The sequence below is a fragment of the Paenibacillus hodogayensis genome, from assembly GCF_039536325.1.
In the GTDB taxonomy this organism is placed as follows: Bacteria; Bacillota; Bacilli; order Paenibacillales; family NBRC-103111; genus Paenibacillus_AB; species Paenibacillus_AB hodogayensis.
This window is the reverse complement of sequence record NZ_BAAAYO010000011.1, coordinates 1-57,671: the sequence shown is the minus strand read 5'-3', so window position 1 is coordinate 57,671 and position 57,671 is coordinate 1. Positions and strand designations below refer to the sequence as shown.

General features: G+C 55.8%; 49 protein-coding genes (1 of these 49 running past the window's edge). 29 read left to right on the top strand and 20 right to left on the bottom strand.

From position 1 onward, the window contains the following. Nucleotides 1-1,597: the 3' portion of an accessory Sec system translocase SecA2 gene (gene secA2 / locus ABD796_RS24880; protein ID WP_344913069.1), read on the top strand. It extends 683 nt beyond the left edge of the window; the window shows 1,597 of its 2,280 coding nt (coding positions 684-2,280); the start codon falls outside the window, past its left edge; it ends in the stop codon at nt 1,595-1,597. A gap of 321 nt (nt 1,598-1,918) precedes the next feature. Here the strand turns inward: secA2 and ABD796_RS24875 are convergent, their stop codons facing one another. Further along, on the bottom strand, nt 1,919-2,353 hold the full coding sequence (locus tag ABD796_RS24875; RefSeq protein WP_344913067.1) for a hypothetical protein: 435 nt from the start codon (nt 2,351-2,353) through the stop codon (nt 1,919-1,921). Nucleotides 2,354-2,697: 344 nt separating this feature from the next. Here ABD796_RS24875 and ABD796_RS24870 point away from each other — a divergent pair, with 344 nt between their 5' ends. Together ABD796_RS24870 and ABD796_RS24865 are read left to right on the top strand one after the other, a co-directional pair. Further along, on the top strand, nt 2,698-3,753 hold the full coding sequence (locus tag ABD796_RS24870) for a stalk domain-containing protein (protein ID WP_344913065.1): 1,056 nt from the start codon (nt 2,698-2,700) through the stop codon (nt 3,751-3,753). A gap of 190 nt (nt 3,754-3,943) precedes the next feature. Next, the gene (locus tag ABD796_RS24865) at nt 3,944-4,363 is read left to right on the top strand and encodes a DUF4395 domain-containing protein (RefSeq protein ID WP_344913063.1); all 420 of its coding nucleotides are present in this window, start codon (nt 3,944-3,946) and stop codon (nt 4,361-4,363) included. A 96-nt stretch (nt 4,364-4,459) separates the two neighbouring features. On the opposite strand, the gene ABD796_RS24860 is transcribed toward ABD796_RS24865, so the two are convergent. The 3 genes from ABD796_RS24860 to ABD796_RS24850 form a co-directional block, all read right to left on the bottom strand. Beyond that, entirely contained in the window at nt 4,460-5,062 is a 603-nt protein-coding gene (locus ABD796_RS24860; RefSeq protein WP_344913061.1) for a TetR/AcrR family transcriptional regulator, read from the bottom strand. Nucleotides 5,063-5,064: 2 nt separating this feature from the next. After that, nucleotides 5,065-5,805, bottom strand: a complete 741-nt coding sequence (locus tag ABD796_RS24855; RefSeq protein WP_344913059.1) for an MBL fold metallo-hydrolase — start codon at nt 5,803-5,805, stop codon at nt 5,065-5,067. A gap of 148 nt (nt 5,806-5,953) precedes the next feature. Further along, nucleotides 5,954-6,517, bottom strand: a complete 564-nt coding sequence (locus tag ABD796_RS24850; RefSeq protein WP_344913057.1) for a biotin transporter BioY — start codon at nt 6,515-6,517, stop codon at nt 5,954-5,956. Nucleotides 6,518-6,648: 131 nt separating this feature from the next. On the opposite strand from ABD796_RS24850, the gene ABD796_RS24845 reads away from it, so the two are divergent. The 4 genes from ABD796_RS24845 to ABD796_RS24830 all read left to right on the top strand — a co-directional run bounded on the left by ABD796_RS24845 (nt 6,649) and on the right by ABD796_RS24830 (nt 11,240). Continuing rightward, nucleotides 6,649-7,497: an ATP-binding cassette domain-containing protein gene (locus tag ABD796_RS24845; RefSeq protein ID WP_344913055.1), complete on the top strand. Its 849-nt coding sequence runs from the start codon at nt 6,649-6,651 to the stop codon at nt 7,495-7,497. Next, nucleotides 7,488-9,335: an ATP-binding cassette domain-containing protein gene (locus tag ABD796_RS24840; RefSeq protein WP_344913053.1), complete on the top strand. Its 1,848-nt coding sequence runs from the start codon at nt 7,488-7,490 to the stop codon at nt 9,333-9,335. The genes ABD796_RS24845 and ABD796_RS24840 overlap by 10 nt, the downstream gene beginning before the upstream one ends. A 177-nt stretch (nt 9,336-9,512) precedes the next feature. Further along, complete coding sequence (locus ABD796_RS24835; protein WP_344913051.1) at nt 9,513-10,490, top strand: LacI family DNA-binding transcriptional regulator; 978 nt, start codon at nt 9,513-9,515, stop codon at nt 10,488-10,490. Between the two features lie 63 nt (nt 10,491-10,553). Next, entirely contained in the window at nt 10,554-11,240 is a 687-nt protein-coding gene (locus ABD796_RS24830) for a rhamnogalacturonan acetylesterase (protein WP_344913049.1), read from the top strand. A 98-nt stretch (nt 11,241-11,338) separates the two neighbouring features. Here ABD796_RS24830 and ABD796_RS24825 read toward each other — a convergent pair whose 3' ends face one another. The 3 genes from ABD796_RS24825 to ABD796_RS24815 form a co-directional block, all read right to left on the bottom strand. After that, nucleotides 11,339-12,121: an ABC transporter ATP-binding protein gene (locus tag ABD796_RS24825; protein WP_344913047.1), complete on the bottom strand. Its 783-nt coding sequence runs from the start codon at nt 12,119-12,121 to the stop codon at nt 11,339-11,341. Between the two features lie 97 nt (nt 12,122-12,218). Next, nucleotides 12,219-13,523, bottom strand: coding sequence for an MFS transporter (locus tag ABD796_RS24820; protein WP_344913045.1), 1,305 nt, complete (start codon nt 13,521-13,523; stop codon nt 12,219-12,221). 169 nt (nt 13,524-13,692) lie between these two features. After that, on the bottom strand, nt 13,693-15,957 hold the full coding sequence (locus ABD796_RS24815; RefSeq protein ID WP_344913043.1) for a helix-turn-helix domain-containing protein: 2,265 nt from the start codon (nt 15,955-15,957) through the stop codon (nt 13,693-13,695). A gap of 288 nt (nt 15,958-16,245) precedes the next feature. On the opposite strand from ABD796_RS24815, the gene ABD796_RS24810 reads away from it, so the two are divergent. The 3 genes from ABD796_RS24810 to ABD796_RS24800 are packed head-to-tail and all read left to right on the top strand — an operon-like array spanning nt 16,246 to nt 19,706. Beyond that, nucleotides 16,246-17,217, top strand: coding sequence for an ABC transporter permease (locus ABD796_RS24810; protein WP_379121046.1), 972 nt, complete (start codon nt 16,246-16,248; stop codon nt 17,215-17,217). A gap of 19 nt (nt 17,218-17,236) precedes the next feature. Next, complete coding sequence (locus ABD796_RS24805; protein WP_344913041.1) at nt 17,237-18,103, top strand: carbohydrate ABC transporter permease; 867 nt, start codon at nt 17,237-17,239, stop codon at nt 18,101-18,103. 58 nt (nt 18,104-18,161) lie between these two features. Continuing rightward, a complete protein-coding gene (locus ABD796_RS24800) occupies nt 18,162-19,706 on the top strand; it encodes an extracellular solute-binding protein (RefSeq protein ID WP_344913039.1) in 1,545 nt (514 codons plus the stop codon). 94 nt (nt 19,707-19,800) lie between these two features. Here ABD796_RS24800 and ABD796_RS24795 read toward each other — a convergent pair whose 3' ends face one another. From ABD796_RS24795 to ABD796_RS24785, 3 genes are all read right to left on the bottom strand, one after another. After that, nucleotides 19,801-20,406 carry an ABC transporter substrate-binding protein gene (locus ABD796_RS24795; protein WP_344913037.1) on the bottom strand — a complete coding sequence of 202 codons (606 nt, stop codon included), beginning with the start codon at nt 20,404-20,406 and terminating at the stop codon, nt 19,801-19,803. After that, nucleotides 20,403-20,624 carry a hypothetical protein gene (locus ABD796_RS24790; RefSeq protein WP_344913034.1) on the bottom strand — a complete coding sequence of 74 codons (222 nt, stop codon included), beginning with the start codon at nt 20,622-20,624 and terminating at the stop codon, nt 20,403-20,405. Before ABD796_RS24790 ends, ABD796_RS24795 begins: the two co-directional genes overlap by 4 nt. 135 nt (nt 20,625-20,759) lie before the next feature. Further along, a complete protein-coding gene (locus ABD796_RS24785; RefSeq protein WP_344913032.1) occupies nt 20,760-21,017 on the bottom strand; it encodes a YqkE family protein in 258 nt (85 codons plus the stop codon). Nucleotides 21,018-21,272: 255 nt separating this feature from the next. On the opposite strand from ABD796_RS24785, the gene ABD796_RS24780 reads away from it, so the two are divergent. From ABD796_RS24780 to ABD796_RS24730, 11 genes are all read left to right on the top strand, one after another. Further along, nucleotides 21,273-22,790, top strand: a complete 1,518-nt coding sequence (locus ABD796_RS24780; protein ID WP_379121039.1) for an extracellular solute-binding protein — start codon at nt 21,273-21,275, stop codon at nt 22,788-22,790. A gap of 49 nt (nt 22,791-22,839) precedes the next feature. Next, the gene (locus tag ABD796_RS24775; protein WP_344913028.1) at nt 22,840-24,702 is read left to right on the top strand and encodes a cache domain-containing sensor histidine kinase; all 1,863 of its coding nucleotides are present in this window, start codon (nt 22,840-22,842) and stop codon (nt 24,700-24,702) included. Further along, nucleotides 24,699-26,294 carry a response regulator transcription factor gene (locus ABD796_RS24770; RefSeq protein WP_344913026.1) on the top strand — a complete coding sequence of 532 codons (1,596 nt, stop codon included), beginning with the start codon at nt 24,699-24,701 and terminating at the stop codon, nt 26,292-26,294. The genes ABD796_RS24775 and ABD796_RS24770 overlap by 4 nt, the downstream gene beginning before the upstream one ends. A 340-nt stretch (nt 26,295-26,634) precedes the next feature. Then, a complete protein-coding gene (locus tag ABD796_RS24765) occupies nt 26,635-27,540 on the top strand; it encodes an ABC transporter permease (RefSeq protein WP_344913024.1) in 906 nt (301 codons plus the stop codon). A 43-nt stretch (nt 27,541-27,583) separates the two neighbouring features. Further along, a complete protein-coding gene (locus tag ABD796_RS24760) occupies nt 27,584-28,507 on the top strand; it encodes a carbohydrate ABC transporter permease (RefSeq protein WP_344913022.1) in 924 nt (307 codons plus the stop codon). Nucleotides 28,508-28,640: 133 nt separating this feature from the next. Then, a complete protein-coding gene (locus tag ABD796_RS24755) occupies nt 28,641-30,146 on the top strand; it encodes an extracellular solute-binding protein (protein WP_344913020.1) in 1,506 nt (501 codons plus the stop codon). A gap of 171 nt (nt 30,147-30,317) precedes the next feature. After that, entirely contained in the window at nt 30,318-32,699 is a 2,382-nt protein-coding gene (locus ABD796_RS24750; protein WP_344913017.1) for a helix-turn-helix domain-containing protein, read from the top strand. Nucleotides 32,700-32,914: 215 nt separating this feature from the next. After that, nucleotides 32,915-34,558: an extracellular solute-binding protein gene (locus ABD796_RS24745; protein WP_344913015.1), complete on the top strand. Its 1,644-nt coding sequence runs from the start codon at nt 32,915-32,917 to the stop codon at nt 34,556-34,558. A gap of 66 nt (nt 34,559-34,624) precedes the next feature. Beyond that, nucleotides 34,625-35,587 (top strand): ABC transporter permease, encoded by a 963-nt coding sequence (locus ABD796_RS24740; RefSeq protein ID WP_344913013.1) that lies wholly within the window; start codon nt 34,625-34,627, stop codon nt 35,585-35,587. 18 nt (nt 35,588-35,605) lie between these two features. Continuing rightward, entirely contained in the window at nt 35,606-36,487 is an 882-nt protein-coding gene (locus ABD796_RS24735) for a carbohydrate ABC transporter permease (protein WP_344913010.1), read from the top strand. 84 nt (nt 36,488-36,571) lie between these two features. Continuing rightward, a complete protein-coding gene (locus ABD796_RS24730) occupies nt 36,572-36,724 on the top strand; it encodes a DUF1540 domain-containing protein (protein ID WP_344913008.1) in 153 nt (50 codons plus the stop codon). A 116-nt stretch (nt 36,725-36,840) separates the two neighbouring features. Here the strand turns inward: ABD796_RS24730 and ABD796_RS24725 are convergent, their stop codons facing one another. Next, a complete protein-coding gene (locus tag ABD796_RS24725; protein ID WP_344913006.1) occupies nt 36,841-37,902 on the bottom strand; it encodes a Gfo/Idh/MocA family protein in 1,062 nt (353 codons plus the stop codon). Nucleotides 37,903-38,061: 159 nt separating this feature from the next. Further along, nucleotides 38,062-39,636 carry an FAD-dependent oxidoreductase gene (locus ABD796_RS24720; RefSeq protein ID WP_344913004.1) on the bottom strand — a complete coding sequence of 525 codons (1,575 nt, stop codon included), beginning with the start codon at nt 39,634-39,636 and terminating at the stop codon, nt 38,062-38,064. A gap of 243 nt (nt 39,637-39,879) precedes the next feature. Between ABD796_RS24720 and ABD796_RS24715 the strand changes: the two genes are divergently transcribed. Next, on the top strand, nt 39,880-40,500 hold the full coding sequence (locus ABD796_RS24715; protein ID WP_344913002.1) for a L,D-transpeptidase family protein: 621 nt from the start codon (nt 39,880-39,882) through the stop codon (nt 40,498-40,500). Between the two features lie 2 nt (nt 40,501-40,502). On the opposite strand, the gene ABD796_RS24710 is transcribed toward ABD796_RS24715, so the two are convergent. Both ABD796_RS24710 and ABD796_RS24705 read right to left on the bottom strand, forming a co-directional pair. After that, a complete protein-coding gene (locus ABD796_RS24710) occupies nt 40,503-42,065 on the bottom strand; it encodes a methyl-accepting chemotaxis protein (RefSeq protein ID WP_344913179.1) in 1,563 nt (520 codons plus the stop codon). 60 nt (nt 42,066-42,125) lie between these two features. Next, nucleotides 42,126-42,590: a chemotaxis protein CheW gene (locus tag ABD796_RS24705; RefSeq protein ID WP_344913000.1), complete on the bottom strand. Its 465-nt coding sequence runs from the start codon at nt 42,588-42,590 to the stop codon at nt 42,126-42,128. A 155-nt stretch (nt 42,591-42,745) separates the two neighbouring features. Between ABD796_RS24705 and ABD796_RS24700 the strand changes: the two genes are divergently transcribed. Further along, entirely contained in the window at nt 42,746-43,702 is a 957-nt protein-coding gene (locus ABD796_RS24700) for a tyrosine-type recombinase/integrase (protein WP_344912998.1), read from the top strand. 219 nt (nt 43,703-43,921) lie between these two features. On the opposite strand, the gene def is transcribed toward ABD796_RS24700, so the two are convergent. From def to ABD796_RS24675, 5 genes are all read right to left on the bottom strand, one after another. Next, nucleotides 43,922-44,443 carry a peptide deformylase gene (def, locus tag ABD796_RS24695; RefSeq protein ID WP_344912996.1) on the bottom strand — a complete coding sequence of 174 codons (522 nt, stop codon included), beginning with the start codon at nt 44,441-44,443 and terminating at the stop codon, nt 43,922-43,924. 37 nt (nt 44,444-44,480) lie between these two features. Next, nucleotides 44,481-45,101 (bottom strand): hypothetical protein, encoded by a 621-nt coding sequence (locus tag ABD796_RS24690; RefSeq protein WP_344912994.1) that lies wholly within the window; start codon nt 45,099-45,101, stop codon nt 44,481-44,483. A gap of 182 nt (nt 45,102-45,283) precedes the next feature. Continuing rightward, nucleotides 45,284-47,086 (bottom strand): CotH kinase family protein, encoded by a 1,803-nt coding sequence (locus ABD796_RS24685; RefSeq protein WP_344912992.1) that lies wholly within the window; start codon nt 47,084-47,086, stop codon nt 45,284-45,286. 20 nt (nt 47,087-47,106) lie between these two features. Beyond that, on the bottom strand, nt 47,107-47,817 hold the full coding sequence (locus tag ABD796_RS24680; RefSeq protein ID WP_344912990.1) for a DUF4956 domain-containing protein: 711 nt from the start codon (nt 47,815-47,817) through the stop codon (nt 47,107-47,109). 1 nt (nt 47,818) lies between these two features. Next, the gene (locus ABD796_RS24675) at nt 47,819-48,541 is read right to left on the bottom strand and encodes a polyphosphate polymerase domain-containing protein (RefSeq protein WP_344912988.1); all 723 of its coding nucleotides are present in this window, start codon (nt 48,539-48,541) and stop codon (nt 47,819-47,821) included. A 236-nt stretch (nt 48,542-48,777) separates the two neighbouring features. Between ABD796_RS24675 and ABD796_RS24670 the strand changes: the two genes are divergently transcribed. The 6 genes from ABD796_RS24670 to ABD796_RS24645 all read left to right on the top strand — a co-directional run bounded on the left by ABD796_RS24670 (nt 48,778) and on the right by ABD796_RS24645 (nt 57,250). Then, nucleotides 48,778-49,443, top strand: a complete 666-nt coding sequence (locus ABD796_RS24670; protein ID WP_344912986.1) for an MgtC/SapB family protein — start codon at nt 48,778-48,780, stop codon at nt 49,441-49,443. Nucleotides 49,444-49,694: 251 nt separating this feature from the next. After that, nucleotides 49,695-52,043, top strand: coding sequence for an RNA polymerase recycling motor HelD (gene helD, locus ABD796_RS24665; protein WP_344912984.1), 2,349 nt, complete (start codon nt 49,695-49,697; stop codon nt 52,041-52,043). 87 nt (nt 52,044-52,130) lie between these two features. After that, nucleotides 52,131-52,949 (top strand): histidinol-phosphatase HisJ, encoded by an 819-nt coding sequence (hisJ, locus tag ABD796_RS24660; protein WP_344912982.1) that lies wholly within the window; start codon nt 52,131-52,133, stop codon nt 52,947-52,949. Nucleotides 52,950-53,533: 584 nt separating this feature from the next. Further along, nucleotides 53,534-55,255, top strand: coding sequence for a ribosomal protection-like ABC-F family protein (gene abc-f / locus ABD796_RS24655; RefSeq protein ID WP_344912980.1), 1,722 nt, complete (start codon nt 53,534-53,536; stop codon nt 55,253-55,255). Between the two features lie 187 nt (nt 55,256-55,442). Then, nucleotides 55,443-56,255 carry an EcsC family protein gene (locus ABD796_RS24650; protein WP_344913177.1) on the top strand — a complete coding sequence of 271 codons (813 nt, stop codon included), beginning with the start codon at nt 55,443-55,445 and terminating at the stop codon, nt 56,253-56,255. Between the two features lie 146 nt (nt 56,256-56,401). Further along, nucleotides 56,402-57,250 (top strand): MurR/RpiR family transcriptional regulator, encoded by an 849-nt coding sequence (locus ABD796_RS24645; RefSeq protein ID WP_344913175.1) that lies wholly within the window; start codon nt 56,402-56,404, stop codon nt 57,248-57,250. Nucleotides 57,251-57,430: 180 nt separating this feature from the next. Here the strand turns inward: ABD796_RS24645 and ABD796_RS24640 are convergent. After that, on the bottom strand, nt 57,431-57,671 hold a 241-nt coding region (locus tag ABD796_RS24640; protein ID WP_344912977.1), incomplete at its 5' end, for a hypothetical protein.

Genomic DNA, 57,671 nt, shown 5'->3' with positions numbered 1-57,671 from the left:
GCCGCAGCGCGACGGCGCGCGGCTGGCCGCCGTGGTTGGGAAGCTGGCCGCCGGTATCGACTATGAAACGGACGGGGGGCGGCGCAACGTTTATTTGACCGACCAGGGCGCCATGAAGGCGGAAGCGCTGCTAGGCTGCGGCAATCTGTATGCGGCCGGCAACGAGCTGCTGCTTGGCGAGCTGCGCGATGCGCTGCACGCCCGGGCGCTGCTGCGCCGGGATGTCGACTACATCGTGCGCGCCGGCCGCGTGGAGCTGATCGACCCGTTAACCGGCCGCATTGCCGAACGAAGACGTTGGCCGGACGGCCTGCAGAACGCGGTCGAGGTCAAAGAGGGTTTGCAACCGCAGCGAAGCGGCGAGATCCTGGCCTCGATCACGCTGCGGCATTGGGTGGGGCTCTACCCGCGGCTGTGCGGAATGACGGCGACGGCAAGCTCGTCGACGGACGAATTCGCCGAAGCGTACGGGCTGCAGGTGGCGGTGATCCCGGCACGCCGGCCTGCGGCCCGGACCGATTATCCTCTTGTCGTGTATGCCACCAAAGCGGCAAAGCTCGCCGCTCTGACGAAGGAGATTGCCGCCCTGCACGCAGCGGGGCGTCCGGTTCTTATCGGCACGTCCAGCGTAGCCGAATCCAACGGGCTCGCCGCGGCGCTTGCCGCGTCGGGAGTATCCTGCAACGTGCTGAATGCGGGCAACGAGGAACGGGAAGCTGCCGTGATCGGGCAGGCTGGAGCGGTTGGAGCGGTCACCGTGTCGACCAACATGGCGGGGCGCGGAGTGGATATCCGACTGGGGGCCGGAGACGAGGAACAGGCGGCAGCGGCGGCTCGACTCGGAGGATTGGCGGTCATCGGGGCCGGTTTGCACGAAAGCATGCGTATCGACAATCAACTGAGGGGACGCGCCGGAAGACAGGGCGATCCGGGCAGCTCGGTATTTTATGTCAGCCTGGAGGACGAGCTGTTTGCACGCTACAGCTCCAGCGGGGCGGCGGCTGCCGGGAGCTGGCGGCAAGGGCTTGACGGAAAATTGGAGGGAGCCGGCATCCGCAGGCGGATCGAACATCTCCAGCGGGTAGCCGACGGGCAAAACCGGGAAATCCGGCAAACGTTAAACCGGTACGCGGATATGCTGGAACAGCAGCGCCACATCGTTGCCGACCGCAGGCGGGGACTGCTGGAAGGGCGCATCGCCCCCGCCCCGCTGGTCCTTCGCGATCCGGACGGCTATGCCGACCTATGTGCCCGGTACGGCGCAATGGCGGTTAAACGGGCCGAGACGGAATACGCGCTGCTGGCGCTCGACCGGTGCTGGGCCGATCATTTGGAGTACGCGTCCGTCGTTCGCGAGGGTATTCACTTCGAGAGTACCGGGGTGCGCGACCCGCTCGATGTGTACGAGCGTCTGCTTCTTGCAGCGTTTGCAGACTTTTTCGACAAGGCGGAGGATCGGGCGGTACGGGCTCTTCTGGCCGTCGACCGGACGAAGCCGGACATCGGACCCGAGCCGGCCGCGTTCAATATGCCTTCGGCGACATGGACATACCTGATCAATGACCGACTGCTGCCCCATCGGCATTCCTTTTGGTAAATAGGGAAACGGGGTGCAGCAGAGTTCTACCACACGGGTATATGCCTCCAAAACCGCTTGTCGCAGCGGTTTTGGAGGTTTTTCGTCCCAGGCGTACCGGGGCCATTCAAGCGCCGTCCTACGAATATCGCTCGTACTATATAAGTTGAACGAAAGAACTTCTTTGGAAAAGCGGAGTGAATTGGAGAAAGGGGATGAGCCTTGCAAGCGAGTTTTGGCTTTGAACTCCTACCGCCGCAAGGTTTATTCCATAAAAGGAGTTCAAAACAAAATGTTTGAAGCGGCAAGGCCATCCTTTTCGGAATGTAGCGGGCTCCAATTTCAAGGCTTACGGATGTTGCTGCGGGGAGCTACCCTTGCACGCGGGTAGCCGTCCCGCGACGAATTGCCTGCCGCACCGGCCTGGGGCACTCCCCGGCGTACCGGGTACAAGCTTGTCGTGGCGGCCTTGCCGCCGAACATCGAACCGAACATATTCATGAACGGTCCGAATTGCTGGACCATCCGCATCATCTTCTGAACTTTGTCCATGGTCGACATAATGCCGTCAATCCCGCCCCACTGGTCGAGAAACGACAGCATGCCGCTATTGGCCGTATTCGTCGGCGCAGCCTGGGTTGGCTGAATCGGTCCGAGAAGGCCGCGGATGCGGGATTGGTTCAAAAACGGGGATGGGGGCGTATGGGCGTTCCGCCTGGGACTTCTTGTCGGAGCGCGCCCCTTTTTTCCTTTAGCGTGCCGTTTGATTCGGCTCATTACTTATCCCTCCCTTCTGGCATCCATTCCTTATCACAATATGTAGACGCCCCGGCAAGCGTTTGGGTAAAATGCCCGCTCGCCGTGCTGAACGACGAGTGCTTTCGTCTGGAGCGGCGCTCGAATCGTCCTGGAGGCTGCCCGACGATTCGACGGAAAAACGGTTTTTTGGGATCTTGCTGCAACATTTACGGCCAAGCTTGCGTTTGTACTATACAACCATACGCGAAGAAAGCATGCCTGCCGATTGTCGGATTCGACCGAACTGTCGGCTGCAAGAACGATCATGGAAGGGCGCTGCGGTGTATGGGGACGCAGATGCCCGATAGGAAGGAAGGGAATTGATGATGAAACATCCAATGAAAACAAGCGTAGCGGCGTTATTCGCCTTGTCCGTGTCGATAACCGGAGTCTCCGCCTTTGCGGCGGACGCAAGCCAGCCGGAGCCGGTTCGTGCTCAGGCAATCGCTCAAACAACGGCGCAGCCTGTCGCTATTTCGGTGAATGGCGAAGCTCTAGCAACATCGGGCTACAAGAAGGCCGGCGTGAGCGAAACCATGGTGCCTTTGCGCGATATTGCCGAGAAGCTGGGCATGACGGTGACATGGAGCGAGGCGGACCTGACCGCCGGGCTGAGCAAGGGCGAGGTGCGGACGAGCGTCAAGCTTGGCGAGGACAACTATACCGTGGATCAAAAGAGTCTGACGCTTGGCGTCGCGCCGGAGCGGACGGACAGCAAAACCTATGTGCCGGTTTCGTTCGTCAGCCAAGTGCTCCATGCCACGGTCAAAACCGACGGCGGCTCGATAGCCATTACTCCGCTCCAGCAGCGCGAGAATGTGCTGACGCGCGGCGTCGTAACGGAAGTATACGATCAGGGCGGCCGTCAATTTGTACGCATCAACGGGATCGGCCCGGATGGGATCGTTCTGAATGTCGACGGGGACACCGCCTACGAGAAGGCGGACGGAACGAAACTGAAGCTGTCCGATATCGCTTTGGGCGCTGCTGTGGAAGTCGAGCATTCCATGGTCGCCACGTTGAGCCTGCCTCCGCAAACGGCAGCCTACAAAATCACGCTGCTGGAGCAAGAGCAAGTCGTCGATACGATCGGTACGGCTGGCTTGATCGAAGAGGTCGTTACCAGCGATGACAAGGCGATAAGCCTGCGCATCAAAGGGAAGGGGATAACCGACAAGTCGCCGGACGAGGTGGTGCTGCGTCTGAACGACAAGACCGTGCTGACGAATACGGACGGGGAGTCGGTCGAGTTGTCCGCGTTGACGAAAGGGGCCAAAGTGATCGGTTATTACAACGGCGTATTGACCAGAAGCTTGCCTCCGATCGGCACGGCTTGGAAGATCGTGCTTCAGGCACCGGCGGATAGCGATTCCAACTAAAACAGCCCCGCGTTTCGGGACTGACAATGAACGGCGGCTGTCGCCCTTTCGGGTGGCGGCCTTATTGCCGTTGTTGCGTCATAGCCAATTTATTTTTATACAAATAGGAAGGAGCTGGGCATTCCCAGAAGGAGAGCGAAGAGGTATACTTCATTTATATATAATCCTACGGGAAAAGAGGGAATTGTAGATGGGGCATATTCCGGATTCGATACCGCGGCCGCTGGTGAGGACAAACCAGTGGACGATCGTCGCTGCGGTCGTCCTGACGTGGCTGACCGGTTTTTATTGGCTGCTGGCCATTCCGCTGCTGGCCGGGGCGATGGGCGTTACGTTCGATTTCAACCCGATCATGCGGCTCGCCCGGCTGTTTTTGCGCAAACCGCCTTCGGCTTATATTCCGGAGGAAAGGACGGACCAGAAGTTCAACCAACTGTTGGCGACCTGCTTCCTGCTGCTCGCTTTGATCGGTTATGCATTTGACTGGCCGGCCGTAGCCTACATTTTCTCCGCTATGGTGGCGCTGGCCGCTACTGTGGCGATATGCGGTTTCTGCGTCGGTTGCTTTATCCGTTACCAATGGCTGAGATACCGGAGGAAATGGTCCTGAGCGAAATGAAAGGCCGCCCTATGGAAAGTCGACCGTCTTAACCGGTGCGGGCTTCCATAGGGCGGCTTTGCTTTGACGTCCTGGCGAAGCGGGCGTCTATTGCTCGCCCTGTTCTTCCACCGTTATCTTTCCGTTGCGGACGGCGGGGATGCCTGCCACAAACGTATCGACGAGCAGCCGGTAGCTGACGTCGAGATCGATGGGAAGGCCGAAGCCGCCCCTCTGTTCCAGCGAGGCAAAGCCGTGCAGGACGCTGCGCAGACCGCGGATGACGTGAATCGATTGCAGATGGGTCAAGCCGTAGCTCTCCATCAGACGCATCAGCAAATCGACCAGCTTTTTGCCGGTTTCCGCCACTTCGGCGGCATCGGGACCGGGGGCTCCGAGCGTAAGCTCGTACACCCCGGGGTGGGCGCGGGCAAATTCCAGATAAGTGTCGGCGAAGGCACGGATGGCTTCGTCGCCGGAGCGGCCGACCGCGGCGAGGGTGAGCTTCTCGTACAGTAGCTCCAGACCGTGCGCGGCGAGCTTGTTGCGCAGACCCGGCAGACCGTCCACATGATTGTACAACGAAGGGGTACGGATGTTCAGCTTCTTGGCCAGGCTGGCCAGCGTCAGACTTTCGATGCCATGGGTATCGGCGATCTCCGTTGCAGCGCGAATGACGGCGGGCAGGTCGAGCCCGATTCGTGGCGACATGGTTACGCCCTCCTTTCGGCGGAAGCCGGCCCCATGGCGGCTTCGGCTTCTCCGATGATCCGACGAAGCGTATCCAGCGGAGCGGTCAGCATGCGTCCATGTCCGGCGGCGACAAGCGACGGTTGGAGTTCGGCAAGCTTGCGTACGCTGTCCAGCGCGGTATGCTTGCTCCAGGTGGCCAAGGCCGGGAACGGAAACAGCGGCTTCAACTGCCCTGACACGGCTGCGCCGCCCCTTACCTGAATCGCATCTCCGACAACAAGGGATTGGTTGCGCGTGTCCACAAAAGACATCGATCCCGGCGTATGCCCGGGCGTCGCCACCGCAAGCAGGGAGCCGATCCGATCGCCATCGTGAAGCAGCACGTCCGGCTTTGTCCGGATCTGTCCCGGCTTGGGAACGCCCCCTTTGATCGGCGACGTGTACTCCCCGGGATCGAGCGTGACGTCTCCGGCGAGCAGCCGCGCGTCGCGGGCGGAGATATAGACGGTCGCCTCCGGCAGCATCTGCTTCAACGTGTCCAACGCGCCGATATGATCGCTATGGGCATGCGTCAGGACGATTCGGGCAATCGGCTTGCCGATGCGGCGGGCGGTCTCCGCGATCGCTTTGGCGCTGAACGGCATAGCCGCATCGATCAGGGTCAAGCTCTCTTCTTCTTCTTCTACCATATAACAATTAACCGGAAACAACCGGGGCATAAAAGCCAGCTGATATAAGGTTCCCGCTTGGGTTAATTTCATATTCGGCACCTCGCTTTGTTAGTTTACTAATGTCGTTAGTTATATAATAACTAATAATATTAGTTTTTGCAAGCGGCAATGCTTAACTTTTTTGAAACGGAGGCCCGGAGGTTGTTTCTCTCCGGACCTTTTTCCCGGAAGCCAGTGGCTACCTCATCTTCGGAAACATGCGCCGGACCGGCATGACGATCAGCGTGGCCGCAACCGCCTTGAGCGCATCTCCAATCAAGAACGGATAGCAGCCGACGCTCATGGCGTAGGCGAATGACTTATTCAGTTTGTGAGCGAGCCATGGGACGCCGGTCACATACAATAGGAGCGAGCCGAACAGCTCGATAACGAGAAAGACGGCAACGTAGGACGCCCAGCCGTTTCCTTTGATTTTGCTGACGCCCCATCCGATCAGCAGCGCACTGACGGGAAACATCCAAATAAAGCCGCCCGTCGGACCGAGCAGCAGGCCGAGCCCGCCTTGTCCGTGCAGCAGCGGAAGCCCGAGTGCAAGGAACAGCACGACGACGCCTATGCTGAAAAAGCCGTAAAAAGCACCGAGCACAGCGCCAGCCATCATAATGGCCAAGTTCTCCAGCGTAATTGGCACGGGGGATATGCCGAGACGAATGTGCACAAAGCTCATGGCTACCGTAAGGGCGCCGAACAGGGCGCTGAAAACGATACCTTTGACGGTAAATAGCGGACGGGATGATGCCATCTTTATTGTTCCTCTCTTCCGTAAAAGCGATTCAATATGATACCATAATCGAAGTTACAGGATTAAACGCGAAGTGTCAACCTAGATTCATTATTTTTGGTGAACAATTGGCAGGGAAGGGGACGACCGTAATGGTTCCCATATGGACGTTGAAGGACGCCGACTTGGCGGCTGCGAGCGGCGACGAGGCGGAAGCGGTGCTGAAGCGGCTCGTTCTGACGATCCGCGAAGGCGAATTCGTGGCCGTGATAGGTCGTAACGGAAGCGGCAAAAGCACGCTGCTCCGCGTGCTGGGCGGGCTTGTTCCGCTGCGTGGAGGCGAGCTTGCCGTCGGCGGCTCGGGCCGGTCCATAGGCATGGTGTTCCAGAATCCGGATGCTCAGCTTGTCGGGGAAACGGTGTATGAGGACGTCTGCTTTGGCTTGGAAAATGCGGCGGTGCCGGCGGAGGAAATGCCTGAACGAGCACGGACGGCTTTGGCCTCCGTAGGACTAAACGTTGCGCCGGACGAGCCGGTGGAAAACTTGTCAGGAGGCCAAAAGCAGCTGTTGAGCGTAGCGGGAGCGATTGTTACGGGAGCGCGCGCTTTGCTGCTGGACGAGCCGACGGCGATGCTCGATCCGGCGTCGAAGCGGAATGTGCTCGAAGCGGTATGCCGGTTGCATGAAGGCGGAACGACCGTCGTATGGAGCACTCAAGCGATGGACGAGATCGGTTATGCCGACCGGGTTATTGCGCTTGACGGAGGGCGGCTCGTCTTCGACGGTACGCCGGAACAATTTCTGTATGGCGATTTCCGTCCGGGGGAGTCTGTGGACGAAGACGGCGAGCTGCTTCCTTGTCCTTGCCGGACGCTCGGCTTCAGGTTGCCGTATCCGGTCGAAGTGGCCCATCGGCTGGTCCGCTCGGGCGTGCCGCTGCGCACGCTGCCGCTCCATCCCGATCAGCTGCTGGAAGCGGTGGATTCGTTATGCCGATAATGGTGAAACGGCTGAGCGTAAAGGCGGGAGACGCCGACAAGCCGCTGTTGAACGGCATTTCCTGTACGTTCGGCAACGGCGACATCACTTTGCTCGTAGGGCGCAACGGCTCGGGCAAATCGACGCTGCTGGACGCCATCGGCGGACTCGTGCCGTTCGAAGGCGGCGTCGAGGTGGACGGGCTACCACTACTCCCGGTCAGCCGTTCCCGTCAGTCGGGTGCGGAACGGCTGGGACAAGTGTTCCAATATCCCGAAGCACAGCTGTTCGCCCGTTCCGTGCAAGGGGAGTTCGACTATTCCTTACGCTACCTGAAGTTGTCGAAGATAGAGGTCACACGCAGAACGGAGCGTGCGATGCGCGAGATGAGTCTGGACAAGAGGCTGAGGGAACAATCGCCGCTGCTGCTGAGCGGCGGCCAGAAGCGTCGCGTCGCGCTGGCATCGACGTTCGCCACGGAGCCGGAGTGGCTGCTGCTGGACGAGCCCACGGCCGGCCTGGACCCGGAGGCGTCCGAACGGCTGACGGCCTACTTGCTTGAGCGCAAAGCTGCCGCCGGCGGGGGCATCGTCATGGCTACGCACGACCTGGACCTGCTGCTGCCGATTGCCGACCGGGTCATCGCCTTGCGGGACGGGGAGATCGCTTTTGACGTCCCCGCTTCGCAATTGGCCGTTCGCCCTGAGCTGTGGGAAAGGGCGGGCATCGACATTCCGCTTTGTGCGGCGCTTGCAAGTCGGTTGGGGATGTCAGGGAAGGGGGCGCCGACATCGTTTCCGAGCCCGCAGGAGGCTGCGGAAAGGCTGGCCGGACGGCTCCCAGGAACAACCGGAGCGGAGCATGTAACCGCCTCGGCTGTCGTCGACGGTTCGGGACCGAATCGCAGAGGGGCACACTCCAATGCCCCGGAACCTGAACCCGATTGCGGTCCCGAAGTTCTCCGCGAGCCGGGGCAATCCTTAGCGCTTGGAGCGCCTGCGGGGGTGCCGTCAAGCGGCGCTTCAAGCGCGCAACCCAAAGGGAAACAACGGCGTATCGGTGCTTCCGCCAAAGGGAACCGCTGGGTGCTGCTTCTCGATCCGCGGGCCAAATGGCTGTTTTATGCAGCCTTATCCTTCGGCCTATTGGCCCAGCGCAGTTGGCCGGGGCTTGCCGGAGGCATTCTGCTGACCGTCCTGCTGGCGTTCTGGTGCCAGGTACCGTGGCGTTCCACGTTTTCTCTACTGCGGCCCTTTCTCTGGTTCATGGCGATATCGGCCGTCATTTCGGGTATCGGCTTCGGAGAGGGTGGGGAATATGGAGACGAGGTGAGCGCGGGATTCAGGATCGGCGCCGTCATCGTTTCTTTCCCCGCGGTAGCGTCGACTTTATTCGAGTGGCTGAAAATCGTCTGCGCCATGATAGGCGGCATCGTTTTGTCGGCCACGACGACGCCGTTTGCGATGAAGCGTGGCATCGAGCGGGTGCTGTCCCCGCTGGCGCGCATCCGCTTCCCCGTGGAGGCGATATCGCTGACGGGCTCGCTGCTGCTGCGCTTCATTCCGGTGCTGCGGCGGGAAGCGGACCGCTTCAACCGGATTGCCAAATCTCGCGGCAAGCGGGTGCGCGCCAGCGGCGCCATGCGACTGCGCGACGTGCCGGCGATGCTCCTTCCGCTGATGATGTCGTTGCTGCAATTAGCCAACGATTTATCGCTGGCTTTGATCGCACGCGGCTATACCGGCACGGGACTTCGTCGTACGTCGTCCGTCGCGCTGCGGATGAGAGGACGCGACTGGGCGGTGGTAGCGATAGGCTGCGCGGTATTGGCCGCGCTGCTGGTTGTTCGGGGGGAATGAGGCAAGAAGTCGGCCAAGCCCCTCTTCGCCCGTCGAGAAAGAGGCGAGGAGGGGCTATTAATCATGTGTTATGCACACGATTGTTTTTGTTTTATTTTAGGAGTTAATGGATTATATATTGAAATAGATACACACGTTTGTTATATTCGATTCAAGATAGCTTAAGGGGATGTTGGCGTGATTACAATTAAAGACATCGCAAGAGCGGCAGGCGTTAATCATTCGACCGTTTCCCGCGCGTTGAACGATGATTCTCGTGTGAGCGCCGCCATGCGGGAAAAAATCCAGACCATAGCCCGGCAGATGAACTACGTGCCCAACCTGGCGGCGAAAAAGCTGGTTCGGCACAATACCAACTTCATTGGACTCATCTGGCCGCCCAAGGAAGGTCTCTTTTTCTACAACATGAGCGTCCGGCTTCAGCAAGAAGGAGTCAAGCGGGGGTACCGGGTCGTGCAAATTACGGATAGTCCGGCGGAGGCGATGCAAGCGTTCAATCAATTTGGAGTGGACCACGTGATATTCTGGAATTCGTATCCGTCCGTGTCAGCTGCTTTCACGGCGGAAAGAGAGCGCTTCCGGGGCGAGGTGCTGACGATGGGCGGGCCGGAGTTGGAAGGAACCCATTGGTTGTCGATCGACCGAAGAGGCGCGCTCCTCAAGGCGGTCCACCACCTGAGCGGGTTGGGACACCGCAAGATCGCGTACGCCGGCGTGCTTCAAAACAAGGAGAAACTGTCCAGCTTCATGGAAGGTATTGCCGAATGCAAGTGCGATTATCGTCCGGAGTACCTCCTCGGCTATTACGACGACGCATTCGAGCAGGAGGCGGAACGGCTGCTCCGGATGGAAAATCGCCCGACTGCGATTGTGATCGATTCCCAGCTGTGTTTGTTCCGCCTTATGCGTATTTTTCGAAAATGCGATGTGAAGATTCCGGACGATATGTCGGTAGTGGTTTACGACGACACGCCCGAAATGGAAGCGTTCGAAATTGCGTTTACGACAGTAGGTCCCTCCATTCAGGAGTTGGCCGTTAAAGCATGGGATATCATCGCAAGGGAGCGTGTCGAGGACGCCAAACGGATTGAAGAGGTCGTGCAGACCAGCTTGATCCAGAGAGGGTCGACGCGTCCGCTCTACGTTCGGGATTAGCGGACCGAATTTGCCGTACCCCGGACTGAGGATCTGATTATATTAAACAAGAGGGGATTGACGATGACAACCGTTTATTTGGCCGGAGATTCGACCGTTTCCCACTATAAGGCTGACAAAGCTCCGATGGCCGGATGGGGGCAAATGATAGGCGAGTTGTTCCAGGATCATGTGACGATCCGCAACGAAGCGATGGGGGGGCGCAGCTCTAAGAGCTTTATCGATGAAGGGCGTCTGGCCCCCATCGAGGAACAGATCGGACCGGGGGACTATTTAATGATTCAATTCGGACACAACGACGAGAAGCCGGACGAAGCCCGTCATACGACCCCGAACGGCACCTACCCGGCTTATTTGCGGCGGTATATCGATGCGGCCCGCTCCCGCGGGGCGTTTCCGGTGCTGCTCACGCCAGTCGAAAGGCGCGTATTCACGGACGAGGGCACACTCGCCGAAACGCATGGCGACTATCCGGATGCCGTGCTTCATCTCGGCCGGGAAGAGGGAGTTCCGGTTATCGATCTGAGGCTCAAAAGCCGCAAGCTGTTCGAGGCGCTTGGCGACGAGGCTTCCAAAAAGCTGCTCTGCTGGCTGGAGCCCGGGGCCGAGCCGAACTATCCGGCAGGCTCGAGGGACAATACGCATTTCAATGAGGAAGGGGCTCGCCGGATAGCTCGTCTCGTGGCGGAGGGTATTCGCGAGGCGGGACTTGGGCTGGCCGCGCATTTCAAACCGGACGCTGTCTCATGAATTCGCAAATTCTCGCATGAATGTCCGTCGTGTGACGGACTCTAGCCAAACGAAGAAGAAGCCTCCCGGTTGGCGGGAGGCTTCTTTGCTTAGAGACTTTACGAGATGACCCTTAGCCATGCCCGGTCATACCGCCATTCCACTTCGACCGGCGATTGGAAAAATTCGCTCAAGTACGCTCCGGTCAGCACTTCCTGCGTCGGACCCGAACGGTATACTTGACCGGCGCGGATCAGCAGCGCTTTCGTAAACGCCGGTATAATTTCTTCAATATGGTGCGTGACATAGATGAGGTTCGGCGCGTCGGGGCTGGCGACAAGCTCCTGGATGCTGGCAAGCAGTTGCTCGCGGGAGAAGACGTCCAACCCGTTGCACGGCTCATCCAAAATGAGCAGCTTCGGTGAAGCCATTAGCGCCCGTGCAATCAGTACCTTTTGCTTTTCACCCTGCGAACAGGAATGATAATGCCGGTTGTACAAATGCGTTACGCCAAGCTGCTTCATCAATTGCGCCACGCGGTCGGCGTCCCCTGCGTCGGCTTTGTCGTACAGCCCGATGGTGGCGTGCTTGCCGCTCAGAACGACATCCTGCGTCTTGTCGTTCATATGCAGCCGCTCCTGCAGCGAGGAGCTCACCCAACCGATCGATTTGCGCAGCTCGCGCAAATCAACCGTTCCGTAACGATGGCCGAGCACGCTGACATGCCCTTCCGTAGGCCAAATGTAGCCGGTGATCATATTGAGCAGGGTCGTTTTGCCCGATCCGTTCAGGCCGAGGATCGCCCAGTGCTCGCCGGAGTTTACTTGCCAGTCGATGCCGTGAAGCAGCGTCTTGCCGTCACGGTTCCAGGTAACGCCGTTTACGTCTACAACGAGACTCATGTATCCCACTCCTTACAAGCTTGTATGAGGATATAATAAGCTCGATTGTATCATATTCTGGCGCTTAGTCCTACGCTTGCGCCGCTAAACGGAAAGGTTACGTTTTGGCGCGCGCCCTGCCTCCCGGTCCGAACCAGGCTTCTTTCTCGTCCTTAGGCTCGTCCTTGCGCTCCTCCTTCGTTCCGGAGCGCTGTTTTGGCTTGATCCATACCCAGACGACGACGGCGGAGACGGCACACAGCGCGGCATACGTATAGAAAATGGCGGCATGCCCGGCGGCGGCCAGCAGCGCGGTAACCGGAGGGCCGGCGGCTACGCCGATGAAGCGCATGCTGCTATATAGCGAAGTGACGGCGCCGCGTTGGCTTTTGTCGATCCCTTCGGTAATAAGGGCGTCCAGTACGGGCAAGGCAATCCCAAATCCGATACCGGCAGCCGAAAACAAGGCGAGCCAGACGACGACGGTATACGGAACGATCCAAGCGACGGCCAGCATGGCGGCCGTGCCCGCGGCGAGACCGACGACGGCCAATACTTTCTTGACTGTCTTATTGCTGCCGGCAAGCTTGCCCGTAGCGTAAGAGGCCAAGCACAAACCAAGCAAAGGTATGGCGAGCAGCAGCCCCTTCACGATGCCATCGATTGCGAAGCGTTCCTCGAGCAAGGAAGACAGATGGAACAGAAAACCGAACAAGACGAACATGAGAATACCGCCGGAGATGAAGATCGGCACCAGCCAGCGTTTCTCCTCCTTCAGCGTCTTTATCACCGGACGGATGAGAGAGCTCCAGCCCGGGGGCTTGCCTTCCGCCTTCGGCACGTTCAAGAAGACGAGCAGCAGGACTAGCGATACCGCGCATAACAAAGGAATGGAGAAGAAAGGGATATACCACGCCCATAACGCCAGCGCCGAACCAAGCACGGGGCTGAGCACCTTGCCGAACGTATTGGCCGTCTCGATCAAGCCGAGCCCTTTGCTGATCTCCTTGTCGTCGCGGAACAGATCCCCTACCAGAGGCAAAACGATCGGGAACGCTCCGGAAGCGCCGATCCCCTGTACGAAGCGGCCAAGCAAAATAAAGATGTATGCAGCTTGCGCGGAGAACAGGGCGGCGAAGCCGCAAATCAAGCCTCCTACGGCGGTAATGATCAGACTGGGGATCATGACCTTCTTGCGACCGTACCGGTCGGACAACAAGCCCGCTACCGGAATCAGCAGAATGGCCGTAATCGCGTATGCGGTAATGATGAAGCTCGTCTGCAGCGACGTTAACCCGAGCTTGGCTTGAATGTTCGGCAGCACCGGAATGAACATGGAGTTGCCGAGCGTCATAATGAGCGGGACCGAGGCGATGGATAGCAGGTCCCTTGTCTTGGAAGAAGCTGACTCGCTGGCGTTCATGCCCACAAACCTCGCTTTAGTTGAGAAGAAGATGGCGGGAATCGGTCATCCCGTAAGTACCGTTTCCGGAGGGCCGGTCAACATCTCATAAGGTGCTCTGGGGCAGGAGGATATATACAAAAATGTGAATTCTAAAAAATTACAAAAATCTTAAAAGAAAGGAGGTTGTTCATCCGTCCTGTTGGGCGGTTTTGCGGAATTCGCCGGGCGGTAAGCCCGCGTACCGCTTGAACATGCGAATGAACGAGTTCACGTTCTGATAACCGACTTGCACGGCTACGTCCTGGATTTTCAAGTTGGAGTTTTGCAGCATGTCTTTGGCGATATTGACCCTCATCCCGTTCAAGTAATCGCTGAAGTTCATCCCCGTCTTATCTTTGAAGTAGGTGGACAAATAAGCGCCCGTAATGTTCAGCTTGTCGGCCAGTAGCTCCAGAGAAAGATCATCCCCGTAGTGAGTATCCAAATAATCGAATACGAAGCTCGTGATCGGATCGCGGGCTTCTTTCTTTTGTTTGATCCAGCCTGTCGCTTCTCCCAGAAAGCCGGTCCAGAACGACTCGTATTGCGCCAGCGTATGACAGTCGGCCAGCAGCGTTTGCGGCGCTTCATTATCTTTGGCTAAGCGGCCCTCGAGCTGAAGGGCTGCGAGCGTACACAGCACTTTATTCAGTACATGCTTGGAAAAATCGGCGAAATCCTGCGCCGACGCCTGCTTTTTGTTTAAGGTGCACAGCATGCGGAGCGTCTGTTGTACGACTGCGGGACCATTGCCGGCATGCAAATTGGCGTGAAACTCCTGCTCCTCCATTAATGTGAAGGCTTGAAACGTTGCCGATTGCTTCCGCTCATCGGCGATAATTTGCGTATCTTCCCCCAGCGAGCGCTGCTTGAGCTTACTGGTAGCCTGCTCGTACGCCTGGGTGAAACGCGAGGAATCGGGATAGACGGGGCTGACGGCGATCGTCAGGAAGCAATAATGCTGGTCGCGGTCGAATATTTGCTTCATCTCGCGCAAACTATCGGTGATGGCCGGCTCCTCGGCTTGGGGGAACACCAGAGCCACGATCTGGTTTTTCTCCATCTGAAACACGGTCGTTTCCTGATACTTATGCGAGAGCGCGGTGGAAATATATTCCTTCAGAAAATAAGCGGCAAAATCCGAGTCTGTTTCCATGTTTTCAAAATACCGCTGCCGGAACGTAATGTCGAATACGATCAAGACGAACGGCTTCTCGGAAACAATCGGCTCTTTCCAGTCCAGACCGCCGGTGCGGATCATCTTCAGCTTGTTCGTATAGGCGTAATATTGCAGCTGCGAGTTTTTTTGCCGCAAATCCTCATGGATGATCCGATTCGTTTGCAGCAGGTTCGTGAGCCTGTCGCCGATCAGGGCAAACTCCTTGATGGATCCGTTGTTGTTCGGAGCGGTCGGGCTCTGATTCAGCTCTTGAATCGTCTGCACGATTTTTTTCAACGGATTGTTCATGCGGATGCTGAACAGAATCGAAGCGCCGATGCTGATCACGATGGCGAGCACCAGCAGCGATACCAGGATGACGTTCAGTTTGATGATCTGCGAAGAAATACCCGCATTCGGCACAATATTGATATAGGTGTTTCCGCTCGGGCCTTTGGAGTAAAAGTAATAATCCGTGCCGACCTTCAGATGGCCTTTTCCGCCGGTAAGCTGGTCCAGCGTTATCTTCTGATTCGGATCGACGGAGGAGAACAGCGTTTCGCCCTGTTCGTTCAGCACCAGAAAATTGCGGTTGATCGACTGATGGAACGCCGTGAACATACTGTTGGCGTCCAGCATGGCGATAATCATCAGTTTGGCGTTCGCATTGTCCTTGATCACATAGGGGATCATATAACCCTTGGACGTCCAGTTTTCCCAGGACACGTCGGTAAAGCTGCTGGCCGGGTAAGCCTTATAGGAATAAGGTTGATTAAATTCTTCCTTCCAGAAGTCATAGCTGTATGCAGGGCTCCGGTAAAACTTGGAGAACATCGACTCCGCCAGTGTCGTTCCTTCCTTTTCGATTATGAAACCGGTTTCGCGAAAGTACAAAATAATGTTGTTCAAATATAAATTGTCGTTGCCCAGCATATTGCGGATATTTTGGCGGATTTGCCCGGCGACTTCATATTGAATACGCGGCGAGTTGATTCTCAGCACATCGACTTCCGAACTGAAATAGATGCTGAAGGCGACCTTGCGGATTAGCGACAGATGCTTTTCGTAATCGCTTACAGTTTTGTCTAGATTCAGATTGTTATAGCGCAATATCTCATTGGTCACATTGTTGCGGAAAAAGGTGTACGACAAAAAGTTAAAGGAGATCAGCAGCACGATGATCGCCATAAAGCTGAACAGCAGCTTCATGAACAGGGAGTTTGCATTTTGCCGAAGTTGATGAAATTTCCCCATATCGCAGCCCCTCCTGACCGGACAGTAGTGAAGTTATTATACCACCAGCTTGAATCGGTTTGGAACCCCGCAGAAAGGATTGACAGTATTCACTTCTTTAACCGATACGCACTTTTATCGATTTTCGTACGGAGGTAGACCGCTCGAAAAATTGACCATAGGAATCGCCGACAGCTTCTTGCTATGATAGGCCACACAAGCGATACCGGACGTGCAAAACGAACGGCTCGCCAAAAAGAAAGCGCATACGTGAAAAAGCGCGACAGTCTGGTTTAGGGGGAGGATCCGATGGCTCAAACGGAAACCGCAAGATCGCCTGCGGCGGTTGCGGCGTCGAAAGCGGATGCAGGGGCAAAACGCGGCTTCGCAAACAAATTCAATAAAAGCAAATATTTGCTGCTCATGTTTTTACCCTGCTTGATTTACTATATTTTGTTCAAATATTTGCCGATGTTCGGGATCGTGGTTTCGTTTAAAAACTACAATCTTTACAAAGGAATATGGGAAAGCAGTTGGGTCGGCTTGAAGTATTACCGGATGTTTTTTGAAAATCCCGATTTCTTCAAGCTGCTGCGCAATACGATACTGCTCGGCTTCTATAAGCTCGTGTTTGGCTTTCCGGCGCCGCTCGCTTTGGCCTTGCTGCTCAACGAGCTGAAAAATGCGGTGTTCAAACGGTTTGTGCAGACCGTCAGTTATTTGCCGCATTTCATATCCAATGTAGTCGTGGCGAGTATGGTTGTCATGTTCCTGTCGCCTAGCTCGGGCACGATCAACCACATTATCGAATGGCTCGGATTCGAACCGATCAATTTTATGGTCAAACCCGGTCTGTTCCGCTCCATCTATGTCGTGTCGGAAATATGGCAGCATATCGGCTGGGAAACGATCATTTACTTGGCCGCGCTTACCGCGATCGATCCGATGCTGTACGAAGCCGCCGAGATCGACGGAGCGAGCCGGTGGAAGAAGCTTATTCACGTTACGATTCCGGGTATCGCTCCGGCCATCGTCATATTGCTGATACTGAACGTGGGCAAGGTGCTGGAGATTGGCTTCGAGAAAGTGTTCCTAATGTACAATCCGGCCACTTATGAAACCGCTGACATCATAAGTACCTATGTATACCGGGTAGGTCTGATGGAAGGCAATTTCAGTTACGCCTCGGCTATCGATCTGTTCACCGGCGTCGTCAGTCTGATCTTCATACTGACCACCAATGCGATCAGCCGCAAGCTGAGCGAAACGAGTCTCTGGTAGAAGGGGGGAGCGCGATTCCATGAAAAAACGGTTCAGCCTGTTTTCCATCGTTAATGTGATCATCTTGCTGTTAGTCGTTGTCGCAACGTTGTACCCGTTCCTTCACATGCTGGCCGTTTCGCTCAGCAAAGACATCTACGTCATGAAGGGTGAAATCTCGATCTGGCCGAAGGGCTGGAATCTGGATATGTACAAACTAGTGCTGAAAGATCCGCGCATCGCGACCGGCTATATGAACACCATTATTTATGTAACGCTCGGCACGGCCATCGCCCTTCTTGTCACTTCGCTCGGCGCGTACGCGTTGTCCAAAAAAGAAATGATGTTTCATAAAGGGTTTACCTTGATGGTGATCTTCACGATGTTTTTTAGCGGAGGCATGATTCCGACCTTTCTCGTCGTCAAAAGCATGGGACTGATGGACACGGTTTGGGCCATGGTGCTTCCCGGAGCGGTCAGCACCTGGAACCTGCTTATTATGCGGACGTTTTTCTGGGGCATTCCCGTGGAGGTTGAGGAATCGGGCAAGATGGACGGCTTGACGGATCTGGGCATCTTCTTCCGGATTGTCGCTCCGCTGTCCAAGGCGGTATTTGCCACCATCGGGCTATTCTATGCCGTAGCTTTATGGAACAACTTTTATTATCCGCTACTGTATTTGCGCAATCCCGACTTGTTCCCGCTCCAGGTCATCCTGCGCAACATCGTGCTCGCCGGTCAGGTGAATTCCGGGGACGTGACCAGCGTCGGGGGAGACAGTCTGATCGTAGAAGAGTCGCTGAAGTTCGCGACCATTATCGTATCCACGTTACCCATTCTCTTGCTGTATCCGATGCTCCAGAAGCATTTCGTTAAAGGAGCCATGATCGGTGCGGTGAAGGGCTGAACGATAGAGGCCTCGGCAAGTGAACAATGGGTTATAATGAACAAGAGGAGAGATGAACATGAGAAAAGGGCTGTCACTCTTTACGACTCTCGGGTTGTCGCTAGCTATGGTCGCGGGGTGTTCGTCAGGCACCAAGGCGCCTTCCGGCAGCTCCGGAACGCCCGGGACAGGCGCGTCCGGAACACCGGCCGCACCGGTGAAACAAACGTTCTCTATGTTGACGGAATCACATGCTAGCTGGCCGTACAATAAGGATTGGCTCATCTGGAAGCTCCTTGAGGAGAAAACCGGGGTCACGATCGATATGCAGGTACCGTCCGGTAAGCTGGACGAAGCGGTCAACCTCGCTATCGCATCCGGCAATATGCCGGACATGATGTTCATGCTCAGTGATCAGGTGGCCAACAAATTCGGTCAGCAGGGCGCTTTGGTCAACATTCTCGACTATATAAACGATATGCCGAACTTTAAGAAGTGGATGGAGAAATATCCGGAAATCTCTAAATCGGCGATTGCAGCCGACGGTAAAATGTACAAATTCCCGAACGAAGGGTTCGGCGAGACAAACCGCATGATCTGGCTGTACCGAGAAGACGTGTTTAAGGATAAAGGCTTAACGCCGCCCAAAACGTACGACGAGCTGTACACGGTTCTGAAAAAGCTCAAGGAGCTGTACCCTAACAGCTATCCGCTCGCTTTCCGCAATGGTCCTTCGCTCGGCATGTTGTTGAACTTGTCGGCCAATTTCTCCACCCATCAAGGCTATTACTACGAGAACAACGAGCTGAAGTACGGGCCGATCAGCGACAATTATAAAAAAGCTATCGAATACTTGAACAAGTTTTACAAAGAAGGGCTCATTCCGCCGGATTGGCTGACGATCGATACGAAGCAATGGCAGGATATTATGTCCACCAACCGCGGCTTCATCACGTTCGACTACATCAGCCGGATCGACTTCTTCAATCTGGCGCTGCGCAAAGACAATCCGAAATTCAACATGGCTTTCATGGCTCCGCCTGCGGGTCTGCCCGGGGGCAAGCAATTGAATGCGTACACGCAATTCGTCGAATCCGGCTTGACGGTCTCGTCCAAATCCAAAAATATTAAAAACGTCATGAAATATATCGACTTCTACTACTCTGATGAAGGCCGCAATATCGCCAGCTGGGGCAAGGAAGGCGAGACGTATACGGTCGTCAATGGCAAGAAGCAGATCATCAAGGATAAATTCATCGACGTTTCCGATATGCGTAAAAAGACGGGTCTCGCGACAAACGGCGTGTATACGTGGATCGACTTCGACGCTCACTTGTCGCTTGCGTCGCCGGAGCTGCAGGCCGCCTATCCGGAAGCGCGGAAATACGACGACGTGTTCCGTCCGAGAGCGAGCTTCAACGAGAAGGAGCAAGAAGTGATCTCCACGACGGGGCTGGCCATCGACAAGCACCGGGAGGAAAACATCACCAAGTTCATTCTCGGCGAAAGAAGCTTGAACGATTGGGACAAATATATCGACGAAGCGAAGAAGCTGGGTCTGCAAAAAGTCATGGATACGTACAAAATCGCTTTCGAGCGTGCGGCAAAAACAAGTCTGAAATAAGCGCGGCGAATGCTGCGGAGAAGGAAAAGGCAGAGCCCGGCGAGAATTTCGCCGGGCTTTGGTGATAATGGGACGTGTGATTTTTCGACAAAAGCTAAGGCTTTCTTTTTAGCTTCACCACGACCAGATCGACGGATTTGCTTTTAATGAACGGGTAATCGCTGATTATCCAGTGCGGCATCGTATAGACCCGGTTGTTTTTGACCGCTTTTAGCCCTTTCCAAATGGACGTTTCCGCGATGACAGCCAAGTTTTTCTCGGCTTCCTTGTCCCCGCCGGCCACCGGTGAGCCCACTTGCACGAAGATGTGATCGGCGTCGTACTGGGGCAGCATCTCCAGCGAGATCGGTTCGATCCGCTTTACTTTATCCAATCCGGTTACCGGCGTCAGCTTGAGGTCCTGGAACAGCGTCGCGCCGAACAGTTCCTGGGTACCATGCACGCGGATTTCCTTTGGCATGATGCGCAAGTACAGGAACGTCTCGCCGGGCTTTACCGTACGCGCGATCTCTTCGCGCGCTTTGGCCGTTTTCTTGTCGTAGTCGGCAAGCCAGCGGTCGGCTTCGTTTTCCCGCTGCAAAATCGAGCCTAGCTCGCGCAGGCCGGCCCGCCAATCGGGGAGAATGTCCATGATGACGGTCGGCGCGATTTTGCTGAGCTGGTCGTATATTTTCTCTTCGGACCGACGGGCGATAATCAAGTCCGGTCCCGACTGCAGCAGCGCCTCCAGGTTGGGGTATCTCCGAGAGGTACCGCGGAGTCCAATGGCTTCCCGTCGATGTAGGGCAGTTTTTTGTCTCCAAGATATGTAGTCATGGCGTAAGGGGGAGTGCCAAGCGCCAGCAGCGAATCGGCCAGCCGGTAATCCAGCACGGCGATCTTATGCGGTACGCCGACGATCGTCGTTTCTCCGCTCAAATGCTTGACGGTTTGAGAATTTGTGTGCGCATGGCAAAAAATGCCGCACGAAACGAACGGCATTTTCCAACCGATGCAAGGTCAACGCTAAACGCCTATATTAGGAAGCGAGTGATCAGCGCGGTACCGGCTCTGTCATTTGAACTTGCGCCAGTCCATGCCGCTTTTCTCCAGTAAATGTCCGAAGTCGTTGTCCAGCCTCTTCTGCTCGGCCTTGCGCGCTTCTTCCTCGCGCTTGCGAATATCCTCTTTGCGCTTCTCCTCGATGGCCTTCAGCTCGTCGCCGGTCGCCTTCAGTTTTTCCACAATGGCGGGGTTGAGCAAATCTTTCAGCGTAGCCGGCTTGTCGGCGGAAGCGGCAGCCGGAGGTACGGGTCTTCTCGATTTAGCCAAAAGGGTTCACCTCGTTTTGTTTTTCCAATTATACAGAAAGTTTAACTGTGTTAAAGTGTACAATCTTTTTTTATTATACCAGTTTTGCGAATGTTTTGCCGGAGTCGGCTGCCCGGCCGCGGAGAGGAAGGCAAGTATCTTTTTTGCGCGCGGGATGATAAAATATTTGCAGCAGGATCTGTAAGCGTTTGCTACTCCAGGGGGTATCGCGTAAGTCCGCGCCGGCTCATCGGGCGGACGGAAAGGAAGACGCGGATGGGGAAAATGACCAAAAAAAGACTCATCGCCCCGGCCATCGTGGCGGTTGCGGCCATCGCAGCCGCAGTCATATGGGCCTTATTTCTATCGGGGGGAAGTGCCGGCGGGCTGAAGGAAACAAAAAAGGTGAAAATTTCCATCGTAACTAGTGGAATTGGAACAACTTTTCCGCCCGGCTTCAATGAGAACGACAATCCGTATCTGGATTATATCGAGAAAAATACGAATCTGGATATCAATGTGATTTTGCCGCCGGTCGAAAGCTATGAAGAGAAGCTGAGCATCATTATGTCCTCCGGCAATTTGCCGGATATGCTCCATGCGGTGGACGAAGTGTGGGTAGCCAACTACGCCCGGCAGGGCAAGCTTGAGGCGCTGGAGGATCTGATCGACCAGTACGGCCCGGAGCTGCGCAAGAAAATCCCTAAAGAAGCCTGGGACAAGGTCACCTACAACGGGCGAATCTATGCCGTGCCGAGCATGAACGAGGTCAAGGGCATCGAGCTGATGTATGCGCGCAAAGATTGGCTGGACCGGCTCGGCTTGAAGCCGCCGCAGACGCTCGACGAGTACTATGAGGTCATACGCGCCTTTGCTCTGAACGATCCCGACGGGGACGGCAAGGACAACACGATCGGGTTGTTGTTGACCGAAAATTTGGGCAGGAGCGCCCCGTTCTTCGGAGCTTTCGGCACCCAGTTGGATCAGTGGCTGGAGCGCGACGGAAAGCTTGTTTACTCCAACACACTGCCGGAGACGAAGGAAGCGCTGGGTTTTCTCCGCAAGCTGTACGCAGAGGGGCTGATAGATCCGGAGTTCCCGTTGAACCGCAGCCGGAATCTGGAGGAGAAGATCGTATCCGGCCGGGTCGGGCTATTCTCCGCAACCTGGTACGACACGCGCGGTCCGATCGAACTGAACAAGCAGCGAGATCCGAAGGCGGAGTGGATCCCTCTGGAATTTCCGACAGGGCCGAACGGCCGCAAAGGCGTATACGCCACATCCCCGATTCGCGCGATGGAGGTCGTGCCGGCGGGCAGTCCGAATGCCGCCAGCGTCATTCGTATGCTCAATTTCATTGCCGGGGAAGGCCACAGCAACTTGAAGCTCGGGTTTGAGAACGAGATATGGACAATGAATAACGGGAAGATGGTTACCGACTTCGCCGAGCATCTCAAGCACCAATATCGCGGCATCTACAGCGCACTCGTCGACGTGGTGGAGCCGGAGCTGGATAAACAGCGGCTGGATTCGCTTGGAGAACATTTCCACCTATACGACAATTTGCAGCGCATCGAGAAAAATCTTATTCCCGATCGGTTTACAGGTCTGCCGACGCCCGCTATGGGCAAATATATGATGAAGCTTTCCGGTTTGAAGGACGTCTTGATGAAAATCGTAGTCGGCGTATACCCGCTGGACGAGTTCGACCATTACGTCGAGAGGTGGAGACACGAAGGCGGGGACGAGATTACGCGCGAAGTGAACGACTGGTACCACGCTTCGGCACCGTAGACGCCGCACCGTAGCGCACCGTACCGCATTCCAAGCAGAAACGGAGGTTGTGACGATACGCCCGCTCCGTTGGTTGATTCAACAGTATCAACAAAATATTCAGCTGCGGCTGACCGTATATTTTTTATTTATTTTGCTGCCGCTTGTCGCGGTCAGCCTGTTCTCCAACTTTCAATCCCGCCGTATGCTGCTGGAGCAAACGACCGAACGGACCGAGGCCGCGCTGACCTCTTCGATGGATTATATCGACTTGACGCTGCAGAACGTCGAGGAAATATCGACGCTCATCGCTACCGATAGCGGGGTGCTGAGGCTGCTGGAGCAATCCGGATCGGATTTGACCCCGCAGGCAGTCGTGAATTTCGCCGATCTGCTGAAGCAATTGTCTAATATGACGTCCATCAACCATATGGTTTCGCAGGTATCGATCTTTCACTCCCGCTCCAATATGATTTTGTCGACGGCAACCGGAAGCAAGCGGCTCACGGATGCCCGGCAGCATGATTGGCTGAGGCTTCTCGCCCGTTTCGGAGGCAGCGGCATCATGTATACGATGCCCGACGAGCCGACGCCGGACGGACAGACGTTCGGGACCTTGACCGGGGTAGACGGCATTTCGCTCGTGCGCGCCATGGACTTGAACAATATGGACCGGCAGCCGAATCTGCTCGTGGTGACGCTAAGCAAATCACGGCTGCTCGGGCTGATCCGCTCGCTGCTTCCATCAGACAACGCGCAGATCGTACTGATGACGAACGACCGGAAGCCGATTACCGGCACCGGAGAGATGGATGCCGACAAGCTGGCCAAACGGATGGCGGACAAAGACACGTTTACCGTCGAAGTCAAGTCCAAGTATTACAAATGGTCGCTGATGCTCATGCAGCCGCAATCCGAGGTGTACGCAAAGTCGGAACAGATGCAGCTGTACACGTACGTCATCATCGGAATCAGCGTGCTGCTCGCCCTCTGGATCTCATGGGCGGTGTACAGCGGGATCGCCTCGCCCGTACAAAAGCTGATGCAAGGGATGAAACGCGCGGGTAGCGGCAATTTTAACGTAAGGTTGGAGAATAACCGTCAGGACGAGCTCGGGTATTTGACCCAGGCGTTCAATCAGATGATTTACGATCAGAAGCATTTGATCGAACACGGCTACGAGCAGCAGCTCCGGCTGGCGGTGACCGAGCTGAAATTTTTGCAGACGCAAATCAATCCGCATTTTTTGTACAATACGCTGGACTCGATCTATTGGGCGGCCAAAAACTATGAGGCGGATGAAATCAGCGAGATGGTGCTGAATTTGTCGCGCTTTTTCCGACTTAGCCTCAATAAAGGGACCGACACGTTTACGGTCGAAGAAACGGTGGCGCATTTGCATTATTACGTGCGCGTGCAGCAATTGCGGTTTTTGGACAAATTTTCCGTTTCCTACGACATCCAGGAGGAGAGCAAGACGGTGCCGATCATGAAGCTGCTGCTGCAGCCGTTCGTGGAAAACGCCATTCTGCACGGCCTGGAGCAGCGGAACCGCGGAGGAGAGCTGGTCGTTCGCACACAGTTGGAGGACGGGTTCCTCTGCATGACCATTATGGATAACGGAGCCGGCATGACGGCCGAACGGCTGGCCTACATCCGCGGCGAGTTGGGGAGCGTGTTCGTGCCTGAAAAGCGGGGGCTGTCCATGCCGCCTTGGGAAAATGCCAAAGATTTGTACGGGCTACGCAACGTCGCTTCGCGCATTCGGATGGTTTACGGCAAGCGGGCTCGTCTGGAAATAGACAGCGTGCATGGGGAAGGCACGACCATCACGGTCGGCCTGCCGCTCGACCGGTGCAAGGAAATGTTCCAGCTAACCCCGGAGAGGGAGGAGCAGGAGACCGAACAAGGAAGGGGGGAGCCAACAGCATGAATTTGCTTATCGTGGAAGACGAAGTCCGGCTGTGCAACAGCTTGGTCAATAATCTACCCTGGGAGCAGCACGGCATCGAGATCGTAGGCATCGCCCATGACGGGCTTGACGCTCTGGAGCTGATCGAGCGCAAGAAGCCCGACCTGCTGCTGCTCGATATTCAGATCCCCGGCGTCGACGGGCTTACCGTCGCGCGCAAGGTGCGGGAGCAGGGAGCAATGACCAAGACCATCATCTTAAGCGGACACGACAATTTCGCTTATGCCCAGAAGGCGCTCGAATTCGGGGTGTCCAAATATTTGCTGAAGCCGGCAGGCGACGAAGAGATCGTGGAGGCCGTGCTGCAGGCGGCGGAGCAGCTGCGCCGGGAATTGGAGCTGAAGCATAGCCAAGACGTGCTGCAGGAGAAGTGGCGCCACAATTTGCCCAGCCTGCAAAACAGCTTCTTCGTCAATTGGTTGAACGGCAAGTTCGTGGAATGGGAAATCACCCGCCGCAGCCAAGACGTACAGCTCGAGCTGGAGCGTGATGCCCGCTACGCCGTCGTCACGGTCGACATGGACCCGGTGCCGGAGGAGGAGACGCGATTTACGCAGCAGGACATGCCCGTGCTGCAATTCGCACTGAGCGGCATCGCCAAGGAGACGCTGCCGGACTGCTTCGTCTGTTCCGATCCGGGAGGACCTACAGCGCTTATTTTTAAGGCTCCGGAAGGGCATAATGCGGATGCCGTCATGCTTCAGGTTAATACCGACGTCGCCCGGCTTCTATCGACGGTTAAGGAGTGTCTGAAGCTGACCGCAAGCGGCGGCATCTGCCGGACGACCGGCAACCGGGAGGAAGTGCCCGAGCTGTACCGGCAGGCGCTCCGCGCGCTGCAAAACCGGATCGTCTACGGCGGCAATATCGCCATTCCGTTCCGTGAGGAACCGGGCAACCGACCGCTTCTCCCCGCCGAGCCCAATCTGGAGAAAGCGTTGGAGATCGCCCTGCAGACGGGCGATGAGGCGAAGGCGGCGGAAACGCTGGAGCAGTTATGGGCACTTAGCGGCATTATGGCGGCCGAGTCGGTGGACGACGTGCAGGAGAATGTGATGTTCTTCGGCGCTCTGCTGATCCGCATCATGCAGAAGCAAGGATGGCCGTTCAAGGAGCTGGCCGGCGACGACTTCGCGCATTTCCTCAACCCGCAGGCGCTCGGGCACAAGGAGCATATTCACGCGATGCTGATCCGCGTAGTGAGGCGGTCTGCCGTCTACGTGCAGAAGCAGCGCATGTCCGTCAGCCATCAGATCGTCAAGCAGTTGCTCGGCATCGTGGAAGAAGAGATGGACCAGGAAATTTCGCTTCATCAGGTGGCCGATCGGCTGTACGTCAATTCCTCCTACTTGAGCCGCCTGTTTAAGCAGGAGACGGGCAAATCGTTCTCCGCCTACGTCATCGAGCGCAAGATGGAGCGGGCCAAATCGGCTTTGCTGGACGGGGCGAAGATCAGCGAGGCGGCGGCGATGGTCGGTTATCATGACGGCAGCTATTTTACCCGCGTATTTCGTAAATATTGGGGCGTGACGCCGGGAGAGGTCAGACCTTGAGGGCCGTGCTGTCTTAACGTCCGACACGTCACATCTATATAAGCCTATCCATTCGCACAGGGCAACGAAGCGTTTCCGCTTCGGGCCCTTTCTGGCGTTGCCGGCAGAGCCCATCTTGCAGACAAGCGATCGCAAAAGGATATTAAAGTACCAAAACACGTAAAAGTAGTCCGGTACAAAAGGCCCCCCTGTTTGCTACACTTGATTCATGCAAACGGCATTGCCTCGTAAGACAGCTTTACTGACAGGCGTTGCGATCGACACAAGAAAGGGGAACTACTGCAGAATGGAACCGGCAACGACCGCACGCACCGTACGCGCAGCGAAGGAAAAGTCTTTTATGGCTCAATTATGGAGCGATATCCGCAAGGATTGGGATTTATATTTGGCCCTTGTCCCGGGAATCGCTTTTCTCTTGCTGTTCAAGTACACGCCGATGTATGGCGTTATTATCGCCTTCAAGGACTTCAACATTTTCGAGGGCTTGGCCGCAAGCCCCTGGGTCGGATTCAAAAACTTTGAGCGGTTGTTCTCATCCTCCGCATTTTTCCATGTATTTCAGAATACGCTGATCATTTCGCTTTATAAAATCGTGTTTCTGTTTCCGCTGCCGATCTTCATCGCCATTTTGATGAACGAGCTGAAAAACATGATTTTCAAACGGGTCGTGCAGACGGTTATCTACTTGCCGCACTTTTTGTCCTGGGTTATCGTAAGCGGCTTGTTCATCGATCTGCTTTCCTCCAACGGAGGACTCGTCAATAAAATCATCGTTGCTTTGGGAGGCCAGCCGATCGCCTTTTTCCTCGACCAAGGGGTGTTCCGTTCGCTTCTCGTGGCAACTGCCGGCTGGAAGGAACTGGGTTGGAGCACGATCGTTTACTTGGCGGCGTTGACCGGCATTGATCCCCAGCTTTACGAGGCGGCCAAAATCGACGGCGCCGGCAAATGGAAGCAAACGCTGTACATTACGCTGCCGGGCATGATTCCGGTTATCATGCTTATGTTCATTTTGCGCTTGGGATCGATTCTCGAAGCCGGAACCGAGCAAATTCTGATTATGTACAACCCGGGCGTCTACAATGTAGCCGACGTTATCGGTACTTATGTATACCGGATCGGCTTGGGCGAGCAGGACTACAGCTTCTCGACCGCAGTCGGCCTGTTTGAATCGATCATCGCGTTTTTCCTGATCGTCACCGGCAACGCCTTGAGCAGCAAATTTTTGAAGCGCGGAATTTGGTAAGCCGGGCGTTCGGACTAACTAGACATTCGATGGAGGGAACCGCATGAGCCATTCGGCGGCGCAATCGGCCGGCAAGCCGGTACGGCGCTCTAACCATATCCGGTCGTCGCTCGGAGAACGGATATTCACCATTTTTAATTACTTGTTGTTTACTTTGTTGGGTCTTACCACCATATTTCCTTTTTTCAACTTGATCGCCAAGTCGCTTAGCAGCGAGCATGCGGTCATATCCGGGATGGTCAACATCATTCCGATCGACTTGCAGTTCGGTACGTACCGTTATGTAATCGAGGACTCGCTGTTCCTCAACTCGATGCGGGTCTCGCTTACGGTAACGGTCGTCGGCTCGGTGCTCGCTTTGCTGATGACGACGCTGGCCGCTTACCCGCTTTCCAAGCCACGGCTTCGTGGCCGGAAGTTTTTCATCCTGATGTACATCTTCACAATGCTGTTCAGCGGCGGACTCATTCCGGTGTATCTGCTTATGTCCAACCTTCATTTGCTGAACAAGCTGCCGGTTTTGTTCCTGCCGGCGATGATAAACGTTTACAACATGCTTATTATCAAAAACTTTTTCGAAGGGCTGCCGGATAGCCTGGAGGAATCGGCGAAGATCGACGGCGCCAGCAACTTGCGGATTTTGTTCGGCATTACGATTCCGCTGTCGCTTCCCGTACTGGCTACGATTACGTTGTTCTACGCGGTTCAGTTCTGGAACGATTACTTCAATGCCTTGATCTACATCAACAACCCGATGCTGAAGCCGATGCAGCTTTACCTGAAGGAATTGTTCGTCACATCGAGCGACGCGTTCTTGCGTGACAATATAGACGCGGCCATGAACGTATCGCCGCAGTCGATCCAGGCGGCATCCATCATGCTGGGGACGCTGCCGATCTTGATCGTGTATCCGTTCCTGCAAAAATATTTCGTCAAAGGCACGCTCACGGGCTCGGTCAAGGAATGATCCCGCATCACTCGGGCGCGCCGATATTCTTCGAAGGTGGTGGTCGAAGGGATACACGGGGTTGATGGCAATACAAGCGTAGAGCGTCATGGCAGTCTAGCAGATTATGCAACTAAAAAAGGGAGGATCACCCATGTTCAAAAAGACATTATCCGTTTTGTCGATCGCGGCTTTGGCCGCATCGGTAGCAGCTTGTGGCGGCGGAACCGGTACGAAAACGGCCGGAGGCACGACCGATACAAAGCAGCCTGAGGCCAATAAGCCGAAGCCTACATTGCGCGAACTCAATCAATACATCAAGGACGATCCGAATCAGGACCCGGTTAACCAATATATGAAAGAAAAAACGGGCTACGAAGTGAAATATGACATGCTGCCTGTCGAGAACGCTGACGAGAAGCTGAATCTGCTCATGAACGGCAAAGAGCCGTACGACATCATGAAGCTGAGCAAGACCCAGTTCGAGAAGCTGGCTGCGGCTGGGGCGCTTGAGCCTTTGGACGATCTGATCGCCAAATACGGCAAAAATATGCAGCAGGTTATCAGTCAAAATTCGTGGAACGGTACGAAAATAAACGGCAAAACGTACGCGATTCCGGAAGCCGGCTCGGGCTTTGCCGTCAACTCCGCGATCGTCGTCCGTCAGGACTGGCTGGACGAGCTCGGCATCAAGGCGCCGAATACGCTCGACGAGTTCTATACGATGCTCAAAACGTTGAAGGAAAAGAAAAACGTCATTCCGTTTACCGGCGGCAAGGACCCGATTGTTCAGGAAATCGGCACCGTATTCGGCATGAGAACGATCACGTCGCCCTGGAAAGAGTCCGGCGGCAAAGTGACCCACCTTGTCGAAGATCCGGCTGCGAAAGAATATTTGGCTTACATGAAGAAGCTGTACACCGAAGGCTTGATCGACTCGGAGTGGGCCATCAACCAACAGAACAAGTTGATCGAGAAATTTACCGGCGGCAAATCGGCGATGTTCAAGATGAACTGGGCGAACGCGCAAAGCGTCGTGGAAGCGCTGGCCAAAAACGCGCCTAACGGCAAAGCGACGATTTTGCCGTTCCTCAAAGACAAAGACGGCAAAAGAAGCGCGATTGCGACAGGCGGCATAGGCTGGTATATCGCCGTCCCGAAATGGGCTCCGAACAAGGAAGAGGCCATGAAATTCATGGACCTGAAGTTCGACAGCGCGATCTTCAAAGGACTGGCCATCGGGGAAGAAAACGTGCACCATACCGTCAAGGACGGCAAATATTACCCGATTCTGCCGATCTTCAATGAAAAGTGGAACAACGGCAGCTACTTCCTGACCGGCGTAGACGAGAAAAATTACCCGATCTACTGGCAGGCTCGCGTTCGTAAAAACGAGCACGTGCAAAAGTATTTCGAAACGTACCAGGAGAATGCGAAGGAAAACCTGTTGACCGACGCGCTGACGTTCGCTCCTCCGCTGGACGCGCTTTCCAAAAACGCGCAAAAGCTGAACAAGCTGACCGAGGACACGTTCATCAAGTTCATCACCGGCAGCGAACCGCTGGAAAACTACGACAAATTCGTAGCCCAATGGAAAGCCGACGGCGGCGACGACATGATCAAAGCGGCCAACGAGTGGTACGCTACCAACAAGAAATAAGAGCGATCCGAATGGGCCCGCCTCCGGCGGACCCGTTCCGGCCGTTACCCCGAGCGCATCCTGCGCTTGAGGGTGACGGCCTTTTTTTAACATTCGGAAAAGGTTGTGCCGTTGCGGGCGAAGCGGTAATATAAGACTACGGAAGCTACCCGATTCGCGGAGGAAACCACGATGCCCATACCAAAGGCGAAGTTCCGCTTCAATTCCAGAAGCGTCCTGCTAACGTGGCTGTTGTCGTATGTCGTCGTCCTGCTGTTTCCCGTCCTCATGAGCTTCATCGTATACACCCAATCCAGCCGCATGCTGGAGAACGAAATCCATGAAGCGAACAACTCCTTGATGGAGCAGTTTCGCGGCGTCATGGACGTCCAGTTCGAGAACATGAAGCGACTCAGCTTCGAGTTGGGCTGGAACGTCAAGGTGCGGCAGCTGCTGTACTCCAACAAATATTTGAATTACCCCAACGACCTCTACTACGATTTGTACCAGACGACCAAAGATTTGAACGTGTATAAGTCGTCTTTCCCGCAAATCGACCTGTTTTACATCTACTTGACGAAAGAAAAGCTCGTCCTGCTTCCGGATTTGTACCGCGACGGTACGTTCGGCTATCAATTGCTGCATCGCAATGAAGCGCTTTCTTTGGAGCAATGGCTCACGCTTGTCGAAAGCGGCCAATCGGCGGGCTTTATTCCGTCGGTCCGGGTGACCGAGGACGGCATTCCGAAGAAGACGGTGGCTTACGTGACTGCTCATACGCTGGATAACGATGTGCCTACGGGCACCAATGTCATCATGATCGACCAGTCGCGCGTCATGGACGCCGTCCGCAAGCTGGAGCTGTTTAACCAGGGACATGTCGCCATCTTTAACGAACGCAATGAGGTGCTGTTCTCCAGCATGAACGACTCCCAGCTGTCGGGGCTGCGCCTCGCCAATCTGACGGGGCCGGAGCCGTCTTACTGGAACGACGGGGATAGCCGCTACGAGGTTTCCGTCATCCAGTCGGCTTCCTCGGGGCTAAAATATGTCACGCTCATTCCGAGCCGTATTTTTTGGGAGAAGGCACAGAAGGTGCGGACATTCACGACGGCGAGCATCTTGATTAGCCTGATCGGCGGTAGTGGACTGACCTTCTTCTTCCTGCGCAAAAACTATTTGCCCGTACGCCGCATCGTGCAGTCGATCGCCAGTCCAACCGTAGAGGGCAAGCGTGGATACAACGAGTTCCGCTTTATTCAGGAAGCGCTCGTCCGCACGCTGGAGGAGATGGACCGGCTGCGGCTGAACGCGAAGCGCCAGCATTCGATCGTCCGTGCTCACTTCATCGCCCGGCTGCTGAAGGGGAGGACGGACGGAAACGTTCCGGTGGACGAATCGCTCACGGCATTCAATATGCGCTTCGACTCCGAGGATTTCGCCGTTATGCTGCTGGAGGTAGAAGACAGCGACGACTTTATGCAGAGACTGGCCGGAGACGACGCCAGCGAGAAGCGGAAGCTGCTGCATTTCATCGTTACCAACATCGCCGAAGAACTGATGGGCCATCATCACCGCGGGTATGTGACCGAGATGGACGACTTGCTCGTCTGCCTGATCAATTTTAACGGCAATACCGAGCAGGGCCAGCTGGAGCTGCAGCGGATTGCGCGCGAGCTGAGAGGCTTCCTGCGCGCCCAATACCACGTCCGACTGTCCGTCTCATTCAGCGGCACGCACCGCTCGATCCAAGGCATTCCGCAAGCGTATACGGAAGCGCTCGACGCGATGGAATACAAGCTAGTGATGGGCAGCAACGAAATATTGTCCTACGAGGAACTGCAAAACCAGGCCTCCTCCGAGGCCGGGGGTAGCGGTTATTATTACCCGCTGCAGACCGAGCAGCAGCTGATCAATTGCGTCAAGGCAGGCGATTTCGCCAAAGCGAGCCAGACGCTCGACGACATCCTCGAACGAAATTTCGCCGTTCATACGCTGCCCGTGCCGATCGCCAGATGCCTGTTGTTCGATCTGGTCGGAACGCTGGTGAAGTCGGTCAACGAAACGGGCGGAAGCGCGGACTTGAAGCTGTTCCAGCAAGGAAAGCGGATCGAGAAGCTGGCCGCTTGCGAAACGCTGGCGGAGATGCGCGCGATGCTGACCGGATTGCTGGCGACCGTCTGCGATTATACGGCTGCGAGGCGCAAGCTGCATATGGAAGAGTCGCGCCAGCAGGCGTTGGAGCAGCTTGCGGGCAAGGTTTCCGGCTTTATCGCGGAAAGGTACGGAGACCCGAATCTCAATATTACGATGATCGGCCAGCATTTCGAGCTCAAACCGGCTTATTTGTCCAGGCTTTACAAAGATCAGACGGGCGAGGGCTTGCTTGACCGCATTAACCGGGAGCGCATTACGCAGGCGAAGCGGGCGATTCGCGGCGGAGAGAAAAGCGTATCCGATGTGGCGGGAAAGGTCGGCTTTCATGATGTGAATGCGTTTATCCGCATATTTAAGAAATACGAGGGCGTGACGCCCGGCACGTACAGGGAAAGTCTTGTCCCGAAGCTGGATTAAGGTTCGGCGCGTGGTCTCCCGGCGCCGCTTGGAGCTTGCGATTGTATGTTTTGCCGATCCGATTGTACGTTTTGATGATCCTGGTTGCCGTTTTGACGACCGGATTGGCGAAATTGCCGATATCCCTTATGTAAGCGGTATCATAAAGTGAAGGTACGAGATGCGTCTCGCAATGCATTCCGGTCCAGCCGGAACTACAAGGAGGTCCTCTTGGCATGAGACACAAACAAGCTAAGCTCGTATCCGCCCTTGCCGCAACCGTCGTGATGGGCACGCTGACCGCAGCCTGTTCCGGAGGCTCTACGCCTGCCGCGCCGACTCCGGCCGCACCCCCAAAGACAACGCCCGAACAGACTGCCGCGCCGACCGCTTACCCGATCAAGACCGATCAGACCTTAACGTATTGGGCGGAGCTTCCAGGCAATCTGACCGGCGTGAAAGCAGCCCACGGGGAAGTTCCCTTCTATCAGGAGTGGCAGAAAAAAACCGGCGTACCGCTCAAATTTACGACCGCGCCGGTGAATCAGGCCAAAGAGACGCTGAACGTTATGCTCGCTTCCGGAAATTTGCCGGATATGATCGAGTACAATTTCGTCACCTTCCCGGGCGGGCCGGAGAAAGCGATCAAGGACCAGTACATTCTTAAGCTGAACGATCTGATCGACAAGCATGCGCCTAATTTGAAAAAGTATTTGAAGGAACATCCCGAAGTCGACAAGGCGATCAAAACCGATAATGGCAGCTATTACGTGTTTCCCTTCATTCGCGGCGACGACAGCCTGATGGTATTTCAGGGGCCGATCGTACGCAAGGACTGGTTGGACGAACTCGGGCTGCCAGTGCCGACGACCATCGACGAGTGGACGGCGATGCTGAAGGCGTTCAAGGACAAGAAGGGAGCGGCCGCGCCATTCTCCGTCAACAGCAAGCCCCGCGTATTTAACGATTTCAATGCGGGCGCCTTCTCCGGGGCATTTGGCGTTACGCGCAACTTCTATGTGGAGAGCGGGCAGATCAAGTTCGGCCCGGCGGAGAAAGGCTTCAAGGACTTCCTCGCCTTGTTCCGCAGCTGGTATGCCGAAGGCCTTCTCGACAAAAATATCGCCAATGTCGATACGAAGGCGCTCGACTCTAACATCGCCTCGGGCGCAACGGGAGCGACCGTCGGCAATGCGGGAGGCGGCATCGGCAAGTGGCAGCCGCTGGTGACGGCCAAGGACCCGAAGGCGAAGCTCGTTGCCGCGCCTTACCCGGTCTTGAAGAAGGGCGATACGCCGAAGTTCGGCCAACGGGATCAGCCGTTCACGCAAGGCGGCATGGTAGCCATCACCGCGAAGTCCAAAAACCCCGAGCTGGCCGCCAAAATGCTCGATTACGGCTACAGTGAAGCCGGGCACATGTTCTTCAATTTCGGCACCGAAGGCGTCAGCTACAAGCTGGAGAACGGCTATCCGAAATATACCGATCTGATTATGAACAATCCCGATAAGCTGGCTCCGGCTCAGGCGATGTCGATGTATTTCCGCAGCAACTACAACGGACCGTTCGTTCAGGACAAACGGTATATCGAACAATATTTGGCTTTGCCCGAGCAGCGTGACGCCGTCGGCATATGGCAGAAGACGGAAGCTGCCAAATACCAGCTGCCGCTGCTGACGCCGACGCAGGAGGAAAGCTCGGAATACGCCAAAATTATGACCGACATCGATACGCTTGTCGATGAAATGACGCTCAAGCTGATTATCGGCACGGAGCCGCTGGACAGCTTCGAGAAGTACGTGGACAAAATGAAATCGCTCAAGCTGGACCGCGCCATCGAAATCCAGAAGGCGGCGCTCGACCGGTACTCGAAACGGTAAATCGGTTTGTGTCGGGGGAGTGCGGCCTAAGCGCTCCCCCGCATCGGCAAAGAAGGAGGTCCGCTCATGGAGAAGACGCTGCCGGTCCAAGCCGTCAAGACGGATACCAAGCCCCGTTCTGCCTGGAGGCGCCGTTTCATTCGAGATTTTGCGCTGAATAAATATTTGTACGCGATGATGATTCCCGTAATGGCGTACTATGTAATCTTCCACTATGCGCCCATGTACGGGGCCATGATCGCGTTCAAGGATTACAGCCCGATGAAGGGCATCATGGGCAGCGAGTGGGTCGGGCTGACGCATTTCCGCGATTTTTTCGGCAGCTATTATTTTTGGCGCATTCTGAAAAACACGCTGCTTATCAGCCTGTTCACCCTGCTGTTCGAGTTCCCTGCGCCGATCGTGCTGGCGCTGCTCATTAACGAAGTGCGCCGCCGCGTCTTCAAGCGGTTCGTGCAGACGGTGACGTACATGCCTTATTTTATCTCGCTCGTCGTCATATGCGGGATGATCAAAGACTTTACGAACAGTGGAGGGGTCATCAATACGATCCTGACGACTTTCGGCTACGATGGGGAGGCACTGCTGCAGAAGCCTGATTTGTTCCGGCCCCTCTACGTGCTGTCGGAAATTTGGCAGCGTGTCGGCTGGGAGTCGATCATCTATATCGCGGCGCTGATGAGCATCGACCAGGAGCAATACGAAGCGGCCCGCATCGACGGAGCAAGCCGATGGAAGCAAATCGTGCATATTACGCTGCCCGGCATTTTGCCGATCATTACGATCATGTTTATTTTGCGGATGGGGAATATGCTGAACGTCGGGTTTGAGAAAATCATCCTCCTGTACAACCCGGCCATCTACGATACGGCCGACGTCATCTCGTCGTTCGTCTACCGCAAAGGGCTGCTGGAGTTCGGCTGGAGCTACAGCTCCGCCGTCGGCTTGTTCAATTCCGTGTTCAATCTGCTGCTGCTTGTCTCCGCCAATTATATCAGCCGCAAAATCAATGAGAACAGCCTGTGGTAAGCCTGGGAGGGATGTCCGATGATAGGCAGGCACAGCTTGTCGGATCGCGCGCTAGACGCGTTCGTCTATACGGTTCTGATCGTTCTTGTCGTCTTGACGCTTTACCCGCTGCTGTACGTGGCGTTCGCCTCGGTAAGCGACGCCGGCCGGCTGCTCGTCCACAAAGGACCGCTGCTGGCTCCGCTCGGCTTCAGTATGGACGCCTACCGGAACGTATTTAAAAACCCGGCGATTCTGACCGGGTATCGCAATACGCTGTTTATTCTGGTGGCCGGCGTGGCCGTCAACCTGCTGCTGACCTCACTGGCCGCCTACGTGCTATCTCGCCGGAACGTGCTGTGGAACAAGGCGTTTATGATGATTATCGTGCTGACGATGTTTCTGAACGGAGGACTGATCCCGCTTTATTTGACCGTGAAGGGGGTAGGTCTGCTGGATACGCTCTGGTCGACGATTATTCCGTTCTCCATCAACACGTTCAATCTGATCATCATGCGCACCGCCTTCATGGCCGTGCCGGAAAGTTTGGAGGAGTCGGCGAAAATCGACGGAGCGAATCATTTGACGATTTTATTCCGCATCATACTGCCGTTGTCGATGCCGGTTATCGCCGTCATGATCCTGTACTATGCGGTAGAGAAATGGAACGGGTGGTTTTACGCTTCGATCTTCATCCAGAACCGCGACCTGTTCCCGCTGCAGCTGACGCTGCGCGAAATCTTGATCGCCAACTCCACCGACAGCATGTCTCAAGGAGCCGATGCCGGCGACCGGTTCCAGCTCGGAGAGACGATCAAATACGCCACGATTATGGTGGCGACGGTGCCGATATTATGCGTATATCCGTTTGTGCAAAAATATTTCGTGAAGGGCGTTATGGTGGGAGCGCTGAAAGGATAGGCGGCCCGTAAAAAGATTCGGGCGCATACGTATAAAACCATGCCCAAGTAGACCACCCTTAGGAGAGGAGGGAGGTGAAAGGACATGGCCAAAGATGTGCTTTGCGAAGTGAACTCCTGCAAATTTTGGGCAAATGGAAACAAATGCAACGCTTCTTCGATTTACGTGGTTAGCCACTCGTCGCACGCGAGAACTTCCACGGAAACCGACTGCAAGACATTCGAATCGAAGCTGTAAAATCGGTTTCGGGAGAAAGGAGGGGCGGAAGCGCCCCTCTTCTTTGTTGTATTCCCCCATAGTATTGCCAATAATGATAATTATTATCAAGGAACTGCTTTTATTTTGTCAAAGCCTTAAAACCGCACTTCCTCGCCCTTCTCGGCGGATTCGTAAATACCGCAAAGAATCTTCATCATCTCTACGCCGTCCTCGACCGGGCTGATCGTCTCGAGCTCGCCCAGGCAGACGCCGATAAAGTGGTTCACTTCGTTCTGGAAGCCTTGAACGAAATCGAACGACAGGTTGTTGATCTGCGGAGTGACGTTCAGGATCGTATCGTACTTCTCGGTTACGATCGCCAGTTCCGGCTCGACCTCGAAGCCGCCTTTTTCCCCGAACAGCTTTACGGAAATTTCGTCTTTCTTGGTATGCAGCGTAAAGCTGACGTCGACGAGCAGGGAAGCGCCGTTCTCGAAGCGGATGACCGCGTTAGCCAAATCTTCCACGTCGTTATGCTCGGCATTGAAATCGGCCGCTTTGTAGTAGTTCAGGTTTTTGACGTTGGAGCGGTTGCCAAGCTTGCGGTACGTGTTGCCGCTAATGCTTTTCACTTTCGGACGGCCCATCAAATACCAGCACAGATCGATGACGTGAACGCCCAGATCGATCAGCGGACCGCCGCCGGAGCGCTCGATGTCGGAAAACCAGCCGCCCGGGTTGCCGAGACGGCGGATGCAGGTCGCTTTGGCATAATAAATGTCGCCGAACTCGCCATTGTCGATATATTGCTTAATGATCCGGGTGTTGGACGCATAGCGGCGAACGAAGCCGACTTGCAGCGTCTTGCCGCTCTTGCGGACCGCTTCCTCGACGGCCAGCGCTTCCTCGACCGTTTTGCACAGCGGTTTCTCGCACAGAACGTTCTTGCCGGCGTTCAGGGCGGCGATGCTGATCGGCGCGTGGCCGTTATTCCAGGTGCAGACGCTGACTGCATCGATATTCGGGTCCTTCAACAGCTCGTTGTAATCGGTGTATACGTTAGGAATGCCGTATTTCTCCGCTTTGGCGCGGGCCCGTTCTTCATTGAGATCACAGATGGCGTACAGTTCCGCTTGCGGGTTTTCTTTATAGGAGCGCAAGTGGCTTTCGGAAATCGATCCGGCGCCGATAACGGCGATTTTGACGATTTTGCTCATGGAAGGACACCTCGTTGGAATAAGTATGTTTTTATTCGGCCGCCACGGTTAGGACGGCCGTTCTCCACTGCATATTTTACCGTAACGGCAACCATATTGAAACGTTCAACATTGCGGATCTGAGTGCTTATTTTTGCGTTTATTGGACCCTTTGGGGGTTTAAACCGGTCGGGTCGCCGGCCACGACAGCTCCACGCCTTCGCTCGCAAGCAGCCGCTGGAATTGCTCCAGCTCTGGCTTCGTGTTACGCACCGCACGCGGCGAGAGGTCGCGTTCCAAGCAATAGGCGGCCAAGTAGCCGGCCGATTCGCCGATGTTCCACTCCACCGGATGCAGCCGGTAGCAGCCGTTCGTAATATGCGTTACGCCCAAGTTTTTGCAAGCCGGCAGCAGGTTGTTCATGCGCACCGGAATGAGCGAGCCGAGCGGAATCTGGAACGGCAGCGACGAGATGTCGATATAGTGGCGGTTGCTCGTGCTCGGATGGAGGTCGATCCGGTAACAGCCGATGCCGACGGAGTCCTCGAACGTCTCGGCTTTTCCGTCCGGACGGCAGTCGGTTGCGACGTGCTGCTCCAGCACGGTGAATTCCGCCTTGATCCGGCGGGCTTCACGGATATACGGGTACATGGCGAGCCCGTCCTCGGTGCCGACAATGTCTTTGCGCAAGCGAAGACCGGGGTAGCCCTGCTTGTCGTCGGGACGCGGAGCTTCCGTTTGCAGCCAGTACAGCAGAGAAAGACTCAACTGCTTGGCGCCCTCCAGGTGCTTGGCGCGCTCTTCCGCGCTCACTTCGAATACCGGGCCGAGCCAGTAGTCGTTTTGCGGCCAATTGACCAGCGTGGCGTTGCTTCTGTACGTGCCGGGCACAAAGTGCGATTTCTCCACGATCTGCCGGTAATGGAACAGCGAGTAACGGTCCGTGCCGGGGAACAGCTCGTATTGAACCGGCTCCAGCGAGTGCGGGCGGACGCCCGACCAGCTAAGCAGCTTGTCCGGCCAGAAGTCGGCTTTATAATTGCGCCAGAATTCGTATTGGGCCGGCTTGTCGATCGTGTGATCCTCGCCTTCAATGTGATCCATGGCGAAGCAATGAGTAAAGCCCTGCATATCGAGCGGATCGGCTTCGCCTTCGAGCGCATGCGGTTCCCCGGTCTGCGCCTGCGATTCGGAGCCGGTGACGTACTCGACTCCCGCGAGCGGCAGCACGTCGCCGCACTCGGTGGCGTCGATAAAGTAAGGAGCCGTCAGGGTAAGCTTGGCGCCGGTGGCGCTGCTGACGACGACGGCCGATACGACGCGGTCGCCTTCGGTTTCCGCCGATTCGATGGCATGACGGGTTAATATCGTCAACAGGCCGCTGTGTACATAAGGGGCCAGCATCTCGTTCAATACCGCATGCGCGGTGCGGAATTCATGACAAATCCGGCTAACGCCTCCTCCGCCCGGGTTCAGCCGGTCGTTGGCGCGCGCCTCCGGAGTAAGAGGGAAATGGTTGCGGTAATAGGCGCGGACGCCATTGCGGAACTGACGATAGCTGCGGGTGCTGCCGAATTGCTCGATCCACGGATGCTCGTCGGGCGGTACGGCCTGGCTGGTCAGCTGTCCTCCGATCCAGTCGGTCTCCTCCGTCATGATGACGGAGCGTCCCATGCGGGCTGCGGCAAGGGCGGCTGCGGTTCCTCCGGTTCCTCCTCCAATAATGACAATATCTGCATGCAGATGACGGTTCATCGGTTCGACTCCTTTGAAGGTAATGTGATGCTCCATGCGATCCTCTGTCAAAGCTGAAGTCATGCTATGGAGTGGACATAGATAGTTCCATTGTATGAAAAAAAACGCATTGATCCTATGGAGGCTGATGACCTTTTTTGGTACTTTGAACGTTTTTTCTCGACTTCTTGCCGATCCGGCAGCGGCGTATAATGGACAGACGGAACCTTTTATTGGGACATTTCAGAAGGGGAGGACGACCTCATGGAAGTATGCGGAATCGAGCGTGCTCGCCAGATGCTCGTGGTGGAGGCGCCGGACTACGTCTCGGTTCGGGCGAAGCTGAGTTGGTGGGAGCTGGGGGAAGGCGCTGCTGACTGGCGGCGGATCGGAGCCGCTTCGGCGGCGATCGGGCGGAACGGACTGTCCCCGCTGAAGCGCGAAGGGGATGGACGAACGCCGGCGGGCCGGTTCCTGATGGGAACCGGCTTCGGGGCGCTGCCCGTTCCGCCCGGACGATGGCCGTACCGGTTGGCGGACGCGCATGACTATTGGGTAGACGATCCGGGTTCGCCCGACTACAACACATGGGTTCGCTATACGGGGGACCCCGCCGGGCTGTGGCAATCGTTCGAACGGCTGGCGATTACGCCTTATCGAAAGGCCGCCGTCATCCGGTTCAACGAAGCTCCGATTGTCAGAGGCCGGGGCAGCGCGATTTTTTTTCACGTTTGGAGCGGCCCCGACTCCGGCTCGGCCGGATGCGTCACAGCCGCGGAACAAGACGTTCTTCGGGTGCTGGAGTGGCTTCGGCCGGAAGCGGAGCCGGCGATGGCGGTGGGCACGCGCCAAGAGCTGCTACGGCTTGCTCCTTTTGCGCTGTAGCTTTATTTGATTTTAAACTTCTCGACCGTCTCTCTCAGTTCTTCGGCCAACTGGGCGAGCGACATGGCGGCTGCGGCCGTTTCCTCGCTGCTGGCCGCCGCCTCCTCCGTAGCGGCAGAGATGCTTTCGACCGAGAACATCACGTCGGACGCTTGGGCCGCCTGCTCCTCGCTGGCCGCCGCAATCTCCATCACTTTCTGGGAAGAAGCTTGAACCATCGAGGCAATGTGCTCGAAAGCTTCACCCGTCTTGTTGGACGATTCCACCCCGACATTGACCGCTTCGACGCTGAGCTGGGTATTGCGCTGCATCCCTTTGATGATACCGGTAATCTGCTTGGTCGCTTCACTGCTCCGTTCGGCTAGCTTGCGCACCTCATCGGCGACGACCGCGAAGCCTCTTCCCTGATCGCCCGCCCGGGCCGCTTCGATAGCGGCGTTCAGGGCCAAGAGATTCGTCTGGTCGGCGATATCGTCGATTACCTCGATAATTTCTCCGATCTGCAACGAATCCTGGGCCAGCAGGGCGATCTGATTGTTCAACCGCTCCATGCCTTCATTTGAGGATCGTACCACCAGACCGCCATTGCGGGCGAGGTCCGTCGTCCGGCCCGACAGCTCGGAGGCTTCCTCCGCTCCGCGAGCGACGGAATGAATGGCCGAGGACAGTTCCTTGAACAGCTCGTTGATCGTCTGCGCCGCATTCGCCTGGCTGGTGCTGCCTCCTGCAATCTCCTCCGTGCTGGCGGATATTTGCTGAGCCGCCGCGGACACGCCGGAGGAGGAGGTCAGTACGGCCGAGATAATGCTGCGCAGATTGCCGACCATCGTGTTGAACGAAGCGGCGAGGTCCCCGAGCTCATCCTTGTTCTTCAGACGAAGCGGCTCTCCAGTCAAATCCCCGCGCGCAATTTCTTCCGCAGCCCGGGCTACGCTCAGTATCGCTCTGGACATTTGCCGGCTTATATAGAACGCGACCGCAATGCCCGCCACAAGCGCTATGAAGCTAAGCGTCAACAGCGTGCGAAGCGTGCTTCGCACTTTTTTGGTGTTGTTGGCGCTGCCCTCGTCCAACTGGTCCTGCTGCCATTTGAGCAGATCGTCCCCGGCCGCAATCAGCTTCTCGATGATGGGGGTTCCTTGGACGGAGGCGATTTTCAGCGCTTCGTCATGCTGGCCGTCCCGTTTCGCTTGGATTGCCTGGTTGCTCGCCTGAACGAATTGGGCTTCGAGTCCGTCCAGCTTGCTGAGATGCTCCCGGCCTTCCGCCGTGGTAGTTACTCGGCTGTACGCGGTACTGATCTTTTTATAATTTTCCCGGGCCTTGACAAGACTTTGATAATAATTCTCATCGCCGAACAGCAAATAGCCGCGAAACTGGACCTGTTCTTCCTTGGTAGCGAGCAGCAGATCTTTGGTCATGGTTACTTTCGATGCACGGTTTTCGATGAGATCGGTGTAAGAATCATCAATGGAGTTCATCTGGACATAGCTGATGGATGCGACGACGGCCATCAGGATCAGGACGGCAAAGAAGCCGCTGTAAAGCTTTTTGGCGACAGTCATTTTCACGTAAATCACTCCTGTGCATGGTTAGGTTAGTCGTAAAACGTTGCCGGCATCCGATTAGCCGGCACAGCTGTCGTCCATCTCTGCGAAGCCTGCCCTCTCTGCGTCGAACAGGGGACTTGTCCGGAGAAGGGTGATGAGCAGTTCTCCGTGTTGATACAATCCGTTGATCCATTTGTTACGGGCCATATAGGGGGGCGTGCTGATCGGCTGACCCGATAAGTGCAGCACACGGCTTACTTCATCGACCACGATGCCGATCTCCCGGCCTTCGTGCGCAATAATCATGATCCGCTCCGTTTTCGCTCCATGCGCTGGCTCCGGTTCCCGGAAGAGACGGTGCAGGCTGAGGACGGGGACAATTTTACGGCGCAGCGAAAGGATTCCTAGAAATTCGTCTTCCGCTTGCATGGTGGTCATCAACGGCTGCCTCCGGATAATTTCCGAAACCTCCAGAATAGGAATGCCGTACAGGATGCCATTAATGGAAAACACGACGTATTGACCGCCGATATCGTTCAAGGCCAAGCCTCCTTGTCGAATGATGGGACTGATTTTTCAAACACCGATTGTCGCTCAAGTCCACTCCCTCCCTGGAAAAGTTACCCTTCAATCGTGATACAATGAGTTCGTACAATTTGCGTTGTTCGATCAACATGAGGAGGCACAACCAACCAATGCACATGCAAAATACGCTGCCCGTTTTTTTGGTTTCCAAAGATGTCCATTCTGATTTTTCCGACGATCAGATTGTAAATATGTTCCTCGCTTCATGCGACCGCTCCCCTTATACGATAAGGAATTACCGCAACGCGATAGAGAGGTTTCGGCTTTTTATCGGCCATAAGCCGTTGAAGGACGTGACCTGGAGAGAGGTGGAGGCTTACAAGCTCAGCCTGGGCAAGGGGATGTTCACCAAAACGAACAAACCCCAAGCGCCTGCCACGATTGCGATTCAAATCGCTCCTTTGCGTTCCCTATACAAATGGGGAAGCGACCCGAATATCGGCTTATTTCCCCAAAATCCGACTACCTGCGTCCGTCTGCCCAAAATTCCGGTTACGAGCAGCCATCATTACTTGACCAAGAGCGAAGCGATCGGTCTGATCGAGCAATTGAAAAAACAAGGACATCGCAATTATTTAATCGGCTTAACCTTGCTTATGCTGGGCCTTCGGGTATCCGAACTGGTCGGCATCGAAGAAAGAGATTTTCATACCGATCCGCAGGAAACGTCGGTGTGGCTGACGATCCGCGGCAAAGGCGGGAAGGAGCGGGAAGTAAAAGTGCCTGCTATGCTGTGGCAGTTGTTGAGCAGCTATATTGCGAAGAACCGGAAAAACCATGACAAGCATGAAGAGGGGCAGCGATTGTTCCCCGTATCCGTGCGGGGGGTGGAGAAGATCATTAAGAAAGCGCGGGAAGACTGGGGTGTGGGGAAAAAAGTAACGCCGCATTGGCTGCGGCATACGAACGCGACGCTGGCTTTGTTGAACGGGGCCAGCCTCCAGCAGGTGCAGGAGTCGCTAGGCCACACGCACATCAATACGACCCAACGATATTTGCACACCGTGCAACAAATTCAAAAAGCAGCCCCCGACTATGTCGAGGACTGGCTGAAAAAACATTTGTAGGACTTTGAGCCCACTGTAATTACGCATATATATTGTTTTACTGGTCCGTTTTCACTATAATAAATTGTAGAAAAAAAACTGAATATGCGGAAATTACCTGAATTTTGTCGAACAACGCAAATTGTGCGAACCTTTTCGATTCTATCCTACAGGGTTCACCCGTTTACTCTTTCTTATTCCGTTTTACGGCCGTTTGATCGCCTTTTGCCGGTTGAGACGTTATCGGTCTTCAGACCTGGATAGCCGGATCAGCTTCAGCACGTCAAGCGGCTTGTCGTTGTGTTCATTGTACAACTGTCCCTTTTTTACATGATCGATATACAGGATGCCGTCCAGATGGTCGATTTCGTGCTGCATGCACACCGCCACATGGTCTTCGCCTTCCACATACGTTTCTTTTCCTGCTCGATTCCACGTTTTCACTTTAACGTACTTCGCCCGTTTCACCGTGCCGTAGACGCCCGGTATAGACAAACAAGCCTCGAAGCCGGACTGCTCGCCCGCCCGCTCCACAATGACGGGGTTGATCAGCTCGATCAAACCCGTTCCGTAATCGATTACGGCAATCCGTTTCGGAATGCCGACTTGCGGCGCAGCCAGTCCGGCGCGATTTTCCCCCGAATGGATCGTTTCCGCCAAGTCGTTAAGCAGCTTGACGATGTTCGGCGTGATCGCCGGGACGGGTTTGCACACGGTCCGCAGGACGGGATCGCCGATTTTGCGAATCATTTTTTCTGCCATGGTCTTGCGCTCCTTTTATAACGTTTAAAGGGAATCATTACTCCAGTTCGCCGAGAAAACGGCGCAGCAAATTTTCATTTCCGCCTACAAGGGTGTACCGGTGCGAGTTACGGTCCGGGTTTTCGAATACGCCTTCCTTCACCAGCACTTTGAAGGTGACGTAGACGGGGAGCCGGGGGGCTCGCTTGTACTCGCTTTTCTCCACGATCGTATCGAGCTTTACGTTCAATACGTCGGCAGTCTTCACATAGCCGCTCGTCTTGATCTGGCCAAGCGCGGCAAGCGCCAAATCCTTGAACAACCAGACGGGGATAATGTTGGAATAGGCGGAACGTCCGCCTTCAGTTTGGACGCGGATTTTGTCCCCGATCTTTTCCCAACGGGTGCGCGCCGTTACCGGCAAGTGATCGGCATCGCCGGCCGCTACCGGCTCGGCCGCCTCCTCCAAGCCGTTCAGGCGGTCCCATTCCTCTTTGAGCGCCATGATTTTATGAGCGAAGGAGCGGATATGTTTGGCGTATTCGGTACGATTCTGAATGGACTGCCAATCGCGCTGCTTGGCGAGCTCGCCGATTTCATCGGCCAAATCTTCTTCGTAGCCGGTCATTCCTTCGGAAAGCTCGTCGAGCGCCGAGCTGACGGCAGTAGGGTCGGGCATGGGGATCCACTCCTTTTTATACACAGTTTCAAACGAATGAAACAAGTATATTATTTTGCAACTGATTATATAACGAAAAATAAATCAATTCAATTTTGAAATTGGAATCAGGAGATAACAAAAACCTCCCGGAAAACCGGGAGGCTGACAGACGGAATGAAGGAAGAAATGCCAGGGGGAAATCACCATCTTCTTCTCCGGTAAAGAGATACGAAAACCGAAACCAGCACGAGCAGAACGAGCAGAGCGCCTGTCAAATAAGCGGATGTGTATGAAGCGGAAGTGGGGCCGGCACTTCCTTGGTTCCACATGGCACCCATCCCGCCGCCGCCGGGAGCGCCCATGCCACCGGGACCACCCATCCCGCCGGCGTCAAAAGGACCGCGACCTTGCCGTCCATTGGCTGCCGGTTGGTCGTTCATGCCTTGCTGACCGTTCGGAGCTTGCTGCCCTTCGGGAGCGGAGGGTGGGAGCAGCCCTTCGCCGCCTTCCGAGGCGGGAGCGCCTGCGGCAGTTTGCACCAGAGCAGGGCGTTCGGCTCCGGCTTCGGATGACGTCACATTGCCCTTATCCTGAGACGGGCCTCCCCATCCGGGTACTTGTTCCCGTCTCTGTCCTTGGCCTTGACCCTGAGCCTGCTCCTGTCCCTGCTGCCCCGGTCCTTGTCCTCTTCCACCGCCAGGACCGCCCATGCCTCCCCCGCTGCCGCTGCCGTCGCCCGAGGAGGCGATCGTGCCTTCGAGTTGTCCGGCATAGCTTTGCACATTGCCGGTATTGGACGAGACGAGTTGGGCGGTGCCGCTTTTAAACTGCTCGTACGAATAGAACGGGCGGGGATCCTGTTCCACATAGGGAGCTATCCTGTCGGCGATTTGCTGCACCGTGGCGTTAAAAGTATCGGGAGCCAGATAGCCTTCAATGGCCTCGCGGATGATTCCGTGGTACATCTCTTTGTAAGCATCGACTTGCAGCAGCTTGGCAACGAGCGGCCGCTCGCTCAAGGCGCCTTGGGTGGGCTCATCGATCATCAATGCAGCATTGCCGAGACCCCCGAACGCCATATTGTAATCCCATGGAAGCACCGAAAATATCCCTTCGTCTTCGTATAAATAATAATTTTGCTTGTTTTGCCCCAAGTAGCTGTCCGTGTTGACGGCCAGTACATTCAAGGCGATATAGCGGAGCGCCTCCTCCACGTCAAGCACGCTCTCGTAGTCCGAGCCGTTGTTCAGCTCGCGGAGCATGTCTACCAGCACGTCCCCGTTGGACGATTTGGACTTTTGAGCCAGAGCCGGGTAAGAGGAGAGCTTGTCGTCCCGCCACAGCAGGTCGCCGCCGTTGCCGCCCATCTCGGCTTTGTACAGCGCGCCATAAGCGTTGCCGAAATGCCGCTCCAGGTAGGAGTCGCCAATCTGCTCGACAGCCAGATAGAAGCCCCATAGTTTGTCGTTCACATAGACGTTGACATAGGAAACCTCGGGGACCGGCAAACCCATCTCGCGCGCCAATTCGTATGTCAGAAACTCCCGCATATACGTCGCATCGCTGTAATTGTTGTTCAGGTTGATCTTGTTTATGCCGTAAAACGTTTGGTTCGTTAAATATTCGTCGAACGACAGCTTGAAGCTGTACCGGTCCGAATCGGAGCTGACGACGCTCCGCAGACTAAGGTTCCCTTTGGTGCGTATTCCGATATGATCGAAGCGGACGCCGTTGTAATCGACCGAGGCGGTTTTCATTTCTTCCTCTGCGGCGTTGTCCAGCATATCTTGAAAATCGTTCGGATCGATCGTAATTTTCACATCGACCACCTTGTCTTTGGGAAACACAATCTGTTCGATCTTGTCCGTATCGGTCGAAGCGGAGGCGAGAGCGGTCCCGACGGAGCCTGCCGATTGAAGCGAGAACATCTTGCCGGTATACCCGACCAGCAGCATGACGATGCAGAGGCATGCCAGGATCGGGAGCGCAGCCTTCGAATTCATCTTCATAACCTCCAATCCCATCAGGATGCGTAATCGCCGCTATAGCTGATCAGTACGGCATGCTTGACGCCCGACAGCCCGGAGATCCGGTTGACGAAAGCGGCCTCGCGATCTTTCAGGCGCACTTCCAGCGTCATTTCCGTGTTGCCCGGCTTTACGGTTTTTTGCTTCACGTGGTAACGTTTCACGAGACCGTTCAAGGTGCGGTGCACCTGCTCCTCGCTATCGTCCCCGTCGCAGTTGACGACGAGCAGGTACGGCGTCTCCACCGCCATGCTTTTGATGAATAGAACAAGCACGAGACCGACAATGATCGAGCCCGCAATGGCCAGCGTATAAAATCCGGCCCCGCTTACAATTCCGGCAGCTGCCGACCAGAACAGGAAGATCAGATCCGTAGGGTCTTTGATCGGAGTCCGGAAACGGACGATAGAGAGCGCGCCGACCATCCCGAGCGACAGCACCAGATTGGAGTTGATGGCAATAATGACCATGGCCGTCACTAGCGTCATGCCGATCAGCGAAACATTGAAGCTTTTGGAATACAACACGCCGCTGAAAGTATGTTTATACAACATATAAATAAACAGGCCGATAAAAAAAGCTACGCCGAGCGTGATGAGGATCGTCCAGATGCTGATGTCGTTCGAGAAGTTGTCCAGCACCGATTTTTTCAAGATATCCGAAAAAGTTGTCGCCGTCTTGGCGGCCGTTTCCGCAGCAGTATCCATATTAATAGTCCTCCCAGTCGTTTTCTTTTAAATATTGGCGGCACATGACGTACTTGGAGGCCGATTGCCGGATCAGGCCTTCGTGCTGGATCGCCGAGCGGATATATTCGGGAATATATTCGTCGAACTTCACCTCAAGTATCATGGTGCCGTCGGGGATGGCCCGGACCGTCTCCAGCCGTTTATCGAACAGATCGGTTGCATGCAGTCCGGTCCGCAGCTCTTTGTCGAACGTAATGCGCACATTGCCGTTCTCGCAGACGTACGGCTCGCGTACATAATCGACAATAACTTTGGGGCGCAGCAGGCGCTGGTTCGTCTGAGCGTACATGTCCGCCAGCAGCGGCTTCTCCGGCACGTTCAGCACCTCGTAATCGCCGGCGGCAATCGCGTCGAAGGCGGGTCGCGTCAGCGGCTCCTTCACCTTGGCGATCGTGTCCAACCGTTTAATTTTTTTCTCCAGATGGATGACGCGGTCTTCCAGGTTGTAAATGCGGATGCGATACTTGCTTCTGTCCCGGATGCCGCCCAATTTCTCGTGCAGCGCCGTGTTCCGGATATCGTCGAAGTAAAGGCTGCGAATATGGTATTCGCCCGTGTCGCCGACATGCGGGTCGGTCTGAGCCATGTATCGCAATCGCTGCCGGATCAAATAATACTGGGCGTAGTTGATGAAAAATTTGAGCTCGTTGCGGAATTTCATCTTGGTCTGGGGCCGTGTCATGCCGGATTCCTCGCTTTCTTTATGGGGTGTTTCAGGGCGTCGGTATCGGTTTACATGGCTAAGTATACGCAGTTATTATTATTTTTTTATGAATTTGAACTGAGCGCAAACTGAAGGTACGCCTAGAAAGCGCTGAAAAAGGATTTGATGAAACCGCTTCAATTGAGTAAGATGAAGGGAATCTTGCTATCGATTTCCGGGTACGACGATTACGGACTGGAAGGTGGAATGCAAACGTGGAAGCGGAATATTTGCTGAGGGTGGTCATAGCCGGCCTGTGCGGTGCTTTGATCGGCTACGAACGGAAAAACCGGATGAAGGAAGCCGGCATTCGCACGCATTTCGTTGTCGCGGTCGGAGCGGCACTTATGGTCGTTATCTCGAAATACGGTTTTCGGGATCAGATGGGCTGGGAAAGTCTGGCGTTCGACCCTTCGCGGATCGCGGCCCAAGTGGTAAGCGGGGTCGGTTTTTTGGGAGCGGGCATGATTTTTATGCAAAAACAGACGGTGCGCGGGTTGACGACGGCGGCCGGCATATGGACCACGGCGGGGATCGGCATGGCGATAGGGGCTGGACTGTACGAGGTGGGCGGCGGCGTAACCTTGCTCGTTCTGCTGGCGCAAAAGCTGCTGCACGGCAAGCATAGATGGCTGTCTTCCCCCAAGACGGAGACACTGTCGCTGCGCCTGAGCAACGAGCCTTCCGCGGTGGAGCGTATTTTGAGCTTGCTCGGGGAGAAGGGCATTTCCGTGGTCGGTTACCATGTCGAGCAGGCTGCTGGCGACCCCGCCGCGCTCCACTTGGAGATGAGCTTGCGGTTTTCCGGTCATGTGCGGGTCGAGCAACTGATGCCGATCATTCAGGAGTTTCCGTTTATCCAATCGGTGGAGGCTTCTTAGCCGAAGGGAGGGGCCGGCTGTTGGCCGCTTCATGCAGATCAAGGAGACGCTCGGCGTCCCCTTGATTGGAAGTGTGCGGAATGCAAAAATAACCCTTCCGGTTGAAACTGGAGGGGCTTCGTGTTACAATGAAATTCGATTGTCGGATAAATTCGAGGAGTTTCATCTGTATTTATCCAACATAATATTATCACAAAGAGTTGTTGTTTGTCAAATGCTTTTTCAAGCCCCCGATCAACCATAAAGGAGCGGTGACAGTGAGCGAACTTACGTGGCCGGAGGAGCAGCAGCGGGTCGGCCGGATCGTCGCGATTATCGAAAGCAGACTGGATGCGCTGGAAGGGCAGGCAGGCGGTCTGAAAGAAGACATTTTGCACATTCGCAAAACGTTCTGGGACGACGTGACCGTCAATACCGAAGACGACACGGAGCTTGCGGAAACATTCGCGAGCATGAAGCAGCAGGCCGAGATCTTATCGGAGCGGGAGCGCGGCCACCGGCATGCGATGAATCAGCTTAAGGCGCTGGCCCGGTTAAGACAGATTCCTTACTTCGGACGTATCGATTTCCGCGAGGAGCGGGAAGGCGATGCGGAGCGCTACTATATCGGCACGAGCTCCTTGCTGGACGACAGCGGCTTGCAGTTTCTCATCTACGACTGGCGGGCTCCGGTGTCCAGCCTTTATTATGATTATGGGCCGGGGGCAGCGCAGTATACGACGCCGGGGGGCGAAATCCAGGGCGAGATGGAGCTGAAGCGGCAGTTCATTATCCGCGCCGGGACGATTCGCAGCTTGTTCGATACGGGCGTCACGATCGGCGACGAGCTGCTTCAGGAAGTGCTCGGCAAACAGTCGGATGCGCAGATGAAGAGCATCGTCGCTACGATTCAACGCGAGCAGAACCGGATTATCCGCAACGAAAAGGCCCGCCTGCTCGTCGTGCAGGGAGCGGCGGGCAGCGGCAAGACGTCGGCCGCCCTGCAGCGCGTAGCATACTTGCTGTACCGGTACCGGGAAACGTTGAGGGCTGATCAGATCGTGCTGTTCTCCCCGAATCCGATGTTCAACAGCTACATCTCGACAGTGCTCCCCGAGCTGGGCGAGGAGAATATGCAGCAGACGACGTTCCAGCAATATATGGAGCACCGTCTCGGGCGGATGTTCCGGATCGAGGACCCGTTCGAGCAGATGGAGTATACGCTCACGGCGATGAACGAGCCCGGCTACGAGGCCCGGACGGAAGCGATCCGGTATAAAGCGTCCGCGGATTTCCTGCGGCTTCTGGACCGCTATGCGGCATCCTTGTTGAAGCAGGGGATTCGATTCAAAAATATCGTGTTCCGCGATGAGGTGCTTATCTCTGCCGACCGGCTGCGGGATAAATTTTACGAGTTGGACGCGATATCGTCGATTCCGAACCGGATGCAGGCTTTGGCGGAGTGGCTGCTGAAGGAGCTTACGGCGCTTGCCAAGCTGGAACGCCGTAAGCCGTGGGTCGAGGAAGAAATCGAGCTTCTGGACAAGGACGATTACATTCAAGCTTTCGAGAAGCTGCAGAAGAAAAAAAGATTTTCCGACAACACGTTCGACGACTTCGCCAGAGAGCATGAGCAGCTAGCTTTCATGGTCGTACAGGAGCAGTTCAAGCCGCTCCGGACGCAAGTAAAGCGGCTTGCTTTTCTCGACGCGCCGGGCGTCTACCGGCAGCTGTTCGAGGAGCCTGCATTCGCCGCTGCCTTGGCCGAAGGAGAACCGCTGCCCGCCAGGTGGGAAGAAATTGGCGTCCAGACGGTGGAGCGTCTGGACCGAGGGGAACTGGCGAATGAGGACGCCGCGCCTTTCATGAACGTGCTGGAAAGGCTGGAAGGGTTTCAGACGAACACTTCGGTGCGGCATGTATTTGTCGACGAGGCACAGGATTACTCGGCCTTTCAGTTCGCGATGCTGAGGCGCCTGTTCCCGCAGGCGAGAATGACGGTGCTCGGCGACTCGAACCAGGCGATATACGCCCATGCCGCCGTGCAAAGCGGATTTGCGGCTCTGAGTCGGCTGTTCAAGGAAGAGGAGACCGAGCAATTCATCCTGACCCGCAGCTATCGGTCTACCCGCGAGATCGTCGAGTTTACCCGCGGCTTGGTAGAAGGCGGCGAGGCGATCGAACTGTTTAACCGTCCGGGACCGAAGCCGACGGTGACCGCGGCGGCCGATTCGTCGCAGCTTGTCGAAGCGATCGTCGAACGGATTGGCCGGATGCAGGCAGAAGGGCATCGTTCGATCGCGGTTATTTGCAAAACGCTCGAAGAAAGCAAGGAAGCGTACGATGCGCTGCAGACGAGGCTGCCGATCAAACGGGTCGGCACCGAGACGTCCTCCTTCGAGCAGGGGACCGTGGTCATACCCGCCTATTTGGCCAAAGGGGTCGAGTTCGACGGCGTGGTGCTGTACGACGCTTCCCGGTCGCGTTACGGCCGGGAAAGCGAGCGCAAGCTGTTTTACACCGCGTGCACCCGAGCCATGCACGAGCTGCATATCGGCTATATCGGGGAATCGTGCGGTTTCTTGCAAGAGGCCGATCCTGCGACTTATGTAAGGGAATAGCGGAAGGCGGCGCGGCACGGCATTGACTTGCGGCCAGCGAACCGCGCCGCAGTTGGTTGAACGCAGAACAGGGAGGGGCGCATGCCAATGATAAAATGGGATGGACATTCGCATACGAAATTTTGCAAGCACGGGCATCCGGACGAGTTGGAACGTTATGTGGACCGGGCGATCGAGCTGGGCTTCGAACGGTATTCGGTAACGGAGCATCCGCCGCTGCCCGAAAAGCTGATCGACGATGAACGGCTTATGGCCGAGCTGGCGATGGGCTTTGACGAACTGCCGGCCTACTTCGATTATGTGCGTGCGTATCGCAACCGGTATGAAGGCCGCATCGAGGTGGCCGTCGGTCTCGAGTTCGATTACTTGCACGGAAATGCGGCGTTCACGGAACGGTTGGCTGAGCCATGGGCGGACGTGCTGGAGGACAGCGTCATGTCGGTCCACTACTTGCCGGGGCGGGGCGGCATGCGCTGCATTGATTACAAGCCGGACGATTTCCGGATTCATTTGCTGGACTACTACGGGACGATGGAGAAGGTGGTCGGCGAATATTTCGATCATGTCGAGCAGGCGATCGAGATGGCGTCCGGATTGCCGGGACGGAGAAGGATTGGCCATCTCGGCTTGATCGAGAAGTTTCGCCACGAGCTGCCGCCGATCGAGGAAGAGCAGATTCGCGGCAGGCTGGAGCGCCTGCTGCCGCTGCTGGTCAGGACGGGGGTCGGCGTAGATGTCAATCTCGCAGGCCTGCGTGTGGCTACCTGCGGCAAGCCTTACGTGCCGGAATGGTTCATCCGGGCTTGTACCGAGGCAGGCGTCGATTGCGTCTACGGCTCCGATTCCCATAAGCCGGAGCAGGTCGGCTTTGGCTGGGACTATTACGCCAAGGCGGTCGAATGCTGAGATCCTTTAAAGTGCAACGGCGCGGCGCGACCGGAAGCGCGCGGTCGGGAATCTGGCGTCGGGCGGTTATCTGGTAAGCGGCCGGAACGGGAGCGGTCCGGGCTTTTTCAGCGATGCTGGCTCCGTACGAGCTCGGCGAGGGCACTTGGCTCCCCGCACATTGACATTTTTCGGCCGCTCCCGTTATACTTTGCAGTAGTCGCGCCAGCCGCGCGGCAAATCGCAGGAAAGGGCAAGGTACCCGTGCCATGGACTACAACTCTTAATTGCAAGGGAACTCGTTGAATCATGCAGTGCATGATGCAAATCGAAACATACCCGGAGATTGGGAGACGTCTGTCCAGAAAACCACGTACCGTCCTTGAAATGCCGATATGCCGTTCAGGCATTTGCTGCGCCTTTTTTTGTATTTGCCGTTTGTTGAACGCGAGCTGCCAGAAGTAAGGGCGGCGGAGGCGCATAAGCTGCGCTGAGAGCGACAAGTGGGCAGTCGCGGCGCCGGCATGACGCGTATGGACCGCATCTTTAGGATGCGCGGAATCGACGACGAACTCCTCTCCGAATAAAAACGGGGAGGTTTTTTTATGTTAAGACTGGAAGCGAATCAAGCGGAGCGCCGCATTGGCGACAGATTGTTATTTCGGATAGAGGGCGTATTGCGACTGTACGAAAGAGAACGCGTCGGACTGGTCGGCGTAAATGGAGCGGGCAAGTCCACACTTCTATCCGTGCTGGCCGGTCTGGAGGAGCCGGACGCAGGCACGGTCACGCGGTACGGGTCGGCGGCCATCGTCCGGCAACTCGACGATGCGGAGCCATTGCCGGACGGCGGAGACGAGCTGCCTCAGGCGGAGGAGTATGCGGCAATGAGCGGCGGAGAGCGGACGCGCTGGAAATGGGAACGGGCGCTGCGCCAGCAAGCGGCGCTGCTGTTCGCCGACGAGCCGACGAGTCATCTCGATACGGACGGAACGGCGCTAGTGGAAGAGCAGCTGCGAGCCTATGACGGAACCGTACTGCTGATTTCCCACGATCGGACGCTGCTCGACGCCGTTTGTACCCGGATTCTCGAGCTGGAGGACGGCTCCCTGCACGATTATGCCGGCAATTTTAGCGAATACGTACGTCAGAAGGAGCTGCGCCGCGAGCGCGAGCGGTTCGAATACGAGCAGTATGCCAAGGAGAAGAGAAGGCTGGAGCAAGCGGTCGTCGACAAGTCCGAGCAAGCCAAGGGCATGCGCAAGAAAGTGACCGGCAAGATCAATACCGAGGCCAGGCTGGGAAAAGACATGTTCAACCGCCGTAAGTCGAAGATGGAAAAGACGGTGCAGACGATTCAGAAACGGATCGAGCAGTTGGAGGTCAAAGAAAAGCCGAAAACGCAGGATCCCCCGATATTCGATGTCCGCTACCATAAACCCATATATGCCAAAGAGGCGATAAGTCTTGAGCGGGTAAGCGCCTCCTTCGGGGAACGCGTGCTATTCCAGCCATTTTCCTGCAGCATTTCTCCGGGAATGCGGCTCGGGATTGTCGGAGCCAACGGTTCCGGGAAAACGACGCTGATGCGCATGATTATGGACCAGAAGCAAGGCATCCGCATGGCTCTTGCCAGCCGGATCGGTTATTTCGATCAGAAACTCGATATGCTGCGGGACGATCGGACGGTGCTGGAGCAAGTGGCTTCCTCCAGCGATTACCCGGAGTCAGCGATCCGCACCGCGCTGGCCCGTATGCTGCTGAAACGGGACGACGTGTTCAAGCCGGTATCCGTGCTGAGCGGCGGGGAAAGAGTAAAAACGGCACTCGCGCAGCTATTTATGAGCGAATGCAACATGCTGTTGCTCGACGAGCCGACCAACTATTTGGATATTTTTGCTCGGGAGCAGCTTGCCCGTGTCTTGCGGGAGTATCCCGGTACGCTGCTGTTTTGCTCGCACGACCGGTACTTTCTAAACCAATTGGCTACTCATCTGCTTGTCATCGAGAACGGGCGATGGACATTGCACTACGGCGGGTACGCCGAGTATGCGGAGCGCAAACGGAAGAGGAAAGCGGATGAAGCCGGGCCGAAATCCGGTTCTGGCGCGGACAAGGAGGCGACGGACGTACGTCCGATCGGGCTGACGCAAACAGTCCAATGCTTGCCGCTCACCCATGTGGAGCGGGAAGAGGAGATCATGAGGCTGGAGCTGGAGCTGACCGGGGTGCTCGGACGTTTATCCGCTCCCGGCAAGTACGACGACAAGGAGCTGCTGGAGAACCGGTACACGGCTTTGCTGAGGCAATTGCGGCAGCTGCGTTGACGTTTTGCCGGCTTGCTGCGAAAAATCGTCCGCATCCGAATTCGTTTTCATCCGTATAGCATACTAACGACGACGGGAGTGGATGACGATGACGATTCCGCCGCAAGACAAGATTTTCGAGCCGGACGGGCAAGAAGCGGGCAATCCGGAGAGCGCACGCGCTTTGTGGAGGCGCGAGGATACGCGGATGCGGCTTGAGCAGGAACTGGCGCTTGCGGAGCGCTGGGAGCGGGAGCAGAAGGATTTGTGGTTTTGGGAAAAGCTCGGGCGGCTTCCATTCCTGCTGCTCGATAAGCTGACGCCCCGCGTCATCCGCAACAAACTCGGCCAGGCTATCGACGAGCTGGGCGGTTATGTGCAGAGCGGCGGCCGCTACTTGCTGTCGCAACGGGCCGTGCTGGCTGCACTGGATCAGGAGGCCCGGGAGCGGGGGTGCGGCGGCGAAGCTCCGATAAGCACCGTGGCGCAAGCGGCCGACTTGCCGCTCGTCGTCATGGATCAGGCAGCCGACCGGCTTGCGGCGAACGGCCGGAAAGTCGCTGCGGTACAAGGCGCCACAACCGGGATCGGCGGGTTGTTTACGCTGGCCATCGATATACCGGCGCTGCTTGGCTTATCCTTGAAGGTACTTCAGGAAACGGCGCTTTGTTACGGTTTTGATCCGAACGACCCTCGAGAGCGCGTATTTATAGTCAAATGCTTGCAATTCGGCTCTTCCGACATCGTCGGTAAGCGGGCTTTATTGGAGGAGTTGGCCGTCTTCGACCGGGGAGCGAACGACCGGCAGTTGGTTTCCCAACTGCAAGGGTGGCGGGAAGTGGTGGCGACGTACCGGGACAACTTCGGCTGGAAGAAGCTGTTCCAGCTCGTTCCCGTAGCCGGGATGCTGTTCGGTGCGCTGCTCAACAAAGGCACGGTCGGCGATACGGCTGAAGCCGGCAAAATGCTTTACCGTAAAAGAAGAATTTTGCTTCGTTTGCAAGAAGAGCGCGAAGGGTGAGTCGTCTCGATCCCCGTATTGCCTTTGTGGGCAAGCGGGGATTTTAGACTTTGCGGAGAGCGGTTCGAATTGATGTTGCACCGCTTTAAAGCATCGGGTAAGCTTAGTCATGAAGTTATTTCTATTTGAAGAAACGAGTGATTGCGATGAACGGCGGGATCGTGGCCATGAAGGCTATATTGGAAGAATTGAAGCCATCCGAGCGAAAAGTGGCGGAATATATATTGGAGCATCCGAAAGACGTCGTCAAACTCTCCGTCCAGAAGCTGGCGGAATATAGCGGCGTGTCGGAGGCGACGATTATCCGTTTGACGAAGACGATGAGCATGAAAGGCTTTCAGGAGCTGAAGCTGCGTATAGCCGGCGACCTGAGCTCGAATATACCGACAGGCACTTATGAAGAGATCAAGATGGGGGCTTCCGTCGACGAGATCATCCAGGCGGTAAGCAACAATAATAAACAGTCGATCCAGGATACAATGTCGGTGCTTTCCTCCGAAGAGGTGGAGCGGGCGGCGGAAGCTTTGTCCAAGGCGCGGAAGATCGACGTATACGGCATGGGCGCTTCGGCGGTCATTGCTCAGGACATTCATCAGAAGCTGAGCCGGATCAACTGGTGGTGTCAGGCTTATGCCGACTTTCACGCCCAGCTGACCTCGGCCGTTACGCTGACGGACCGCGACGTTGCATTCGGGATCTCGTACTCCGGCCAGACCGATGAGATTATCGAAACGTTGACCGAAGCGAAGAAGCAGGGCGCCACGATTATTACGCTTACCAAATTCGGTTCTTCACCCGTTGCCGAGCTGGGAGACATCCGGCTGTTCACGAGCTCCGTGGAGCAAAGCATCCGCAGCGGTGCTATGGCTTCGCGCATTGCCCAACTGAATGTGGTCGATATTCTGTTCATTACGATCGCCAGCAGACAGCAGGACAAGGTCATCCCGTTGCTGGATAAAACAAGGCTTGCCGTCAGCCGCACGAAGCGGACTTGACCGTTCTACAGGCGCGCCGAAAACGCAATATCTTTTTTTTGTAAATAAAATTTGCATTCGGCGAACAAACGTGATAAAGTAATCAACGTTGTGTTTGAGAGGATAAGCGATTACTCCCATGGATTCTGTGCTTGCCGGTATTCGATACCCTGGTCTGGATGAAAAAAAGAGGGTTGCATTTCAAAAACCAATGTGGTAAGATGTAATTCCTGTCAGCCGGGTGTACAACCATCGGTTGAAGGGATTGAAAAAAAAGAGTTGCAAAGCGATAATGAAATGTGATATAGTAATTCTCGCTGTCGCAACAAAATGTTTGCTCTTTGAAAACTGCACAACGAGTGATAAGCAAAACGCAAGTGTAACGAAATGAGCAATCTGCTCTAGAATAAACGGTGACTTCCGCGAGGGAGTATCGACCTTA

Coding starts and splice junctions, on each gene's coding strand:
- ABD796_RS24820 (WP_344913045.1), bottom strand. CDS start 13,523: ATGAACGCCAGCGAGTCAGCTTCTTCCAAGACAAGGGACCTGCTATCC.
- ABD796_RS24845 (WP_344913055.1), top strand. CDS start 6,649: ATGGTTCCCATATGGACGTTGAAGGACGCCGACTTGGCGGCTGCGAGC.
- ABD796_RS24755 (WP_344913020.1), top strand. CDS start 28,641: ATGTTCAAAAAGACATTATCCGTTTTGTCGATCGCGGCTTTGGCCGCA.
- ABD796_RS24765 (WP_344913024.1), top strand. CDS start 26,635: ATGGCTCAATTATGGAGCGATATCCGCAAGGATTGGGATTTATATTTG.
- hisJ (WP_344912982.1), top strand. CDS start 52,131: ATGATAAAATGGGATGGACATTCGCATACGAAATTTTGCAAGCACGGG.
- ABD796_RS24830 (WP_344913049.1), top strand. CDS start 10,554: ATGACAACCGTTTATTTGGCCGGAGATTCGACCGTTTCCCACTATAAG.
- ABD796_RS24675 (WP_344912988.1), bottom strand. CDS start 48,541: ATGACACGGCCCCAGACCAAGATGAAATTCCGCAACGAGCTCAAATTT.
- ABD796_RS24710 (WP_344913179.1), bottom strand. CDS start 42,065: ATGACTGTCGCCAAAAAGCTTTACAGCGGCTTCTTTGCCGTCCTGATC.
- ABD796_RS24750 (WP_344913017.1), top strand. CDS start 30,318: ATGCCCATACCAAAGGCGAAGTTCCGCTTCAATTCCAGAAGCGTCCTG.
- ABD796_RS24650 (WP_344913177.1), top strand. CDS start 55,443: ATGCGGCTTGAGCAGGAACTGGCGCTTGCGGAGCGCTGGGAGCGGGAG.
- ABD796_RS24865 (WP_344913063.1), top strand. CDS start 3,944: ATGGGGCATATTCCGGATTCGATACCGCGGCCGCTGGTGAGGACAAAC.
- ABD796_RS24760 (WP_344913022.1), top strand. CDS start 27,584: ATGAGCCATTCGGCGGCGCAATCGGCCGGCAAGCCGGTACGGCGCTCT.
- ABD796_RS24735 (WP_344913010.1), top strand. CDS start 35,606: ATGATAGGCAGGCACAGCTTGTCGGATCGCGCGCTAGACGCGTTCGTC.
- ABD796_RS24800 (WP_344913039.1), top strand. CDS start 18,162: ATGAGAAAAGGGCTGTCACTCTTTACGACTCTCGGGTTGTCGCTAGCT.
- ABD796_RS24825 (WP_344913047.1), bottom strand. CDS start 12,121: ATGAGTCTCGTTGTAGACGTAAACGGCGTTACCTGGAACCGTGACGGC.
- ABD796_RS24725 (WP_344913006.1), bottom strand. CDS start 37,902: ATGAGCAAAATCGTCAAAATCGCCGTTATCGGCGCCGGATCGATTTCC.
- ABD796_RS24745 (WP_344913015.1), top strand. CDS start 32,915: ATGAGACACAAACAAGCTAAGCTCGTATCCGCCCTTGCCGCAACCGTC.
- ABD796_RS24875 (WP_344913067.1), bottom strand. CDS start 2,353: ATGAGCCGAATCAAACGGCACGCTAAAGGAAAAAAGGGGCGCGCTCCG.
- ABD796_RS24860 (WP_344913061.1), bottom strand. CDS start 5,062: ATGTCGCCACGAATCGGGCTCGACCTGCCCGCCGTCATTCGCGCTGCA.
- ABD796_RS24720 (WP_344913004.1), bottom strand. CDS start 39,636: ATGAACCGTCATCTGCATGCAGATATTGTCATTATTGGAGGAGGAACC.
- ABD796_RS24690 (WP_344912994.1), bottom strand. CDS start 45,101: ATGCCCGACCCTACTGCCGTCAGCTCGGCGCTCGACGAGCTTTCCGAA.
- ABD796_RS24700 (WP_344912998.1), top strand. CDS start 42,746: ATGCACATGCAAAATACGCTGCCCGTTTTTTTGGTTTCCAAAGATGTC.
- def (WP_344912996.1), bottom strand. CDS start 44,443: ATGGCAGAAAAAATGATTCGCAAAATCGGCGATCCCGTCCTGCGGACC.
- ABD796_RS24850 (WP_344913057.1), bottom strand. CDS start 6,517: ATGGCATCATCCCGTCCGCTATTTACCGTCAAAGGTATCGTTTTCAGC.
- ABD796_RS24810 (WP_379121046.1), top strand. CDS start 16,246: ATGGCTCAAACGGAAACCGCAAGATCGCCTGCGGCGGTTGCGGCGTCG.
- ABD796_RS24840 (WP_344913053.1), top strand. CDS start 7,488: ATGCCGATAATGGTGAAACGGCTGAGCGTAAAGGCGGGAGACGCCGAC.
- ABD796_RS24685 (WP_344912992.1), bottom strand. CDS start 47,086: ATGAATTCGAAGGCTGCGCTCCCGATCCTGGCATGCCTCTGCATCGTC.
- ABD796_RS24715 (WP_344913002.1), top strand. CDS start 39,880: ATGGAAGTATGCGGAATCGAGCGTGCTCGCCAGATGCTCGTGGTGGAG.
- ABD796_RS24815 (WP_344913043.1), bottom strand. CDS start 15,957: ATGGGGAAATTTCATCAACTTCGGCAAAATGCAAACTCCCTGTTCATG.
- ABD796_RS24740 (WP_344913013.1), top strand. CDS start 34,625: ATGGAGAAGACGCTGCCGGTCCAAGCCGTCAAGACGGATACCAAGCCC.
- ABD796_RS24780 (WP_379121039.1), top strand. CDS start 21,273: ATGGGGAAAATGACCAAAAAAAGACTCATCGCCCCGGCCATCGTGGCG.
- ABD796_RS24645 (WP_344913175.1), top strand. CDS start 56,402: ATGAACGGCGGGATCGTGGCCATGAAGGCTATATTGGAAGAATTGAAG.
- ABD796_RS24680 (WP_344912990.1), bottom strand. CDS start 47,817: ATGGATACTGCTGCGGAAACGGCCGCCAAGACGGCGACAACTTTTTCG.
- abc-f (WP_344912980.1), top strand. CDS start 53,534: ATGTTAAGACTGGAAGCGAATCAAGCGGAGCGCCGCATTGGCGACAGA.
- ABD796_RS24805 (WP_344913041.1), top strand. CDS start 17,237: ATGAAAAAACGGTTCAGCCTGTTTTCCATCGTTAATGTGATCATCTTG.
- ABD796_RS24870 (WP_344913065.1), top strand. CDS start 2,698: ATGATGAAACATCCAATGAAAACAAGCGTAGCGGCGTTATTCGCCTTG.
- ABD796_RS24855 (WP_344913059.1), bottom strand. CDS start 5,805: ATGAAATTAACCCAAGCGGGAACCTTATATCAGCTGGCTTTTATGCCC.
- ABD796_RS24770 (WP_344913026.1), top strand. CDS start 24,699: ATGAATTTGCTTATCGTGGAAGACGAAGTCCGGCTGTGCAACAGCTTG.
- ABD796_RS24730 (WP_344913008.1), top strand. CDS start 36,572: ATGGCCAAAGATGTGCTTTGCGAAGTGAACTCCTGCAAATTTTGGGCA.